36 protein-coding genes and 1 pseudogene (1 of these 37 running past the window's edge) are annotated in these 57,671 nt (G+C 64.0%); 12 read left to right on the top strand and 25 right to left on the bottom strand.

Annotated elements, in window-relative coordinates:
• Positions 1-1,226, bottom strand: partial view of an amino acid permease gene (locus tag VN461_12820; protein HXB55663.1) — the 5' portion only. It extends 178 nt beyond the left edge of the window; 1,226 of the gene's 1,404 nt are visible here — the first part of the coding sequence; the start codon lies at positions 1,224-1,226; its stop codon lies beyond the left edge, outside the window.
• A gap of 551 nt (positions 1,227-1,777) precedes the next feature.
• Here VN461_12820 and VN461_12815 point away from each other — a divergent pair.
• Entirely contained in the window at positions 1,778-2,947 is a 1,170-nt protein-coding gene (locus VN461_12815; protein HXB55662.1) for a helix-turn-helix domain-containing protein, read from the top strand.
• Positions 2,948-3,124: 177 nt separating this feature from the next.
• On the opposite strand, the gene VN461_12810 is transcribed toward VN461_12815, so the two are convergent.
• Positions 3,125-3,709: a hypothetical protein gene (locus VN461_12810; protein ID HXB55661.1), complete on the bottom strand. Its 585-nt coding sequence runs from the start codon at positions 3,707-3,709 to the stop codon at positions 3,125-3,127.
• Positions 3,710-4,340: 631 nt separating this feature from the next.
• On the opposite strand from VN461_12810, the gene VN461_12805 reads away from it, so the two are divergent.
• The 6 genes from VN461_12805 to VN461_12780 all read left to right on the top strand — a co-directional run bounded on the left by VN461_12805 (position 4,341) and on the right by VN461_12780 (position 14,790).
• Positions 4,341-7,349 (top strand): carboxypeptidase regulatory-like domain-containing protein, encoded by a 3,009-nt coding sequence (locus tag VN461_12805; protein HXB55660.1) that lies wholly within the window; start codon positions 4,341-4,343, stop codon positions 7,347-7,349.
• Between the two features lie 120 nt (positions 7,350-7,469).
• Positions 7,470-9,764 carry a tetratricopeptide repeat protein gene (locus VN461_12800; protein ID HXB55659.1) on the top strand — a complete coding sequence of 765 codons (2,295 nt, stop codon included), beginning with the start codon at positions 7,470-7,472 and terminating at the stop codon, positions 9,762-9,764.
• Positions 9,765-10,119: 355 nt separating this feature from the next.
• Positions 10,120-11,415 (top strand): cyclic 2,3-diphosphoglycerate synthase, encoded by a 1,296-nt coding sequence (locus VN461_12795; GenBank protein ID HXB55658.1) that lies wholly within the window; start codon positions 10,120-10,122, stop codon positions 11,413-11,415.
• Entirely contained in the window at positions 11,412-12,341 is a 930-nt protein-coding gene (gene argF / locus VN461_12790; GenBank protein ID HXB55657.1) for an ornithine carbamoyltransferase, read from the top strand. The genes VN461_12795 and argF overlap by 4 nt, the downstream gene beginning before the upstream one ends.
• Positions 12,342-12,393: 52 nt before the next feature.
• On the top strand, positions 12,394-13,389 hold the full coding sequence (locus tag VN461_12785) for a carbamate kinase (GenBank protein HXB55656.1): 996 nt from the start codon (positions 12,394-12,396) through the stop codon (positions 13,387-13,389).
• 219 nt (positions 13,390-13,608) lie between these two features.
• Positions 13,609-14,790 (top strand): hypothetical protein, encoded by a 1,182-nt coding sequence (locus tag VN461_12780; GenBank protein ID HXB55655.1) that lies wholly within the window; start codon positions 13,609-13,611, stop codon positions 14,788-14,790.
• A gap of 23 nt (positions 14,791-14,813) precedes the next feature.
• Here VN461_12780 and VN461_12775 read toward each other — a convergent pair whose 3' ends face one another.
• A complete protein-coding gene (locus VN461_12775) occupies positions 14,814-15,806 on the bottom strand; it encodes an ornithine cyclodeaminase family protein (GenBank protein HXB55654.1) in 993 nt (330 codons plus the stop codon).
• Positions 15,807-16,177: 371 nt separating this feature from the next.
• On the opposite strand from VN461_12775, the gene VN461_12770 reads away from it, so the two are divergent.
• From VN461_12770 to VN461_12760, 3 genes are all read left to right on the top strand, one after another.
• Entirely contained in the window at positions 16,178-18,910 is a 2,733-nt protein-coding gene (locus tag VN461_12770; GenBank protein ID HXB55653.1) for a TonB-dependent receptor, read from the top strand.
• Positions 18,911-19,222: 312 nt separating this feature from the next.
• A complete protein-coding gene (locus VN461_12765) occupies positions 19,223-20,950 on the top strand; it encodes a serine hydrolase domain-containing protein (protein HXB55652.1) in 1,728 nt (575 codons plus the stop codon).
• A 166-nt stretch (positions 20,951-21,116) separates the two neighbouring features.
• Positions 21,117-21,872, top strand: a complete 756-nt coding sequence (locus VN461_12760) for a trypsin-like serine protease (GenBank protein HXB55651.1) — start codon at positions 21,117-21,119, stop codon at positions 21,870-21,872.
• Positions 21,873-21,943: 71 nt separating this feature from the next.
• Here VN461_12760 and VN461_12755 read toward each other — a convergent pair whose 3' ends face one another.
• Entirely contained in the window at positions 21,944-23,752 is a 1,809-nt protein-coding gene (locus VN461_12755) for a S9 family peptidase (protein HXB55650.1), read from the bottom strand.
• 516 nt (positions 23,753-24,268) lie between these two features.
• Between VN461_12755 and VN461_12750 the strand changes: the two genes are divergently transcribed.
• Positions 24,269-25,822 carry a M20/M25/M40 family metallo-hydrolase gene (locus tag VN461_12750; GenBank protein ID HXB55649.1) on the top strand — a complete coding sequence of 518 codons (1,554 nt, stop codon included), beginning with the start codon at positions 24,269-24,271 and terminating at the stop codon, positions 25,820-25,822.
• A 28-nt stretch (positions 25,823-25,850) separates the two neighbouring features.
• On the opposite strand, the gene VN461_12745 is transcribed toward VN461_12750, so the two are convergent.
• On the bottom strand, positions 25,851-27,203 hold the full coding sequence (locus VN461_12745) for an amidohydrolase family protein (GenBank protein HXB55648.1): 1,353 nt from the start codon (positions 27,201-27,203) through the stop codon (positions 25,851-25,853).
• Between the two features lie 371 nt (positions 27,204-27,574).
• Here VN461_12745 and VN461_12740 point away from each other — a divergent pair.
• Positions 27,575-27,790: pseudogene (locus VN461_12740) on the top strand (ATP-binding protein).
• 831 nt (positions 27,791-28,621) lie between these two features.
• Here the strand turns inward: VN461_12740 and VN461_12735 are convergent.
• The 20 genes from VN461_12735 to VN461_12640 form a co-directional block, all read right to left on the bottom strand.
• Positions 28,622-31,405, bottom strand: coding sequence for a TonB-dependent receptor (locus VN461_12735; GenBank protein HXB55647.1), 2,784 nt, complete (start codon positions 31,403-31,405; stop codon positions 28,622-28,624).
• A gap of 184 nt (positions 31,406-31,589) precedes the next feature.
• Positions 31,590-33,746, bottom strand: coding sequence for a sulfatase-like hydrolase/transferase (locus tag VN461_12730; protein ID HXB55646.1), 2,157 nt, complete (start codon positions 33,744-33,746; stop codon positions 31,590-31,592).
• Positions 33,747-33,752: 6 nt separating this feature from the next.
• Positions 33,753-36,023: a sulfatase-like hydrolase/transferase gene (locus VN461_12725; protein HXB55645.1), complete on the bottom strand. Its 2,271-nt coding sequence runs from the start codon at positions 36,021-36,023 to the stop codon at positions 33,753-33,755.
• 280 nt (positions 36,024-36,303) lie between these two features.
• Positions 36,304-37,443 carry a serine hydrolase domain-containing protein gene (locus VN461_12720; protein ID HXB55644.1) on the bottom strand — a complete coding sequence of 380 codons (1,140 nt, stop codon included), beginning with the start codon at positions 37,441-37,443 and terminating at the stop codon, positions 36,304-36,306.
• A 131-nt stretch (positions 37,444-37,574) separates the two neighbouring features.
• Positions 37,575-38,951 (bottom strand): sialidase family protein, encoded by a 1,377-nt coding sequence (locus tag VN461_12715; protein ID HXB55643.1) that lies wholly within the window; start codon positions 38,949-38,951, stop codon positions 37,575-37,577.
• 331 nt (positions 38,952-39,282) lie between these two features.
• Positions 39,283-41,007 carry a D-aminoacylase gene (locus VN461_12710; protein ID HXB55642.1) on the bottom strand — a complete coding sequence of 575 codons (1,725 nt, stop codon included), beginning with the start codon at positions 41,005-41,007 and terminating at the stop codon, positions 39,283-39,285.
• Between the two features lie 270 nt (positions 41,008-41,277).
• Positions 41,278-41,553 (bottom strand): Lrp/AsnC ligand binding domain-containing protein, encoded by a 276-nt coding sequence (locus VN461_12705; GenBank protein HXB55641.1) that lies wholly within the window; start codon positions 41,551-41,553, stop codon positions 41,278-41,280.
• 51 nt (positions 41,554-41,604) lie between these two features.
• Positions 41,605-43,215: a benzoate-CoA ligase family protein gene (locus tag VN461_12700; protein HXB55640.1), complete on the bottom strand. Its 1,611-nt coding sequence runs from the start codon at positions 43,213-43,215 to the stop codon at positions 41,605-41,607.
• Positions 43,209-43,826 carry an XRE family transcriptional regulator gene (locus VN461_12695; protein HXB55639.1) on the bottom strand — a complete coding sequence of 206 codons (618 nt, stop codon included), beginning with the start codon at positions 43,824-43,826 and terminating at the stop codon, positions 43,209-43,211. Before VN461_12695 ends, VN461_12700 begins: the two co-directional genes overlap by 7 nt.
• A gap of 1 nt (position 43,827) precedes the next feature.
• Entirely contained in the window at positions 43,828-45,213 is a 1,386-nt protein-coding gene (locus VN461_12690) for an amino acid permease (GenBank protein ID HXB55638.1), read from the bottom strand.
• Between the two features lie 70 nt (positions 45,214-45,283).
• Positions 45,284-46,030, bottom strand: coding sequence for an SDR family oxidoreductase (locus VN461_12685; protein ID HXB55637.1), 747 nt, complete (start codon positions 46,028-46,030; stop codon positions 45,284-45,286).
• A gap of 11 nt (positions 46,031-46,041) precedes the next feature.
• Positions 46,042-47,256: an aminotransferase class V-fold PLP-dependent enzyme gene (locus tag VN461_12680; protein HXB55636.1), complete on the bottom strand. Its 1,215-nt coding sequence runs from the start codon at positions 47,254-47,256 to the stop codon at positions 46,042-46,044.
• 1 nt (position 47,257) lies between these two features.
• Positions 47,258-47,992: an SDR family oxidoreductase gene (locus tag VN461_12675; protein ID HXB55635.1), complete on the bottom strand. Its 735-nt coding sequence runs from the start codon at positions 47,990-47,992 to the stop codon at positions 47,258-47,260.
• On the bottom strand, positions 47,989-49,164 hold the full coding sequence (locus VN461_12670; GenBank protein HXB55634.1) for an MFS transporter: 1,176 nt from the start codon (positions 49,162-49,164) through the stop codon (positions 47,989-47,991). The genes VN461_12675 and VN461_12670 overlap by 4 nt, the downstream gene beginning before the upstream one ends.
• A 30-nt stretch (positions 49,165-49,194) precedes the next feature.
• Positions 49,195-50,457, bottom strand: coding sequence for an aldo/keto reductase (locus VN461_12665; GenBank protein HXB55633.1), 1,263 nt, complete (start codon positions 50,455-50,457; stop codon positions 49,195-49,197).
• Positions 50,442-51,776 (bottom strand): amidohydrolase family protein, encoded by a 1,335-nt coding sequence (locus tag VN461_12660; GenBank protein HXB55632.1) that lies wholly within the window; start codon positions 51,774-51,776, stop codon positions 50,442-50,444. The genes VN461_12665 and VN461_12660 overlap by 16 nt, the downstream gene beginning before the upstream one ends.
• Complete coding sequence (locus VN461_12655; GenBank protein HXB55631.1) at positions 51,755-53,023, bottom strand: amidohydrolase; 1,269 nt, start codon at positions 53,021-53,023, stop codon at positions 51,755-51,757. The genes VN461_12660 and VN461_12655 overlap by 22 nt, the downstream gene beginning before the upstream one ends.
• 40 nt (positions 53,024-53,063) lie before the next feature.
• The gene (locus VN461_12650) at positions 53,064-53,558 is read right to left on the bottom strand and encodes a nuclear transport factor 2 family protein (protein ID HXB55630.1); all 495 of its coding nucleotides are present in this window, start codon (positions 53,556-53,558) and stop codon (positions 53,064-53,066) included.
• Between the two features lie 8 nt (positions 53,559-53,566).
• Positions 53,567-54,091: a hypothetical protein gene (locus VN461_12645; protein HXB55629.1), complete on the bottom strand. Its 525-nt coding sequence runs from the start codon at positions 54,089-54,091 to the stop codon at positions 53,567-53,569.
• A 19-nt stretch (positions 54,092-54,110) separates the two neighbouring features.
• Positions 54,111-56,930, bottom strand: a complete 2,820-nt coding sequence (locus VN461_12640) for a carboxypeptidase regulatory-like domain-containing protein (GenBank protein ID HXB55628.1) — start codon at positions 56,928-56,930, stop codon at positions 54,111-54,113.
• Positions 56,931-57,671: the final 741 nt, after the last annotated feature.

Here is a 57,671-nt window from a genome sequence, read left to right as displayed (position 1 = left end):
CCCCAGGTCCGGTAGGGGCGGGGCATTTCGGGTCGCTTGCGACGGAGGGTGAACACAGCGGCCGTTGCGCCGGCGTACATGAGGATGGCGGCGAACATCGCAAAGGTGAAGAGCTGGTCGAAGGTCCCGGAGAGAACCAAGAGCGCAGACCAGCAGCCCTGCCACCAGAGCGATACGTGGGGCGTTTGGAAGCGTGGATGGACTCTGGCCGCCGAGGAGAAGAAGAGGTGGTCCTTGGCCATCGCGTAGTTGACGCGGGCGCCGGTCAGGATCGTGCCGTGAGTGGAGCCGAAGGTCGAGATGGCCACGGCGGCCGCGATCAGGGTCGCCCCAATAGGCCCGAAGAGCGCAGTGGCCGCCTTCTCCGCGATCCGCGTGACACCCTGCATCTCGCTGATCGGCAGGGCGCGGACATACGCGGCGTTGACGAGCAGATAGGCGACCGTGACTATTACGGTACTGAGGAAAAGCCCTCGGGGGAGGTTGCGTGCCGGGTCCTTGATTTCCCCCGCGGAGAACGTGAGGTTGATCCAGCCGTCATAGGCCCAGAGGGCCGCCACCAACGCAACTCCGAAGCCCGCCAGCGTGGCCGCGCCCGGCGTCGCGCTCGGCGGCCCGCTCGACGCCGACCGGCCAGTCCCCATTGTGAATCCGAGGACTACGAAGCCGGCGAGAGCGCCTAGTTTCAGGAAGGTGAAGACGTTCTGAACCGTGCTGCCCACCCGCACGCCGCGGACGTTCAACGCTGTGAGGCCCACGATCACCGCGGCTGCGACCAGCTGACCCATGCTGAGGGAAAACGATCGCCCGGAAACCGTAATCGCAGCGAGGACGTTCTCGGTACCCAGGGCAGGCACGAAGTAGCCAAGGTAAGCGGCGAAGCCCGCGGCCACCGCCGCGATTGCGCCAGGCTGATAGACGAGAAGGGTCAGCCACCCGAACAGAAAGGCGGGGAGCGGACCGTAGGCCTCCCGCAAATAGACATACTGTCCGCCTGCCTCCGGCATGGCCGCTCCCAGCTCGGAGATGGTAAGAGCGCCCGCGAGGGTGAGGAGCCCTCCCACCGCCCAAGTCAGCAGCAAAAGAGGAGCCGACGGGAGCTCGACGGCCATGACTCCCGTGGTCATGAAGATCCCAGAGCCGACGATGACGCCGGCGGCCAGGAGCGTCGAATCCAGGAGACCCAACTCGCGGCGGAGCGAAGTCGTCACCTTGGCATCGATCATCCAGTCACCCGCACGCTACTCCCCCACTCGGTCCGCGTCCGCTGGCCCGACCTACGCCCAACCCTCAAGCCCATCCGGCCAGGTGCGGCGCTTTATTCTTGTGTGGTTAGGAACATGTGAGCAATAGCACAAGCGCATCGCGCTGTCGAGCCGGGCCAAGAGGCAGTGTGGCTCGCTGGCCTCCGCCTGATTCGACCCGGGTCGGAGGAGGCAGCCTCTTCACGAGTTCGTGCGCTGCGATCCGGGCAGCGGGGCCTGGCGGAGAGGGGGTCGCACCATGCGGCGCGCCAGGTTTCTCGAGGGTCATTGACCCATACCACCCAACCCCTGCGCTTCTGCTGGCAAGCGGGGCGGGGAGGCCGATATCCTCTTCGTGGGACAGTCCCCCAGCATAGTAGGAGGCCGTTAGGGGGTCGTACGCAATGGTTGGTTTCCCCGTCGTTCGTCGTAGAGTCCGACTCCCCTGACAACACAATGGCAGGAAAGGTTGGCTGATTGTCGTAGGTGCCGGAGTGGATTGGCGGCATGTTCCCACCATGTCGTCGAGGCACTTGTCGCTCGACCGGAAAGCTTCCGCCGGTGTGCATCGTCCAGGGACGCTGCGGGTCGCCATGCTGGCGTATCCAGGCATTCAGATGTTGGATGTCATGGGGCCTCTCGAGGTGTTCGCGCGGACGTCACGGTGGCTGCGGGACGACGGGAAGCGCCAGGACGACGCCTACAGCCTCGAGCTCGTCGGGCTCAAGCGAGGCGTCTTCCGCGCGTCGTCGGGACTCCGTCTCTACGCCGACCGTCGCTTTGACGAGGTCGGCCGGGGGATCGACACCCTGATGATCGCCGGAGGAATGGGCCAGGAGATCTACCGCGGGCACGTACCGTTGTTGCGTTGGATCAGGCGGCAGGCCGGCTGGGTCAGGCGGCTCGCCTCGGTCTGCACGGGGGCGTTCTTGCTGGGAGAGGCGGGTCTCTTAAAAGGGCGGCGGGCCACGACGCATTGGCGCTGGTGCGCGCACCTGGCCAGCAGGTACCCCGATGTTCGCGTTGAGCCGGACACGATCTTTCTGCGGGAAGGATGCATCTACACTTCGGCTGGCGTCACCGCGGGTATGGATCTCGCGCTGGCGATGGTGGAGGAGGACCAAGGGCGTGCAGTCGCGCTGGCGGTCGCCCGCGAACTCGTCATGTTCCTGAAGCGTCCGGGCGGCCAGGCGCAGTTCAGTGCGCAGCTTGCCGTGCAGCTCGCGGAGACTGAGACACTGCGGAGCCTCCAGGCGTACATCCTCGATCACCCGCGCGAGGATCTAGCGGTCGACACGCTGGCTCGCCGCGTCGCGATGAGCCCGCGCAACTTCGCTCGAGTCTTCACCCGCGAGGTGGGGACGACCCCGGCCCGTTTCGTGACCTCCACCCGCGTCGAGACGGCGAGACGGTTGCTCGAGGAGTCGGCGGAGGGCGTCAAAACGATCTGCTCAATGAGCGGTTTCGCCACACCTGAGGCTATGAGACGGGCCTTCATGCGTACCCTCGCAATCCCGCCGCGCGTGTATCGCGAGCGCTTCAATCGGCATCAGCCTGTTGGACGGCGCTCTACTCAGCCAGCCCGAGATACGGCCCGCGCTGAACTGAAACGTCACTCGGCTTTAGAGATCCGCCACAGGAAGCTGGTCCCGACGGCGGACACAGCCACTTTTCAGAGATACGAATGGCCAAATGCAAGATGAGCGAAAGAAAGCATGGCGGTTCCAAAGGATCTCGCGCTTCTGCCAAAGCATCAAGTGGCCTGGCCTTGACGCTCTGCCACTACCCGTCAACGGCAAGCTCCTGATTCCTGGGCTCGCCGCGCGGGAAGCGCGGAAGTTGATCACCGAGCATCACCTCGGAAACCAGGAAGAATTCGTTCAGCCCGCCCAGGCGGCAAGCCCCCGTAACCATCCACGCACGCCAAATCCGGGCCTGGCTACAGGCAATTGCGGCAGAGTCTGGAGCCGAAAGGCCGGCCCCCGGCAGGTTATGCGCGACGGCGACACGTCTGCGCGACTACCCGGGAAGGCCGGGGCGTGAGCGCAGCGCTGGCAGGCTCGATGGCAACCGAACCGGGAGAGTTCCGCAGACTGGTCGATGAGTTCGAACGTTCCCTGATCCTCGCCGCCCTCGGAAATGCCGGCGGCAGTCAGAAGGTTGCCGCAGCGGCCCTCGGTCTGGTTCCAACGACGCTCAACGAAATGATGAAGAGGCTGTCGATCCCACGCCCGCACGCCGCTCGACTCTACTTCGAGGATTCGCCGGAGTTCGTGGCTCGAGCCGTTGTCGAGCAGGACTTCAGGTGGCAGGGCCGCTTGGGCGCCGGCCAGGCGATCGAACTGTGGGCCCTGGATGGGCGCATCACCGCGGAACCCGCCCGGGGGCCCATCGCGCGAGTCCACGCACAATGCCACCGCGATGGAGACGCTCCGTTCTCCATCAAGATAGAAGCGATCGAACATACCCTGGGTGTCCTCGTCCGGGTTCGCTACGCTATACCTCCTGGGGAACTTGGGGCGGACACTTTGGTCGAAGCTGGGCGCGCCCGAGTGGACTTTCGCGTGCACGTCCCCTCGGGCGTGTGTTTTGTGGCCCGAACTCTTCGCGGCCAGATCGAGATCCGTGGGCTCGATGCGAGCGTCGATGCTCGGGTGGCTCGGGGAGGTGTTCGCTTCCTGAGCCCTGCCACGTTGGAGCAGCTGTCGGGGGCAGCCCCCGGGGCAGCGAGTGCGGCTGGATCCTAACGGCTCTTGGCTTCAGGAGCTACCTGGAAAAAGCGCGCTCCGATCCCAAACCTGCGGCTCCTACGGGGCCCTTGCCGCGCCAACTCCTGCCACCAGCTTCGCCCTCTCAGTCTGCTCCAAAGCGCCGGATTTGGTTCCGTGTTGTGGACGGTCGTCAGTAGCCTTCCTTCGAGAGGGTGGAGCGGGCAGCAGCCGCGATCCAAGAAAGCGTGCCGCCCGCGGAGGTAAGTCGTTTAGACAAGGGTGCTTCGTGTCCGACGTCCAAGCGGACGCTTTGCGGAACGGCTATTGCCAGTCTGTGTGGAGGCGCCGAACTCGACGAAATTGCGGCGTCGCAAGGAGCAGATCAATGTTCGAACCAAGACGCCGCTTTCGGCACCGCACAATCGCTTCAGCCTTGGCCATCCTCCTGCTTGGCCCTTTGTCGGTGGCATGGGCGCAAGTCGCCACCGGAAACGTCTTCGGCACGGTGATGGACGAGCAGGGTGCCGTCCTGCCCGGGGTGAATGTCACCCTGTCCGGGGACTTTGGTACGAGAACCACCACGACCGGCAGCAACGGCGAGTTTCGCTTCCTCTCCTTGGACAACGGCTCGTATAAGCTCACCGTCGCCCTCACCGGTTTCACCAAACTGACGCGCGGGGTCAGGGTGACAACGGCTGAGAACATCAACCTTTCCTTCACGCTGAAGTTGGCCTCGGTCGAGGAGACCGTCCAGGTCATTGGGGAGACGCCGCTGGTCGACGTCAGGAAGCGCGGCACGTCCACAACGATGATCTCGGACGAGTTGGAGAGGACGCCAAATGCCCGTGACCCTTGGGGGGTCCTGAAGAGCGTCCCGGGCGTCATGGTCGACCGCGTCAACATCGCCGGCAACTCGAACGGCCAACAGGCGGAGGCCGGCGGTCACGGCTCCGTGGGTGAAGACAAGATGTGGAACCTCGACGGCGTCGTGATCACCGACATGAGCGCGCTCGGCGCCTCGCCCTCCTATTTCGACTTCGACGCCTTCCAGGAGATCGCCATCACTACCGGCGGTGCCGATCTCAACGTACAGACGGGGGGCCTCGGCATCAACCTCGTGACCAAGCGCGGCACCAACAGGTTTCACGGTGGCGGGCGTTTCCTCTATGCGGGCAACAGCTTGCAGTCCTCCAACCTTCCTAGCGCGCTCGCGCACGACCCGCGCCTGAAAAACCCCGACGGCACCTTCCGCGACAATGCAGACCACATCGACAGCATCAAGGACTTTGGCGCCGACCTGGGTGGCCCGCTCATCAAGGATAAGCTGTGGTTCTACGGCACCTGGGGACGCCAACAGGTGAACGTCATCGGCCTCAACGGCAACCCCGACCAGACCCGGCTCACTTCCTACAACGGGAAGCTGAATTGGCAGGCCACGGGCAACACGATGGTCTCCGCCTTCTGGTTCGACGGGGCGAAGGAGAAGTTCGGCCGCTCACCGGGAGTCGGCAGCGTGACGGGCCTCAACGAGACTCCCGATTACCTGTGGAACCAGGGCAACCTGTACGTGGACAACCCGTTCCACGGATTTTGGAAGCTGCAGGTTGACGAGACCCTCTCTCCCAACTTCTTCGTATCCGCCAAGGCCGCCTACTACAACACCGGTTTCGGCCTGATCGCCGCCGGGGGCCCGGACAAGAGCTTCACCTACGACTACTCGAGCGGCAATTTGATCGGTAGCAACGCCACCATCACCCAGACGCGCCCGCAGAAGACCGTCAACGCCGACGGCAGCTACTTCTTCCGGGGCCTGAGCGGCAACCACGAGTTGAAGTTTGGGTTCGGCTACCGCCAAGTCACGTCCACGACCCAGACCCACTACAACGGCAACGGGATCAGCGGCACGTACGACCCCGCGCACGGCAATGTCCTCGCCAACGTGCATCGCGACGGGCTGACCAACTACGAGGGCCGTTACCTCGACCTCTATGTGGGAGACGTCTTCACCAAGAACCGCTTCTCCATGAACGTGGGCTTGCGCTTCGACCATCAGGAGGCTAAGAACGACGGCAGCCAGATCCCCGGCAACCCGAGCCTCCCCAATGTCCTGCCGGCCCTCACGTACCCCGGTGACAGCACGTACACCATCAACTGGAAGGATTGGTCGCCGCGCGTGGGTCTGAGCTATGCTTTCGACTCCCAGCAGAAGACCGTGGCGCGGCTGTCTTACGCCCGCTATGCCGAGCAACTCTCGTTCGGCAACGTGAAGCTCTCGAACCCGGTGGCCGCCGGTGCCTTGGTCTATGGTTGGAACGACCTCAATGGCGACCACTTCGTGCAGCCCAACGAGGTCCTGCTCGACCAATTCCAGTTCAGCTATGGTGGGGTCAACCCGTCTAACCCGACGGCGGCCTCCACTCCGCAAAAGGTCGACCGAAACTACCAGGCCGACCACTCCCAGGAGATCATCGCCGGTTTGGACCACGAGCTGATGGCCAACTTCGCGGTGGGCGTGGCCTACGTCTGGCGCAAGAACACTGACTTCTCATACCAACCGCGCCTGTCCGGTCCCTGCAGCGATCCCACGAACCCGACCATAGCCACGTGCCCGATCATCCAACCGAACCAGTATGTCGCGGTGGCGCCGGTGACCGCGGGCGGCTACACCGTTCAAGCGTTCGCACCGCCGGGAGCCCTCGTCTTGGCTGGTAACGGCGGTCGCATCCTGACTAACCAGCCCGGCTACACACAGAATTTCAATGGTGTCGACCTGACCCTGACCAAGCGCCTGTCGAACAAATGGATGGGGCGAGTGGCGATGACCTACAACCTGTTCAAGCAGAACTACGACACCAGCACTACCCCGGTCAACGGCGCGTACGGCCCAGCCGGCACCGGAAACGCCTTCACGGCTCCCCAGGGCAACCCCACGCCAACCGACCACAACTCCCTGACCAACGACCTAGTGGCGACCCAGTCGGCGGGGTCGGGCCCGCAGACGTACTACACGAGCCCGACATGGCAGTTGTACGCGAATGCGCTCGTTCAGCTCCCGTGGGACTTTGAGCTAGGCGGCGCGGTTTTCGGCCGGCAAGGCCAGATAGAGCCGCTATACATCAACATGCGGGCAGGTGCGGACGGGCTCCTTCATGTCCTGGTCACGCCCACCGTCGACGCGGTCCGGTACGACAACGTGTGGGACCTCGACTTGCGGCTAGCCAAGAACGTCAAGTTCGGCTCGACGGCCGTGACCCTCAGTGCGGAGGCGTTCAACATCTTCAACAAGAACACCGTGCTGCAGGTAAACCGTCAGGTCAACATCTCGACGTTCGGCCGCATCAACGAGATCATGAGCCCGCGCATCGTCCGCTTCGGCGCTCGCCTCAGCTTCTAGGCGGCATTCCCGTCGTTCGCTCACGGCCCCGGGGTCGCCCCCGGGGCCGTTCGGTTTTGTACCCACTACCGAGTCCTGCGAGGGCTTGACCTACGACGATGGAGATCGCCAGAATCGGGCATGCGCCGACGCGGCCTCGGGATCGCCCTGATCGCCGTCTTGGTGGCGGTGTGGGGGCTTGCCGCGCGCCCGCGATGGGCCCCGTGGCTCTTCCCTTCCAAGGCCCCGCGAAATCTACTCCTCGTATCCATCGACACCCTGCGTGCAGATCACCTGGGCTGCTACGGATACGCCGGGGCTCAGACGCCGCGACTCGACGGGCTGGCCAGGAGCGGACTGCGATTCGAAAAGGCCACGACGGTCGTGCCTCTTACCCTGCCCGCCCACTCGTCACTCATGACCGGGACCTTCCCGGCCTGGCACGGCGTCCGCGACAATGGTGGGTTCTACCTCGGCGATGAGCAGGTCACACTGGCGAAGGTGCTGCGAGACAAGGGTTATCGCACAGGCGGTTTCGTGGGCGCGTTCGTCCTCGACCGCCGCTGGGGGATCGCACAAGGCTTCGAACGGTTCTTCGACGACTTCGATCTGGAGCGCTTCAAGGACTCCCCCAGCATGGATGCCATCCAGCGCCCGGGCGGAGAAGTCGTGGACAAGGCCCTGGAGTGGCTGGCCGGGCACCTGGACCAGCCTTTCTTCACATGGGTGCACCTCTACGATCCGCACACGCCCTATGAAGCGCCCGAACCCTACCGCTCGCGCTTCCCGAAGACCCTGCGCGGGGCCTACGACGCGGAGATCGCCTACGCGGACGCGCTTGTGGGTCGCCTCCTCGATGCGCTAGCTGCTGACGGCCGGCTCGCGGAGACCCTGGTCGTGGTCGTCGCTGATCACGGGGAGATGCTGGGCGAGCACGGCGAGCAGACGCATGGCTTCTTCATCTATGAGGGGGCGACGCACATACCGCTGATCATCTCGGGCCCCAGCGTGCCCACGCGGACCATCCCGGATCAGGTGCGGATCGTGGATGTGATGCCGACCATTCTGGAGCTCCTCCGCGTGCCCATTCCCTCGGTGGTTCAGGGCGTGAGCCTGATGCCGCTCGCTCGGGGGGAGAGGCTGGGCCTCATCGCCCACTCCGAGAGCTGGTATCCGCGCTACCACTACGGCTGGAGCGAGCTGCGATCTATCCAGGATGGCCGCATGAAGTACATCCGCGCGCCGCGGCCCGAGCAGTACGACCTGCAAGACGATCCCGGCGAGACGATAGATCGCTCGAAGGATGATCCCGCGCGGCTCGCGTCGTTCTCGCGGGCCCTGGATGACCTCGAGGCGCGAACCGCCCGCGCCGAGGCCGCCAAGGGACCGCGGCCGGTGGACCCGGAGACCGAGGAGCGCCTGGCCGCCCTGGGCTACGTCGGTGGGAGCGTGAGCCGGAAAAACCTCGCGGATCGGCTCCGCGGCGACCCAAAGGACAAGATCGGCCTCTACAACCTGTTGAAGGACGCGGGCGCCCAGTTCGCGGAGGACCGGCTAGACGAGGCCATCGCCACCGTGAAGCAGGCCCTAACCGAAGACCCGAGCATCGTCGAGGCCTACATGCTCCTCGGCAACTTCCACAAGAAGGCGAAGCGTCCTCGCGAGGCGATCGCAGCCTACAAGCGAGCCCTCGCGCTCGACGACGAGCACCAGGCCGCCCTCTTCTTGCTCGCGGTCGCCTATAAGGAAGAGGGGCGGCTGGATGAGGCCCGAGCTGGGTTCGAGCGCGCGCTCGCCCTGGACCCACGGAACGGGAAGGCCCTCTGGCAGCTCGCCGATCTCTACATGCGGAAGGGGGAGCCCAAGAAAGCCCAGGCCGTCATCCAGGACGCGCTCACGCGCAAGGTGGATGAGTACCGCTTCCTCCTCAAGCTCGGCGAGAGCCAGATCGAGGCTAAGCAGTTCTCGGAGGCCGAGAAGAGCCTCAGGGCCGCGCTCGAGAAGAAGCCCGACCTGGAGACCGCACACTTCAACCTCGGTCTCGCATACGAGGAAATGGGCCGCCCGGAGGAGGCGATGACGTCCTACCGCTCGGAGTTGGAGACCCATGCCAAGGGCTACCGGGCGGCGTTCAACCTCGCGAAGCTCCTCCAGAAGACAGGGCGCCGCGAGGAGGCGGTGAGCTTCTACCGGAAGACGGTCGAGATTCAGCCCGACTTCGGCACGGGACAGCTCTACCTGGCCAAGGCGCTTCTCGATACTGGGGATCTCCGCGGCGCCGAGGAGTGGGCGCACCGGGGGCTTGGCAACAAGCCCGATCCTCGCTTGGCGCCGCTCGGGCACTACGTGCTGGCCGACGTGTACAACCGGCTCGGGCGCTCCGCAGAGGCCGAGCGCGAGTCCGCGACGGCCCGCAGGCTTCAAGGGGGCGGCTGAGGGGACCTGCCTCCCCCGGTGTCGACCTACCCCGCCCGGTGAGCCGCCCCCAGTCGCGTACCTTGGGCGCCCGAGATTGACCTGGGCGTGCAGGACGCCGGTTCGGCCAACTGGATTTCATGGAGAAGTCGAGGCCGGGTTGTCGACAAGCGGGCGACCGATACTGGCTAACGACCCCGCACCTGGCGCCGTGCGTACGGCCGCCCAAGTCCAGAGCTCTCTGGGGCCTCCACGACCTTTGTCGCGGGGGCACGTCTTCACTTGAAAATCTGTGTCTAAGTGTTCTATACTTCACTTGTTCACTATTTGGGCAAGATGGGGGGCTAAATTGGCCAGCAAAAGGCGCGTGATCATCATGGGGGCCGCGGGACGGGACTTTCACAATTTCAACGTCGTTTACCGCGAGGCCCAGGAATCCGAAGTAGTGGCGTTCACGGCCGCCCAGATCCCGGACATCGATAGGCGCCGCTACCCACCGAGCCTTTCCGGGTCACACTATCCCCAAGGCATCCCGATTCACGCGGAGAGCGAGCTGACGACGCTCATTCGCGACCTGCAGGCGGACGACGTGGTCTTCGCCTACAGCGACGTTTCCCACGAGACGGTAATGCACAAGGCGTCCATGGTGCTGGCGGCGGGGGCCGATTTCCGTCTGATCGGGCCCAAGGCCACGATGCTGAAGGCCAAGGTGCCCGTCGTGTCCGTCTGTGCGGTACGTACGGGTTGCGGCAAGAGCCAGACCACGCGCCGCGTCACCGCCCTGCTGCGAGAGCAGCGCCGGCGGGTCGTGGCGGTGAGACATCCCATGCCCTACGGTGACCTCGCGCGCCAGCGTGTGCAGCGTTTCGCCCGCCTCGAGGACCTCGACCTGCACAGCTGCACCATCGAGGAGCGGGAGGAATACGAGCCGCACATCGCGGCGGGGAGTGTGGTCTATGCGGGCGTGGACTACGCGGCGATCCTCGCCGAGGCCGAGAAAGAAGCCGACGTCATCGTCTGGGACGGCGGGAACAACGACCTCCCGTTCTTCGCTCCCGACCTGGAGATCGTGGTGGCCGACCCGCTGCGGCCCGGCCACGAGGTCCGCTATCACCCCGGTGAGGCGAACCTCCGCCGCGCCCACGTCGTGGTGATTAACAAAGTTGACACCGCGGGCGCGGAGGCAATCGAGACCGTACGGGCCAACGTGCGGGCTCTGAACCCGCGGGCCATGGTGGTAGAAGCGGCCTCGCCCCTCTTCGTCGAGAACCCTCAGTCAATCCAGGGTAAACGTGTCTTGGCGGTCGAAGACGGTCCCACCCTCACGCATGGGGAGATGGGCTACGGCGCGGGCGTCCTCGCCGCTCGCCGTTTCGGAGCCGCCGAGGTCGTAGATCCTCGGCCCTGGGCCGTGGGCAGCCTGGCCCGGGTCTACGAGGCCTACCCGAACGTGGGCCCCCTGCTTCCGGCTATGGGCTATGGGCCCGAGCAGACCCGCGAGCTGGAGGCGACCATCGCACGCACCCCGGCCGACCTAGTCCTCATTGCCACGCCCATCGACTTGCGTCGCATCGTCCGCATCGACAAGCCGGCCCTTCGTGTCCGGTACGAGCTGCAGGAGATCGGCCGGCCCGACCTCCGGGATGCCCTGGCCGATATTGCGCGCGAATGAAGCAGCGACACTTCGTGTCCCTCAAGGACTACGCACGAGCCGAGATCCTCGAGCTCTTCGATATGGCCCGGGAGATCAAGAGTAATCCAGCAAGGTACGCTCAGGCACTCGCCGGCAGGACGCTGGCCATGATCTTTCAGAAGCCCTCCACTCGCACACGGGTCTCGTTCGAGGCGGGCATGTTTCAGCTCGGCGGCACGGCATTGTTCCTGGGAGCGGGTGACATCCAACTCCACCGGGGCGAGACCATCGCCGACACGGCACGCGTGCTCTCGCGATTCGTGAATGGCGTCATGGCCCGCGTGTTCAAGCACGAGGACATTCTCGATCTTGCCCGCCACGGGTCGGTGCCCGTCATTAACGGCCTTTCCGACCTCCTCCATCCATGCCAGGCCCTGGCCGATTACTTCACGATCCAAGAGCTCCGCGGTGAGCTCGCCGGACAGAAGATCGCGTACGTCGGAGACGGCAACAACGTGTGTCATGAGCTGCTGCTGGGAGCGGCGAAACTGGGAATGGCCATGAGCGTGGCCACGCCCGCGGGTTTCGAGCCGAACCCCCTCATCGTGAAGAGCGCCGTCCGCGAGGCCGACCGGGCGGGGGCACCAAGCCCGGTTTTCACCGCCGACCCCATAGAAGCGGTGCAGGGTGCAGACGTGGTCTATACGGATGTCTGGGCCTCCATGGGCCAGGAGGAGGAGGCGCAGGCGCGCCGCGGGGCATTCGAGGGGTTCACCGTCACGAGCCGAGTGATGGCCGCCGCCGCCCGCGACGCCCTCTTCATGCACTGCCTGCCCGCGCACCGCGGAGAAGAGGTGGCGGCCGAGGTCATCGATGGGCCGCAGTCGGTCGTGTTCGACGAGGCGGAAAACCGGCTCCACACGCAGAAGGCGCTCCTCGTGGCGCTGCTTTCGGCTCCTTCCTAACGACGCAGCTCTGCGCGGGCAATCGCGCCCCTGCGCGAGAAAGGTCGTGCCGATGTCCGGGACCGTCGTCGTGGCGCTCGGGGGTAATGCCGTCGCTCCCCCGGCCGAGCGCCCCACGATCGTCAACCAGTTCCGTCACACGCGCGAGAGCCTGGCTCCCATCGTGGAGCTCGCACGGCGCGGGTGGAACGTTGCGATCGTGCACGGCAACGGCCCCCAAGTGGGCGAAGAGCTCCTTCGCAACGAGACGGCTCGCGACCGTGTCGAGCCCCTCCCCCTGGGTGTGCTGGTTGCGGCCACGGCGGGATGGATGGGTTACATGATCCAGCAGTCGCTCCAGAATGCCTTGCGCCGCGCCGGCATCCGGCGTCGCGTGGTGACACTGGTGACCCAGACACTCTGTGACACCCGTGATCCTCGATCTAAGGAACCCGTGAAACCAATCGGGCATCCCCTCGCGGTTGCGCAGCGGGAGAGTCTGCGGCGCAGGAGCGTCCCCGTGGGGCGGGACGGTGCCGGGCGCTGGCGCCGCATGGCGCCGAGCCCTCGTCCAACCGCCATAGTTGAGAGTGACATCGTCCGGACCCTCGTGCACGCCGGCGACCTCGTGGTGACGTGTGGCGGAGGCGGCCCGCCCGTGTACGACGATCCGAAACTCTTCCTGGAGGGTGTCGACGCCGTGGTCGACAAGGACCGCGTGGCCGCAATTCTGGGCCGCGAGTTAAGGGCGGACGTTCTCCTCATCCTCACGGACGTCGATGCCGTTTACCGCGGTTGGGGGAAGCCCGGCGCTCATCCCATCCACCGGCTCACCCTGGTCGAAGCAGACAGCCTTCTCACCGAGGGCGAAACTCAGGAAGGCAGCATGCGGCCCAAGCTCGAAGCGGCGATCGACTTCGTCCGGGCTGGCGGCGCGCGCGCGGTCATCGCGGATCTGGGCCACGGCCTAGAAGCGCTCGAGGGCCTGGCTGGGACTACCGTGGTCAGCGGAGTGGCGTCTGAGCCTGCCGATGGGAGCCCCGCGACCGCGGCGCGCTACTCCGAGTGAGACAGGTCCTCCCGGAGAATGGCAGGAGGGCCCAGGAGACCCCGGAGATGCCTGGGTTCTCAGCTTGCCCTAGCCGAATTCCGGGGATGGGCGGCACAGTACCGTGTTTGACTTGTTCAACAAGTCAACAGCGGGGTACAATACCTTAAGACTCGATCGTAGGCCTTATGGCTCGATCAGCGGACCAGCCGTCGCAAGGCCCGCAGGAGGCGTGCGCCGATGAAGATTGGGGCCCAGCAGCAGGTCGACAAGAAGGAAACGACCACCGTGTTCGAACGGTGGGGCACCCGGCCTCTGATCAACGGAAAAGGTGTGTACACCGACCTGGGCGGGGCCTATATCTCCCCCGCCGTCTGGGCCCTGATGACAGATGCCAACCTCAACTCCGTCGACTTGATCTCGCTCCTGGAGGGGACTGGCCGGCGGATCGCGGAGTTGATCGGCTGCGAGTCAGCTCGAATAGTCCCGGGAACATCGGCAGGCATCGCTCTAGCCACTGCGGCCTGCCTCACGCACGGCGACGGGGAGGCGATCGAGCGCCTCCCGGACACGGTCGGTCTCAAGCGCAGCGTGGTCATCCAGCATGGTCACCGCTACAAGTACCTCCGCATGGCTTGGATGGCGGGTGCCCGCATTGTCTACGCGGGGGACGAGCAGGGAACGACGCCCGCCCAGCTCGAGGCGGCCCTCGATCCCGAGACCGTCTCCATGTTCCTTTTCGTGGGCCACCTCGATGGACGGGGCGGCACAGTGGCTTTTGACGAGGCCGCGCGCATCAGCCGGCGAAAGGGAATTCCTAGCTTCGTCGACGCGGCGTTCCTGAATTACCCGCCCGCTACCATGCGACGCTTCACGGATGCCGGAGCCGACTTGGTGTGCTATTCCGCCAAGTACTGGTACGGCCCGAACTCAGGCGGATTCGTTGCCGGTCGGCGCCACTTGGTGGAGTCGGTTGCCGCCGTGGACTTCACGCGCTTCGAGTCTGGCCCCGTATTGCGGTTTGGACGCCCCTTCAAGCTTGACCGCTTCACGGTCGTAGGGACCATGGCCGCCCTCGAAGAGTGGTTCGACACGGACCACGAAGCCCGTTGGAGGTCGTACGCGCGGAGGGTCGAGGTGATCGGTGCCGCCCTCGCCGGGGTCGCCGGCGTCACCGGCCGGCCGCGATTCTTCACCATGGAAGAGACCCTCGAGGGCACACCGGTCAACTGCCTCGAGGTGCGTGTCGACCCGGCCCTGGCCGGGTTCTCAGCCTCGGACCTTCAGGGGAGGCTCTCGGACGGTGACCCGCGCATCCTAGTCCACCTCTTCGACCCGAACTCGCTCATCATCGTGGTGGACTCGATGACGCCGGGGGCCGAGCACCTGGTAGCGCCACGGCTCCGCGCGGCCTGCCTTTGAAGTGGACGGGCTGAGCGGCTTAGCTACCCGCGCGCGCGGGCGCCTTCGCGCCCCGCTTCCTTGAGCGCGTAGAGTGAGATTGCCGTATCCTGCACTCCCACACCGGTGAGGTCGCAGACCGCGATTTGTTTCTCGTTCTCGCGCCCGCGCATGCGGCCGCTGGTCAACTCACCCAGCTCCAGGATCGAGGACTGCTGGTCCATAGTGAGGCCGGCAAGGGCGTGTTGCAGCTCCCCCAGCCTGAAACACTGGGACTTGAGGTCGCACGCGATTTTCTGCGCGCGGGAGAAGATTCGCGCGTCCAGCTCCTGCTTGCCTATGCCGTCGGACCCCATCGCGATGATGAGGAGGCCGTCGTGCAGGTCCTCCGCTCTCACGAGCGGGGCCCGCGACGCCGTGGCGGTGATTAGAATGTCGCTCGCGCGCACGACCACCCCGACCTCGGCCGCCGCTTTGGCTCTTATGCCGAGCTCCTTTTCTATATCGGCCGCACACGCGGCGGCCGCCTCGGGCCGGCGTCCCCAAACTAACACCTGTTCAAACTCACGGACGAGACGCAGCGCGCGAACCTGATAGCGGGCCTGGCTTCCGGAGCCGACCACCCCCACCGTGCGAATCGTGGCGGAGGCGAGGTATTTTGCCGCAATCGCGCCCGCTAGGGCGGTGCGGATCTCGGTCAAATAGCCGTTGTCGAGGAGGATCGCAAGCGGCACCCCCGTCTCCGAGCTGAAGACGATCATGAGGCCGTTCGTGCTGGGAAGGCCGCGGGCGGCGTTTCGATAGAACCCCGATGCGATCTTGACCGCGTAGCCCGGCAACCCTCGTACGAACGCCGACTTCACGTGGATCTCCGCTTCCTGCTCCGGAATGTCGATTCCGATCGGCGCAGGAACCAGAACCTTGCCCTGGGCCAAGAGGGTGAAGCCCTCCTCGACCGCGCTCAGCGCTTCCAACGTGAGGTCCACGCAAGAGCGGATCTGCGCCTCGTCCAACAGGAGCGGTCCTGGCTCGGACATGGACGGCTGGCCCCCTTTTAGAAACCAGAGTGTATCACGTGTCCCCGTGTTGAACAATATCTAGTCACCCCGACAGCGCCCGATGTCGGCGCTTCCTTGGCGCACCCCAGGAATGACCGCGCGGTGTAGTGCCCATTGGCCTTGGTTGGGGCTAGGATCTGCGAGCGTGTCGCCGGGACGCCTCGGCCGCAAGGCGAAGCTCTGACGAAAATGCGGCCGTCTTGCTTCATCACCCAAAAGAATCTTGACAAGGGATTGGCCTTGTCATATTGTTCAACACCTGGACATATCTCATGTCAAATGCCCCCGGTAGGGAGTCCGTGAGCCCTCGCGGAAGCGTCCGCAAGACTCTGGCCTCCAAGGAGATCCTTATGAGGAGACTCGCGATCACTGCCCTGGCCCTGGGGATCGGTAGCGGCCTAGCTTCTGGCGTCTTTGCCCAGACGACGACCGGAACCATCGTCGGGACGGTGCAGGATGTTTCGCATGGGGCCTTGCGTGGCGTGACCGTCTCCGTGGTTGGGGAGCGGATCATGGGGACGCAGAGCTCCTCTACGGACGACCGGGGTCAGTATCGGTTCGTCGGCCTCCCCCCGGGGGAGTACGAGGTGACCTTCACGCTCAAAGGCTTTGCACCTCTTCGGCGGACGCTGGTTCGCGTAACGGTTGGCGGCACGGTGGAAGAGAACGGCACCCTCGAGGTGGCGGGCGCGAGCGAGACCGTCAGCGTGCAGGCCAGTAGTGCCGTCGTCGACAGTCAGACCACCCAGGTGGGGACAACCTACGACCGGGCCTTCATCGACAACGCCCCCATTCAGCGGCAAAGCTTTTTCGACGTCCTGGCCAGCGCTCCGGGCGTGGACCCCAACGATCCTCGCGGGTTCCAGCCTTCCTCTTACGGGAGCATGTTCGACCAAAACCTCTACCAGCTCGATGGGATCGACCTCACGAACAACTTCGGGGGCGGGATACCGACCCTCGTGCAGCCGAGCACTGACATCATGGAAGAGGTCCAAATCATGTCCCTAGGGGCCCCGGCAGAGTACGGCAACGTTCAGGGCGCGGTCTTCAACGTGGTTACCCGCCAAGGCACCAACAAGTTCCACGGGGACGCGGCCTACTACTACCAGAGCGACGGCCTCAGCGGACGAAACACGACCCCGGCTGAAGACTTTGGGTTTCCCTTCACACGGGTGGCCTATCAAGACATTTCTGCGCAGTTGGGAGGCCCCGTAGCCAAGGACAAGCTATGGTTCTTTCTGGCCTATCAACATCGCAAGGATGCCTCGACGGTGCAAATCGCGCCTCAGTTCGCCACCAGCACAAAGGTCGACCACTACTTTGGCAAGCTGAATTTTCAGCCGACCGCCAAGCACACAATCGTAGGTGCTTTGAACTACGACGATACCGAAATCGTCTTCCCCCTTCACCCGGGCGAGGCCCCGGAGTCGCAGGAGGGTCGCAGGCGCCGGATATATTCACCGACCGTAACCTATACGGCCTTGTTCGGTGACCGGACCGTCCTCGAAACCCGGTATGCGGGCTTCTATACGAACGACAAGGATGGCACGCTCGGGGGCGCCCGTCAGATAGCAACGCGCTTCGAGAACCGGGACACCGGTCAGATTTCGGGCGCGGTCTTCGGTTGGTTCGAGTACAACCTCTCTCGAACAACGTTAGTCAGCAAGCTCTCTCACCACGCAACCGACTTCCTTCGCACCGCCCATGACTTCAAGTTCGGGGTCCAGTACAACAGTGCCCCGATCGACGGAGTGTACGGAATAAACGACCGCGTCTACCTGACAAGGGCCAATGGGCAGCTCCAGGGCTATGGCTACCAGTACACGCCGTTCGCGTACGGGGGTACTTCCAAGAACGTGGGCGTGTTTGTCGACGACTCCGTCCAAGTCGGCCGCCGCCTCAATTTGATAATCGGCCTGAGGTACGACTATACGCACACGAGCGCGTTCGCTGAACCCCAGCTGGACGCCGCTGGCAACCCCACTGGAAAGACGTTCCCTGGGATCGACTATTACACTTGGAATACCTTCTCGCCACGTATCGGCTTCAACCTGAAGTTGACCGAGGACGGCAAGACCGTCCTCAAGGGGCACTACGGACGCTACTATCGCGGGGGTATGACCGGGGAGTTCGCGAACGTGGTCCCCTCTGTATCGCCCACCTTCGCCGGGACCTGGAATTTTCAGACCCAGGCCTTTCAAGACCTCAGTCTCGCCTTTGACAACACAAACCAAGCGATCGACACGAACCTTAAGGCGCCCAAGACGGACCAGTTCACGCTCAGTTTCGAGCGCGAGCTGTTCAAAGACCTCAACCTGACGGCTAGTTACGTCCACAAGAGGTCCCGTGATTATCCCGGTTGGTTGGATGTGCGCGGCGTCTATACGCCCATTACGTACACGGACTCCCGCGGGGCCGGGGCGACCGGAGCGTCCTTCACCGTGCAAAAGCTGGTGAGTAGCCTCGACCAGCGATTCTTTCTCTTGACTACACCGGACGGCACGGCGTCAGACGTGAACGCCTTCAGCCTCACGGTTAGCAAGAGGATGTCTTCGCACTGGCAACTCACTTCATCGGTGGACTTGGTGCGCTCGCGCGGCGACCGGATCAACGGATTGACCGGGCAGCTGAACTTCAGTACGTTCGGGCAAGACCCGAATGACTACGTGAACTCCAACGGGCTCCTGGCCCGGGATCGCTTTGTAGTGGTCAAAGCCCAGGTTCTGTACACCGGCCTTCCCGGTGGTTTCACGGTGGGTGCCAACTACTACTACGCCGACGGCTATCCCATTCCGCGCATGGTTCCCATACCCGCCACCAACCTTCCGCGTCCGGTCAAGGCCCAGCCTCTCACGGACGGCCTTCGCTTCCCGAGCCTGAGCGTGCTGGACCTGCGCCTCCAGAAGGACATTCGCTTTGGGGGCGACGCCCGGCTGAGCGTTTTTGCCAACGTGTTCAATGTCTTCAACTCCTACGCCTTCCAGAGCAACCAAAGCATGAACGTTACTTCGGCCAATTTCCAACAGCCGAACCAAATCATCATGCCGGTGCGGGCAATGCTGGGAGCCAAAGTCAGCTTCTAGAGCCGGGTTAGGGGAGAGGAACCGCTGGCAGCCGGCCACGCATGCGGCGCATTCTGCCCGCGGAAGCCAGCCGAGCGTCACGCCGATCGGTGAGGTGTCCACCACCGATGGCCTCCCCGGCTGAGCTCGCGGGACCGACCGCTCGAGGCGCACGTTGAGTCCTTTCCGGAAATGCGCATATCGCCAGTTGGTCCCGTGCTGGTGGCCGAGCCAGCAGACCCTTGCCTAGAAAAGAGCGCCCGCGGCCGACCCACGCTGGGGGGAGGAAGATTCATGATACGAGCCACATCCGCACTACGATCAATCTCATGCTTGGGGATCTTGGTCCTCGTCGGGACCCGCCACGTCGCCGGGGCCCCCCCCGACACCTTCGTGGCGGATACTCGCGCGTATCTCACTCGGCTCGAGAAACTTGGCTTCGCGGGGGTGGTGCTGGTCGCGAGCAAAGGCGCGCCGCTTGTGGCGGACGGGTACGGACTCGCCGACCGCGAACGCAAGATCCGCTGGACGCCAGGAACGGTCTCTTCGATCGGCTCGATTACGAAGCAGTTTACGGCGGCGGCGATCCTCGCGCTGGAGGAGGACGGGCGCCTCCGGACCGAAGATCCGATAACGAAGCACATCGAAGGAGTGCCGGAGGACAAGCGGAGCATCACGCTGCACCAGCTGCTCACGCACTCCTCGGGGATCGTGGACCTGCGTGGCGCCGACGACTTCGACCCAATTGGGCGCGAGGAGTTCGTGCGCCGGGCCATGGCCCAGCCGCTCGCCTTCCCGCCCGGCCGTGGCTTCGAGTATTCGAACGCGGGCTTCAGCCTGCTGGGCGTGATCGTCGAAAAGCTCACCGCCGGATCCTGGGAGCGCTATGCGAGAGAGCGTCTCTTCCTGCCCCAGTCGATGTACGAGACCGGCTACGTCCTCGCGAGCTGGGGGGAGGGCCGGTTTGCGCAGGGCTACCGGGGTGCCGAGCGCTGGGGCACCATCCTTGAGCGGCCCATGAGGGCGGACGGCCCCTACTGGATCCTTCACGCCAACGGCGGCGTGCACGCTACGGCCTACGACATGCTCCGCTGGGCCGAGGCCCTGAGAAGCGGCCGGGTGCTGAAGCCGGCCTCGCTCGAGAAGCTGTGGTCTCCGCACGTCGCCGAACCGTCAGGGTCGCACTACGGCTACGGCTGGGATATCCGGGCGCTGGCGGACGGCAGTAAGCTGGTGACCCATAACGGCGGGAACGGGATCCATTACGCGGACTTCGCGATCGTCCCGTCAGCCGGCGCTGTCGTTTTCCTGCAGACGAACGTCATGGCGGACGTGCCCGTTGGCCAGTCGCTCCTGGGTCCGCTGGTCGAGCGGCTGCTCGCCGGCCGGCCATACCTCGACGTGCCGGATCGCATCGCCGTCGCGCCTGAAAGGCTGCGCGGGCTCGAGGGCGCCTACCGGCTCGCGGGAGACCAGGGCGCCTGGCGCTTCACTGCGGAGGCCGGCGGCCTCGTCGCCGAGGCCGAGGGGCCGCTGGCCTTCTCGCGACTCCACTCCTCCCGGCCGGTGGACGAGGGGCGGGCGGGGCGCCTCTGCAAGCTCATAGAAGAGGTAAGCGCGGCCGCGCTCCGGGGCGACTTCGAGCCCATGAGCCGGTCCCGCGGCGGCGACGTGCCCTCGGCCGCCCTTGCGCAGCGCTATGGGGAGTGGCGCCGGGAGCAGGAGGCGGGAAAGGGCCCACTGCTGGAGTGCCGCGCCCTGGGGGCGGTTTTTCAGCCCGAGCGCGACGTGACGCTCGTGCGCTGCCGATTCGAGAAAGGGACTGCTGACCGGGCGTTTGTCTGGGACGCCACCGGGGAGCGGCTGCAAGGCGTCTCGCTGCGGGGCCTGGAGACCCGATTGACTCTGGTCCCGGTCGGCGTCGACGCGTTCATGACTTGGGATCGCGGGTTTTCGCCCTCGAAGCCGGTCGTATTTGGACGGACACCGGACGGGCGCCAACGTGCCACCCTCGGCAGCGGGGAGTCGGGCGTGGAGGCGGTCCGAGCGGCCCCCCGGTGAGGCGCCGCCCGAGCCGTTCTAAGGTGGCTAGTTGCACCCTTCCCTTAGCAGAGCCCGCGCACTCATGGGCTGAGCAGGCCGAGCCCATCGGGTGTTCACCACGGGAGACAAAACAGTCAGGTGGTAGCTGAAGCTGCAGTCCGTCGGCCGCCGTCGGGAGGCTAGCATGAGGATATCCTTCCTTTGGGCTTTGCTCCTTCTGACCTCCGCGCCGAGTAGCATGGCGATCGTCGAGAGGCACGATCGGGATGACGGCCAGTATCTAAAACTGGGTGCGAGATTCGACGCCGTAGGCGAGGTCGAGCCCGACGGAAGCGGCACCCTTGTGGCGTCCCGATGGGTCTTGACGGCCGCGCATGTCGCCGCTGGGCGCGGGGGCGCCACTGCGGTCAAGTTTGGCGAGCGGCGGTATCGGGTCAAGCGAGCAGTGCTTCACCCTCTTGGGACGGCCGCTCGAGACCGCCCGCCCGAAGTCGACCTGGCACTGCTCGAACTCGAAACTCCCGTGGATGGGATCGCACCCTTGGAGATTTATCGCAGTCACGACGAAGCAGGCCGGACTGCATTTATCGTTGGATGGGGCGACTACGGCAAGGGAGGGACGGCACTCACTCACACGGATCACAGGCGGCGGGCGGCGACAAACCAGGTCTCGGATGCGGGACCACGCCGACTGTTCTTCTCCTTTGACGCCCCTCCCGCGGGGACAGACCTCGAGGGCGTGTGTGGGCCTGGCGACAGCGGCGGCCCCGCCCTGCTCGAGTCCGGCGGTCGTGTGCTTGTGGCAGGCGTCAGCTCAGCAGCGGACGGTCCGCCCGGCAACTACGGGCTCACCGACATCTTCGTGCGCGTGAGTGCGTACGCTGACTGGATCGACAAGACAATCCATGCCTCAGGGGCCGAACCAAAGGCGCAACCATGACCCTCCGCTGAACCCCTGCGTAGAGCGCCCAACGCTGCAAGGCAGCCAAGTCGACGCTGGTTGTCGGCGAATCAGTTGATATATTTCCTGATCCACTCGAGCTCCCGGCGCATCTTGTCGATTTGATAGCTCGGCACCTGGAGCCCATGTGGCTGGTCCGGGTAGATCACGAGCTCCGTCGGCACCCCGAAGTGCTGCAGGGCCTTGTGGAACTCCTGACTCTGGCCCTTCGGCACGATCTCGTCCTTCTCTCCTTGAAGGATAAGGCAGGGTGTCCTTACTTTCGATGCGTAGGTGAGAGGCGACCGCTTGTGCCACAGCGCCGGGTCATCGTAGGGATGCTCGTTGAGGAGGTCGAACCCCGGGTTGATCGCCGCCGTTCCGTAGTAGCTGACCAGGTTGGTGTCCCCCGCGCCCTCGACCGCCACCTTGAAGCGGTCGGTGTGGCCGATCGCCCACGAGGTGAAGTATCCACCGTAGCTCCATCCTTTGATTGCGAGATGGGCGGCATCGGCGATCCCGCCCTCGATGAGGTGGTCGAGACCGGTCATGCTGTCTGCGAAGCTTCCTTCCTCAGGCGCGATCGAGCTGGCGCCTGCGCCGCCCAGCGAGAAGCGGCCTCCATAGTTCGAGGATCCGCGAAAGTTGGGCATGAACACGACGAAGCCGGCGCCTGCATATACTTGCGGCAAGCTGTCCCAGTTCGCTATGAAGCCCCGCAGGTTGGCGCTCTCCGGCCCTCCGTGAACGTAGAGAATCGTTGGGTAGCGGCGTCCCGCCACGTAATCCACGGGGTACACGACGAGCCCTTCGATTTCGAGGCCGTCGCTTGATTTCCAGCGGGTGGTCTCGACTTTGCCGAGGGACCACTCGGCTACCTGAGGGTTGAGGGCGGTCAAGACCCGGAAGGGCTGGTCCACATCGGTCGCGACCCACACTTCAGGCGGGTGGGAGGGGCTCTCATGAGTCGCCGCCACCGCGCGGCCGTCGCGATCGGTCGTGAAGGCGCTATAGACACCGTCACCCGTGGTTAGCGCCTGCGGGGCCGCGCCGCCGAGCGCGACGCGATACAGGTGCTGGCCCACCCCCACTCCCGCCGTGAACAAGAGGCCACGACCCCCCTTCCAGGCGAGCCCTTGGGCGTAGCCCTCGAAAGCCGCGGCCAAAATCCTGGGCGTTCCGCCCGCCGCCGATACGACGTGAACTTTCGGCGGTCCGACGCTGAGGGGGTTGCCCTCCGCTGCGGCAAGATAGGCCACCTCCGTGCCATCAGGGCTCCAAGTGGGATCCTTTTTTTCGCCGCCGTCCGTGGTTACCCGCCTTGGTTCGCCGCCCGCCCGGGACACGATGTACAGCTCTCGTTGGACCTGGTCCGGCCACCGAGGGGAGGCCTGGCCAAGGCTGGCCAGGAGGTCACCTTTGGGAGAGAAGGCAAACTGGACCACGTGCTTTGCTCCCGCTCGAAGCTGCCGGATGGAGCCCGTTGCGATATCCACGATCCAAAGGCGCTGGTACTCGATGTCCTCACTGGCCACAACCGGGAGCTTGCGGCTCCCCGGTTGGGCTGGCGGTTGGGGTTCCACGGCCAGGAACGCGATCTCCTTGCCGTCAGGGCTCCACTCGAAGCTCTCGACGGAGCGAGAGAGGGCTACCACCACATGTGGGGGGCCACCTAGGGTGTCCAAGACGTGGATTTGCGCATGACCATCGCGGTCAGTGAGGAAGGCGAGAGACCGACCGTCGGGGCTCCACCGAGGGTGCCTTTTGTCGGCCGGCGCCTGGGTGAGGCGCGAAACATGACCAGTGCTCACCTCGGCCAGGTAAAGGTCGGTAGTGAAATGGTCGTCCCGTCGGTCCCACTCGCTCACGACGAAGGCCACTCGTGCTCCATCTGGCGACATCTGCGGGTCGGATGGTCTCCGGAGGGCGACGATGTCCTCGTAGGTTACGGGGCGCCCGGCGTGGGCGACCCCGGCGGCGGAGAGTCCCGCGAGGCCTAGCGAGAGATACCTCTTCGACTTGGTCAGGAGATGCTGCAGCGCGGCAGCGGCTTGACCGGGCGCCCCTCCGGACCCGCGTTCGGGGCCCGGCGAGACGTCGACTTTGATTCCGATGCCGATTCCGCGTTTCACGGCGGTTCTAAGTACTTTCAACATCGTGCCCCCCGTCAGCTGAAAGCAGGAAGCTCATCTTCCTAGGCTAGTTGGTATTGTTCGGCACATGAACAATAAGCGAAGGCGGCTTGTTCAATAAGACCCCTGGACTCCCGCGGATCTCCTTCCACCGCCATAGGTTCTCTAGGATCTCATTTGATTGTTCAACATGTCAACATTATAATATTCTTGTCGTCGGAGCCTGGCGGACAGCTAGGCGGTCGACACGGCGCGGTGAAGGACATGAGAGTACGGTGCTCGACAGTCATTCTTGCGGCGTCTCTTTGCTGCTCAGGAGCGCAGAGGATTTGGGCGGACGATGGCTCGGTCGTTCGGGAACAGATCCGCCGCTATCGCGCGGCGCACGAGCAGGAGATCGTCGGCGAACTCGTGGACCTCCTGAGCATCCCCAACCACGCCTCCGACACCGAGAATATTGAGCGCAACGCGCGAACCATCGTGAGCATGATGGAGCGCCGCAACGTCACTGCTCAACTCTTGCGCGTCTCGGGAGCGCCGCCGCTCGTCTACGGTGAACTGCGCGCTCCTGGAGATCGGCCGACCATAGGAATTTACGCCCACTATGACGGCCAGCCCGCAGTCCCAGCGCAGTGGCGACATCCGCCCTTTCGGCCCGTGCTCATCGACCCCGGATCGCACGAGGTCGATTGGAGATCAAGGCGTCAATATGAGCCCGAATCCCGCCTCTATGCTCGGTCTGCCAGCGACGACAAAGCACCGATCCAAGCGATTCTCACGGCGCTGGACGCCCTGAAGTCGACCGGCCGGGCGCTCTCCGTGAATCTCAAGCTCTTGTTCGAGGGCGAGGAGGAGATCAACTCCCCCCACTTGGGGGAGCTGCTGAGCAGGCACCCTGAAGCGCTGGAAGCCGATGTGTGGCTGCTGTCGGATGGGCCGATACACCCATCCCGGCGCATGCAGGTATTTTTCGGAGTGCGTGGTGAAATCGACCTGGAGATGACGGTCTACGCGGCCACCCGCGCCCTTCACAGCGGCCATTACGGAAACTGGGCACCCAATCCCATCATGCTTCTCACGCATCTGCTCGACAGCATGCGGAGTGAGGATGGGCAGATCCTGATCCCCCACTTTTCTGACGACGTCCGACCCTTGACGGATGCGGAGAAGCAGGCAGTCCTAAAGACTCCCGCGGTCGACGAAGACCTCAAGCACGAGCTCGCGATCGCGACACCGGAGGGCGACGGCGTGCCCCTGGCGGAGCAGATCCTCAAACCCGCGCTCAATGTTCATGGTATCCAAGGGGGGAATGTTGGTGCGCAGGCAGCGAACATCATCAGCACGGAAGCGATGGCGTCAATTGATTTCCGTCTGGTGCCGAACCAGACCCCGGAAGGCGTACGAGCCGCGGTCGAGGACCATATTGCCCGCCAGGGCTTTCTCATCGTTCACGGCACACCCGACTTGGCTACGCGCCGAGCGCACCCGCGAGTCGTGACGCTCTTGTGGGGACCCGGCTATCCGGCATACCGCGCCCCCATGGACAGCCCGGTCGCGAGAGCGGTGGTTCGAGGCATTGAACAAGCCTGCGGCAGCCCGATTGTCGAGCTCGTATCGGTGGGAGCTGCCATCCCCATGTACGTCTTCGAAGGAAAGCACCACAGGCCGGTTATCGGCGTGCCGATTGCCAATCATGACAACAACCAACACGCTGCGGACGAGAATCTCAGGCTTCAAAACCTGTGGGACGCCATCGACATGTATTCGGTGCTTCTCCTGGGCCTGGGAAACGACAAGTCGTTGGAGACCCCACACTGAAGATCGACCCCGCTAATGATCCCAGCATTCACTCCATCGCGAAGTGTGCGACCAGATCCTGCTTGATGCTCTCCAATTGAGCATGGTCGAGCCATCGCCCCCTCAGGAGAACTCCGGCTATTCTCCTTGTGTTCGAGATGTTCTCTAGCGGATTGCTGTCGAGCAGAACGAGATCGGCCACTGTGCCGGGGGTTACTGTCCCCGCCTCTTGAAGCCGCCCCAAGAACATCGCCGGGTTTCGGGTTGCCGTAACTAGGGCTTCGAAGGGCGTCAAGCCCGCCTGAACAAGTTGCTCCAGTTCGTCGTGCAATGTGACTCCGGGCACTTGGATTGGATTCGTGGCGTCAGTGCCCGCCATCATCTGTACCCCTGCCGCACGCAGGCCAGCGGTGATTTCGAAGAGGAAGGGCACCATGATCTCGTTCTGCAATACCCAGTCACTGCCGCGCTTGGCATAAGGATCATCGGTTCTGCACTCAGCCAGGTAGGACTTGGGAATGAATCGCGTCTCTAGCGATTCAATGAGTTGGCTGAGGTGCGTGGCCTGCTTGAGGATATTGCTATTCGCGGAGAGCGTTGTAATGACCCATATGCGGTGATCTGCTAACTGTTTCGCAAGTGCCTTGATTCTTGCTGGATCGGGCCGCGTATCGGGTGGAGGCTTCTCGTGTCGATCGACGAAGTAGCGGTATAGCTCTTCCACATGCGCGATCGCATCCTGATTGGCGTTAATCACTCCTTCAACGCCCACACTCCAAGGCACGTGACCGACAACGCGGATGTGGTTGCGTCTTGCCGCGTCCACGATCCCGTCGTAGGCGTCAGACGACAGTGCGCTGTATGGCTTCACGAAGTCGTAGCCCTGACGCGATTGTTCCTCGACCTGCCTTGCCGCTTCCTCTCTATTCCTCACGACCATGTGTGACGGAGTGGTCGGCGGATCACCATCAAGAATCGGACCGGAGCTGAAGAAGGTCGGGTCGAGGATGGCACCCGAAGCGATCCTGTCTTTCCACCCGAGCAACTGCGGGGAGCCGCTCAGATTCAGAACTGCGGTTACGCCGTTCACGATGTACAGCTTGAGTTGCTGCTCATCCCCAAATTGAGTGTGGATGTGCATGTCGGAGAGACCGGGTATCAGGTATTTCCCCGCGCCATGCACCACGATGGTGTCCGCCGGCCATGGCCTATTCGGCCGATGCTGATCTATGCTGCGGATGATACTGCGTTGGACGAGTACGTCCCGGTGGGAGAGAACCTGCTCCTCGTCCATGGGCAGGACTGCGACGTCACTGAACACCACCCCTTCGGGCGTCTGGGAAGGGCTCGCGGGGCCGGTGAGAGGTGCCGCAGCAAGAAGCGTGATCAACAGGTAGCGCACAACCCCTTGCGATAGGCGATCGCTGCCTTGGTGCTCAGCCATCGGAGTGCGTAATCGGCTGGCGATGGACGCACGTTGAGGGTAATGTCCCCCCCCGCCAGCGTCGGCCGCAGAGCTTTTCTGGCCGTCGAGCGTGGAGATCCGTTCGTTGCGACTCTTGTGGCTCGTCCTGATCCTTCTCGGTTGACCCGAGAGGCTCATTCGGGAAAACAAGCTCATCAGTAGGGTCCGGAACTCGAACGTGAGCGGCACTAAGCCCAAGAATATACCGTCGCCGTCCCGTAGAGTGACGGGCCCCTCAGGTCTTGTGCCCATGACGTAGGTCCCGTTCCGCTACCCAAGTCTGCGAAGACGGCCCGGCCGCCGAAGACCTCCTCGAGGTGGTCATGCGACGCTACGAGCGCGCCTCAACCCTGCTGACCTCACACCGCCCGGTCGACGACTGGGGCAATCTGCTTGGAGACACTGCCGCCGTAACCGCTCTCCTCGACCGGCTACTCCACAACGCCCACGTCCTACAAAGCGGCCGACGAAGCTGGCGCACCAGAGTCCACACCGACTTGCGTCAGGAGGAGGCAACGAAATAGGTCGTACTATTGCCTTGTGGGAGCCCCCTTGGATAGCTGGCTAGCGCGAAGCAGACAAGCGTGGAAAATCCGATGGAGTCAGATCTCAGCCTTGCTGGGACCACTGCTCATCTTCGTGACGGCGCCCAATCTGCGGCGGTGGGGGCCAGTGCCTATGCTCCTTGGACTCGCGTTGGGCGTGCTTAGCATCGTGCTCCCGCATCTGGTACGGTGTCGAGTATGCGGTCTTCAACTCCATACGAGCTCAGAAGCGCGACGACAACCGCGTTTTCAAGTTGACAACTGGATTACATCTCTCCAGCTGTGTCCCATTTGCCTCGACGACGGCTGGGCAACAGCTGAGAGCCGGGAGCGGTGGCTCCAGTCCGGTCGTACCCCCGAAGAGCCTTACTGGGGCATGGACAGGGTGGCACTGGCCATTCTCGCCGTTCTGCTCATGCTGGTTTCCGCCTTCATGGTCGGAGAGATCTATAGGGTGAAGCCCTGAAACAGCGCACAAGGACCCACCCTACTTGCCTCAGGCGGAATCACCAGAGAGTAAACACTTACCTGTCTCGGTCGCTACCTGGTGGCCGGTATTGAAGTGTCCACCAAGGGCTAATCCAAGGGGGAGTTAGGGGTTGTCAACCCGGCGCGAGCTTCTCAGTATCAGTGTGGCACTCGTGGGTATCCCGGGAGCAATCGCGGGCGCAGTAGTTGCTTGGTGGTATCGCGCCAATGTCCTAGCGAGCTCTGGTAAGGCCTCAGTCGGAGGGCGGCCTGAATAGGCCTTAGGTTCCACGGCGCGGTCGCGTGCCGACGCCTTCAGGATAACAGCCTTACCAGGCTGGGTCAGAAGTCGATCTTCGCCCCGAGCATGGCCCGCCGCGGTGGCAGGGTCTTATTCAGATTGGGCTTGCCGTAGTTACTCGACGTCGCTACGTCGCTCTGAAACGCTTGGACCGCGTTGTCGTTGAACAAGTTAAACACGTTGGCGAACAAACGAAGCTTGAGTTCCTTCGCGAGGGTGATGTTCTTCTGGAGTCGAAGGTCCAACACGTTCAGGTTGGGGAAGCGCAGGTCGTTCGAGAGAGGTTGCATGAGAATTGGATCAAACAAGTTGGTCTGCGATACCCGCAATTCTCGCGACTTTGGGTAACCATTGGCGTAGAAATAGTCGAGGCCCAAAGTGATTCCCCCGGGCAGGCCCTCGTAAAGAAATTGCATTTTGTAGACGTATCGACGATCCCCGGGGAGGAGGCCATCGTGGTTCACATAGTCGTTGGGGTTCCTGCCGAAGACCCGAAAGTTCTGAGAGGCGCTGATTCCCTTGATTCGGTCACCCGATGACTTGCCCAAGGTTAGGGACGATGTGAGCTGCCAATGGTGCGACATGTGCTTGGTCGCGGCCAGGCTTACGTAGTCGGCATTCGAGGTTGAGCCCGGTGGAGTCGTCAACACGAAGCGGCGGTCGCCCAGGCTGTTCTGAAGCTGGTACAGCGTGAGGGAGCGGCCGGTCGCGTCGGGGCCGACGTTATCCACGTAGGTGATCGGAGCGTAGACGCCACCTACGTCCACCCAGTTCACAAAATCGCGAGAGCGCTTGCCTATGTACTCCACCGTCACCGCAGCGTCTTTGAACACTGCCTGCTCGAACGCAAGGACGAACTGATCCGTGCTCGGAGCCTTCAGGTTCTTGTCGATTGAGAGATTTGTGTTGTCTGCCACGAGAACTGGATTTATGAAACTGTTTGTTGCAGGGTCGTATTTCCCGCGGTATTCGGGGGAGACCGAGGGCACGCTGGTGGCGAATTCGCCGGTCGTGCCACCCCGATAGTACCGGCCATAGTGCCCCTTCAGGACCGTCTTTCCTTCCGACTGAAGCTTGAGGTTGAAGCCCAGCCTTGGCGAAAAGGTGTTCCAGGTGTAGTAGTCAACCCCGGGAAACACCTTGCCCGTGGGGTTGCCCAGGACATCTAGTTGGGGCTCCGACGAGGCCTTGGTGTGAGTGTAGTCGTAGCGGATACCGAGGCTAAGGGTCAGCCGGCTTCCCACCCGGACCGTGTCGTCGACGAAGGCGCCGACGTTGAGGGCCGTGCCCCCATAGTCGTAAGGCGTGTAGGAAAGCCCGTAGCCGTTGAGGGTCGGGTCCGAGGATATGTAGATCCTGTCGTTGATCGCGTACAGCCCTTCGGCCGGAGCGGCGTTGTACTGGACTCCGAGCTTGAAGTCGTGAGCGGCCTTCAGGAAGTCGCTGGAATGGTGCGTCAGCTTGGCGTTCGCCGTCGTGCGTGAGACGTGGTACTCGTACCATGAGGTCACGTGGCCGCTCGCAGCACCCGTGTCCAGGTTATAGAAGTAGGTTCCAAAATCGGGGCCGGAGGTGGGCGCCTTTCCATTCTTGTGATCGGCATAGAAACCCGCGTAGCGCGCCTCGACCGTGGTGCTGTTTCCCAAGATCCCCGTGTAGGAGACGGTTGGCGCCGGGATGGTCCTCCGGGTCGAAAACTGAGTGCTCGGGGCTTGATTGGGAAGAAGCGGATACTGCGTGTCGGTCAGGTCGTAGTTTAGGCCGGCCACGATGTTGTGGCTGGGCGAGATCTGGTAAGTGACCTTGCCAAATGCGTGATCCAACGAGACTGAGTGGGCGAACTCTGGCTTTACTCCCGCCGCCGAGGCATCCTTCGAGTGCTCATAAGCGGCGAAAAACCACAGCTTGTCCTTGACGATTGGACCGCCCAGTTGGGCGCTAAAGTCCCCGTAACTGACCCGCTTGTAGGGCAGCCCGCCGTCCATGGCGTCGGTTGTGTTCCTCCCTGTGAGGCTGTCGCCCTGGTAGTAGTAGGCTGCGCTGCCGTGGAACGCGTTCGTACCCTGGCGAGTCACAATGTTGAAGACGGCCCCTTGAACGTTGCCGTACTCGGCCGGCGCGCCCAGGGAGAGGACCTCAATGTCCTGGATAATGTCGACGCTTGGGCGCACGAGGGTGGAGGGATTGCCGTTGAAGCTGTCTGTGAGATCGATGCCGTCGAACTGATATTGATTCTGGTCGAGGAGGCTCCCAAAGGAGATCGGTTGCGCGCCCGCCTGCTGGCCGTTGTTCGCCGCCGAGGCCGGGTCGATTCCGGGCGCGCTCTTGAGGATGTCAAAGAAGCCGTCAGGCGTTCGCGCTAGCGGTGCATTGTCGATCCAGTCCTTGTCGAAGTGGGAACCGATCTTGGCGGATTGGGTGTCGACAGCTTCCGTCGCCGCTTCAACCGTAACCGACTCGGTCACCTTGGCCATGCCGAGGGTGATGTTCTCCTCTTTCGTCTCTCCTACCAGCACCCGTACGCCGGTGCGTTTGATTATCGCGAAGCCGCTCAGCTTCAGCTCCAGGTCGTAGACGCCCGGTGGCAGCGATGTGAACTGATACTGCCCCCGACGATCCCCCGTTGTGGTGCGCGAACCTGCTACGTTCGCCCCGGTCAGGGTTATCGTGGCGCCGGGGAGAATGGCGCCCGAGGTGTCATGTACCGCACCGAAAATGCTGCCGGTCGTCTCCTGGGCGAACGCGGATGAACACAGAAGGCCAGAGACGGCAAGGGATAGCCACGCGGCTGCCCCAACCCGTGCCCATTGAGTAGTTACCAGCACGATGCCTCCTCCCGGCCTGGGATAGTCAGGCTTACCCGCCCCGAAGTTTGGTAGGATCGTAGAGCATGTGAACAATACTTTAGGGGAGCAATCGTGTCAAGTCTTTTTCACATGGGTGTCGCACGAGCTATTCGCTTCCTTGCGCCGCGAGGCTTCGATGGGAAGTTCCCTTCCCACCTCAAGCTCACTTCCGGGCTGGCCGCCCCATTTCGGAGAGTCTCTGCCGAGCTGGAGTGAAGCCGGGGGCCAGTTGGAGCGCCTTCTCGAAGAACGGGCGGGCGTCCTCGGCCCGTCCCTGTCGTAGCAGCGCAAGTCCGAGGTTGTAGGCGTTGCGGTGGTCCGCACCGTCAAGTCGCCATGCCTCGCGGAACGCTTTCTCCGCCTCGTCCATGCGGCCGCTGCCACCAAGAGTCATGCCCAGGGTGGCCCAGTAGTACGCGTCGCTAGGCTCCAGGTCGACGGCCTCCCGCTGCCGCCGGATCGCTTCGTCGACAGCTCCAAGGTCCCTGAGCAATTCGCCGAGTTCGGCATGGCCTTGGGCATTCCCTGGAGCCAAGGAGAGACCGGACTCATAGGCCCGACGCGCCTCCTCTCCGCGGCCCAGCTTTCTCAGCAGGCGAGCTTCGGTTAGCCTCAGGTCCGCATCCCGGGGAACCGCGGCTTCGCCTCGATGCAGAGCTTCGAGTGCGCCGTTCGCGTCGCCCATTGCCGTCCGGCTCTCGCCCAAGCCCTTCCAGGCTGCGGCGGAGGCCGGGGCCCAGCGCGCCGCCTCCTCGAACTGCGGAGCCGCTGCCCGAATGCGGCCAGCCGCGAATAGGGCCCGGCCTAGGAAGAAGTGCACCTCGAAGCTCGAGATGCCTCGCTCGAGCAGTGTTTGGAAGCGCTTCGCACTGCCAGGGTAGTCCTTTGCCTCAAACTGGAGCAGGCCCGCACGCATCTGCTCGCTGGCGAAGCGGAACTGTTCAATTCGGTCCTTGGGGTCGGCCCCCGGGGTGGTCGTCTTCGCCGGGGCCATCCCACCTATATAGCCGAGGGCGCCCAGCTTCTCGAGCAACTCCAGGGGAACCGCGGCTGCTCCTTCGTGGGTGACACCTCCCCGTCGCTCCTCGTCGAGAATGCGACCCAGCGCTGCGCGCATTGCCTCCCCGCGTGCTGGGTTGAGGGCGACGAGGTTGTTCGTCTCTTCGGGGTCCGTCTCCAGGTCGTAGAGCTCGGCTCTTGGCGCCTGGATATATTTCCAACGACCCTCGCGCAACACGCGCAGGTCGCTCCAGCCGAAGTGAAGAAGCGGCACCAAGGACTCGGCATACGTGAGGGGCTCGGTCCCCTTCGAGTCTCCGCGCAGGGCTTGGGCTAGGCTCGCACCGGCGAGGTGGACTCCTCGCGGTGAAGGCACGCCCAGCATGTCCAAGACGGTGGGGAACAGATCCACCATGCGCACGGTAGCGGCGAGGCGCGTGCCTGGGTGGATTGCTGGACCACGCGCGAGAAAGGGGACTTGCAGAGTCGTTTGGTACGTGAAGAAGCCGTGGAGCGTCTCCCCGTGCTCTCCAAGGCCCTCGCCGTGGTCGGAAGTGACCACGAGCAGCGTTTGGTCGCGCAGCTCAAGTCGGGCAAGGGCGTCATCGAGTCGGCCGACGAGCTCGTCCACCCAGGCCACGGCTCCGTCGTACGGCCTCCCCACATAGCGCGTGGCGTATGGTTCGGGCGGCTCGTAGGGGTCGTGGACGTCGTACAAGTGCAGCCACAGGAAAAACCGGGGGGCGGGACCGCTCGATTGTCGCATCAGTTGGAGCCAGGTGATCGCCTCACGTGTCGTCACATCGCCCTTCCTGCGCACCGAGCCCAAGAATTGAAGACCGCCTCCGCTGTCAAGGCGGGCTTCGTACGTGTCGAAGCCCCGGCTCAAACCCGAGGAAGCGTCGAGCACCATCGCCGACACGAAGGCCGCGGTCGCAAAGCCCGCCTTCTTGAGCACTTCCGCCAGGAGCGCCGTCCCGGGATCGAGGGCCGGTGAGAGGTTGTCGCGGACGCCGGTTTCGTACGGAAGCAGGCCCGTAAAGAGGCTGACGTGGGAGGGACGCGTGAGCGGCACGTGGGCCGTTGCCTGGGGCGCCATTGCTCCTTCGCCACCGATCCGGTCGAGTCGTGGTGTTTCTGCATGGCGATTGCCATAAATGCCCACGCGATCGGCGCGCAGGGTGTCGATGGTTACTATGACGAGATTGCGTGCCGGGCGTGCATTCGCCGGCGGAAGCCGGCAGGCGCCGATTTCAGGCGTGAGGGCGAGTAAGAGCAGAACGGCAAGGTCACCGAAACGGATTTCCTGCCTGCAGGGCATCAGCCCTCAGGTTCCGCCCTGAAGGCGGCGGGCGGCAGCCATTTCGCGATCGGCATCTCCGGCGCGCCCCTGCCGATTGTAGATGTCGGAGAGCACGTAGTGGCCGAGCGGAGCGACGCTGCGCTCGGGTTTGTGGGAAAGGCCGGAGCGAGCCCACGTCTCGGCTGCCTTCAGGTCGCCCGTGTCGAGCAGGGCTTTGGCGAGGTAGAGCTGACCGGCCCCGAAGTCGGGCTGCATCTCCACAGACTTGCGGAAATAGCCCAGCGCCTCCTCGGCCCGGCCCCGCTCCTGGAGAAGCCTTCCCAGGTTGAAGGCGGCCCGGTATGCCTGGGTATGGCTTTCCACTTCGGCCTTGTACGAGCTCATGGCGTCGTCGATCCGTCCCTGGGCCTCGTAGACGAGCCCAAGAGCAAAGCGCACTGTGGCCAGTCCAGGTTTTTTCGCCAAAGCAGCGGTCAGAGTCTTTTCCGCCTCGTCGAACCGCTTTGCCTCGATTTCGCACTCGCCAAGCTTGAGTAAGAAGCGGTCCTCGTCGATCCCATTCGCCAACGCCTCCCGGATCACCGCCTCGGCCTTCTTCAACTCGCCCTTGCGCATCCAGACGTCCGCTAGGTTCCAGAGGACGCTGCTGCTGCGAGGATCTCGCGCTCGCGCACGCTCGAGGCTTTTCCGCGCCTCATCGAGCCGGCCCAGATCCATGTAGACCACGGCCACTGCGACCAGCGCACGCTCGTGCTCGTCGTCGCGCGCCAGGGCCTGTTTGTAGGCGGCGACCGCCTCCTCGAGGCGCTTCGCCTTCTTGAGGAAGTTGCCAAGAAGGACATAGGCATCCACGATTTCGGGGTCGCTGGCAAGAGCCTTCTCGACCGTCGCAATGGCTGCATCGTTCTTGCCCTCCGAGTAGAAGCCGCCCGCCTGCTTCAGCAGATGGTACAGACCAATCTTGTCCTTGGGGTCACTGCGTGGCCGATCCTCGAGGTTCCTGCGGCTTGCGCTCCCCACGTAACCTAGCGCGGCCAAGCGCTCCTCCGTCTCGACGTCGACCGGACTCGGTCCTCGGGAGGCCCCGGGGGCCGTAGTGCGTGCGTCGAAATCCGCAAGTGCCTGAGCAAGAGACTCCGAACGAGCTACCTCGCCCGCGACCAGATTCTCCGTCTCCCGGGGGTTGTTTTGAAGGTCGTAGAGCTCGCTCCGGGGGGCACGGATATACTTGAAACGGCCGTCCTGCACCGCGCGGAGCTCGCTCCAGCCGTAGTGGTAACGCGGAAAAAAGGTCTCCGAATAGGCTATGAGGCTCATGCCGGTGCCACGCGCGAGGGGCGTCAGGCTGACCCCTTGCACCGCCTTCGGTACTGGAACCCTCATCAGGTCCAGGACGGTGGGCATCACGTCCACAATCCGCGCCTGGTTGGGAACGACACGGGCAGGCACTCCCGGGCCGGTCACCAGCAAGGGCACGTGGATGGCTGCGTCATATAAGAAGAATCCATGGGTCTGTTCCCCGTGCTCTCCCAGCATCTCACCGTGATCTCCAACGACGACCACGAGTGTGTCGTCCAGCCGGCGATCGAGGTCAAGGGCATCCAAGAGCCTACCGACCTGGGCGTCCGTATATGCAATTGCAGCATCGTAAGCACCCACTACGGTTTTCGGGAAACGCGAGGTGTAGGCCTCTGGAGCCTCGTAAGGAGCATGGGGGTCGTAGAGGTGAACCCAGGCGAAAAAGGGCTGTTTCCTGTCCCCACGCAGCCATTTCAGGGCCTCGTCCACGACTTGCGCCCCGGGCCGGCGAATCGCGTCCATGCTGAGAGTGTCCTTGAAGTCCTCCAGCTTGAAGTCATCGAAGAACCGATCGAATCCTTGCGCTATGCCCCAGCGCCGGTCGAGAACGAAGGCACCGACAAATCCTCCCGTGCGGAAACCGCGGTCTCGAAGCACCCTTGCCAGGGTCACCTCGTCGCCGCCCAAATAGAACCCTCCGTTGTCTCGGACGCCATGATGGGTGGGGAACACGCCGGTCATGAGCGACGAGTGGGCGGGCAGGGTCAATGGGGTCACCGTGATGGCTCTCTCGAACCGCAGGCCCTGGTGTGCCAAGGCGTCTAGCCTCGGCGTCTGCGCTGGCGTGTATCCGTAACTTCCCAGGTGATCTGCACGGAGCGTGTCGATAGAGACGAGGAGCAGGTTCTTCGGGACTCTCGAGCGGAAAAGACGCGCCACCCAGTGCGGCCGGGGGATGCTCAGCCACGCCACGGCGAGGGCAACACCCAAGGCCACGGCCAATGCCGGGCGCCTCAGACCTCGGTCCCTTGTTCGGTCAGCCACCCCTACCGCCGACGAGCTAGCTGTCTGAGTCTCTCGGCAACGAGGTGCTCAACAGTGGGAGCCATGGCTTGCACTGGATGATAAGAGCGTCTCCCCGCAAATGCACATGGCTCAAGCCGCGATAGCGGGCCCTGGCGCGGCAAGCATCGACACCCTCACTCCTCGCGCTCAAGCTCCCTGGTATGGGGACCCCCGTCTCGTGGTGGATCGCAATGCGGGACAGGCACTGGTTCTAAGGGGCCAATGCGAGAGACGAGACACGATCTGTAAACGCCGGCGCGCCCAGCTTTCCCGGAAAGGAGGCCTGGTTGGAGAGAACGACCACGAGAATACCTTCGTCTGGGAACCGAAAGTACGCTGCCGACACGCCGTAGTCGGACCCGCCTCCATGCCCACTGTAAGGGGTCCCCCGGCTTGTCTTTCCAACGCGCCAGCCATAGGCGTAAGAGCCCTGCCCCTCCTCATCCGTGGGCACGTACGGCGTTAGGAGCTTGCGGCGCGCCTCGGGAGAGAGCGCACGGTCGCCCATGAGGCTCTGCTCCCACCGATAGAGATCACCCGTGGTTGTCAGGATTCCGCCATTCCCGAAGAGGTGCCAGTAAGGGCCCTCGGGGCCCCAATTGCGGTTGAACGTCCATTCGTATGACTTGTCTCCGTTGTAGTTCTTGGACACCTCCCGGAGGTTCCAATGCGGGATCAGGTATCCCGTCTTGACCATGCCGGCCGGCCGAAAGAACTCATCATTGAGGAATGTCTCGTAGGGTCGTCCCGAGACTCGCTCAATGACGGCGGCGAGCAGGCTGAAGCCAGCGTTCGAGTACCGATACTCGGTTCCGGGCGGTGTGACAAGCGGCATACGGAGGAACAACCGCACCGCGAGGTCGCGGGGCGCGTAAGCGTCGTCCTCACCATAACCGTGGTCGAGGCCCGAGGTGTGGGTCAGGAGGTGATGAAGGGTGATCGCAGACTTATCGTCGGGCACCCCGTCGAGATATTGAGAAAGCTTGTCCGCGACCTTGAGCTTTCCGGCCATCTCCAGCTTCAGGATTCCTGCGGCCGTGAACTGCTTCGTGATCGAGCCGATATCGAACACAGTGTTCGTCGCGCAAGGAACGTGCCGCTCCCGGTCCGCCAAACCGTAGCCCTTGTTCAGGAGCAACTCGCCCTTTCGCGCCACGAGGACCGTCCCTGAGAAGCCTTCGACAGCAAGGGCTTCGAAGTAAGCGTCGAGACGGCCGCCCGCGGCGCCGCTTATCGTTTCTCCCGGGTCCGTAGCCCGTGGCCCCGAGGCGGGTGAAGCCGTCCACGCGCAGGGAGGAATCGCGAACAGCAGGGCGAGCATTCTCAAGGCGTGGCTGCCGAAACGGGACATGTCCCCTCCTCTTTAGACCGAAGACCACTCAGACTGCTCAACGATGTAGGAGCCTCTGCCGTGCGGCCGTCGGAGAGTCGTCGGCACGGTGCATCGGCGATCTCCCGCCTCTCGATGGCTCATCCTGGGGGCTAGCGGCTGAAGAAAACACGGGTTCGCACCGAGCCGGCCGCCGACACCGACTTGACATAAATAGCCCCGAAGGCGTCGCCCTGCGCGACCACGGAGAAGTAGTCGCCAAGGAAGTAGCCGGGCTCGAGGGGCGTCGCCTGACCCAAGACGAAGCGGTCCAAGAGCTTCTCCTGTACATTCAGGAGATCGCCGTTGGCGTTCGAGGTGAACGTCTTCTGCCAGACGTTGACTCTGCCCTTCTGTCGATCGTTGTCGGGCCTGGCATCGAGGTAGGTCACCGCCACGCGACCCTCGGAGTTGACAGCTATGGAAGGGAGCCACGCGGGTCCTTGCCAGGTGTTGACCCTCCTGGCATCGGTCCAGGTCCGTCCGCCATCGCTCGAGGTCACGAGAGCGATTTGCGCATATTCGCCGAAATGGCTATCCACGAACACGGCGAATAACCGGCTGTTCGTGGTGTCAATGGCGGCATGCATGATGTCCTCGCCGACACTCAAGGGCGTACCGGTCGAGGGATGGGGAGTGCGCTTGGCGAGGGGCACATAAGGGCTCGCGAACGTAGCCGAAGACCAAGTGGATCCTCCATCCTCCGACGTCATAAGGAAGATCCCTCCCACGACGGGTCTTGGGTTGCTATAAAACATGTAAAGGCGGCCGCTGCGCGGGTCGATCACGATCTGGGGCAAGTCAGCGTAGGCATGGGGCTCGTCCGGTGTGATCAGCCGCGGTGAGCTCCACGTATGACCCCCATCGGTAGTCTTGGAGAGTTCGGCTCTCCCAATACGCCGCTCTTCCTCCCTCGTGGCATCGGTCGGGCCGACTGGATCGGGGAGGGTAAAGTGGGTCGTGAGAACGTAAGCCGTGCCTGGCCGCGCCGGATCTGGCGTGACGGAGGTGTTGTCCAGCTTGACCCCCGGCCCCTGCTCAACGATGGGCGAGCGAGCCTCGTCCCAGGAGCGACCCCCGTCGGCCGAGGTGATGACCGAGATGTGCTGGATGCCCGCGTGGCCCCCAGCCTCGCCTTGATAGGCCTGGGCGCTCACGTACAAGCGCCCTTCCGGCCCGAAGGCAACCCAGGGATCGGTGGAAACGCGCAGTGACTCCTTGCTCCCGCCGGCGCAGGCTATGAAAGGCAGCGTCCGTGGAGGTGACCAGGTCGAGCCGCCGTCGGAGGAGTACGCTGCCCGGACGACATAGTCGCGCCGCGTAGGCCCAACCGTCATCCACGCAGCCGCCACATTCTTGGGGTTGTGTGGGTCCGCTGCCGCGTGGACCTCATAGTCGTCGCGCAAGGCGGGCCGCGCGGGGGTCCCTCCGAAGCATCGTTCGAGGGCGCTGTCGGCTACGGAGGCGCTCGAGACATCGATAACCGCCACCCGCCCTGCGCCGCGGCGCGGCTCAGGCGGCGCACCGTAGCTCGGCCCCAGAAAAGCCATGAGAGCGAGCGAAGCACCCAGGGCCCTGCCCTCCGCCCTGAGCCACAGTGACGTCCACCGTCCTGATGAAGTGCTCAACAAGAGAACAAGAGAACTATCACTTTGGGGGGATCGGTGTCAACCCCCGGCGCCTTGGCTGCATCCCTACTTAGTAAGGACACGCGGGGATCCCTCGCTGCCCCACCCCAGATTGCCTGCCCGACCGGCCTGCCTCGGGAAGTGAGTTCCAAGGGATCCCCCTTGTGAAGCAGCGGATGTTGCCTCTTTAGATTTACTTGCCCGGAGCTGCGGCGGGCCGATACCCCGGACCTCGAATGACCTTGCCGGGTCGCGCGTTGGTCATTCGGCCATCGTCCAAGACAAGTTCGCCGTCTACCATGACAAAGTCGATCCCCGCCGAGTATTGGTGCGGCTGCTCGAAGGTTGCCCGATCCGCGATCTTGTCTGGATCGAAGACGACTAGGTCGGCCCAGAAGCCCTCACGGACGAGGCCACGATCTCGGACCCCGAGGATCTGCGCGGCCAGGGACGTCGCTTTCCTGATCGCCTCCTCGAGCGCCATCAGCTTCTCCTCGCGGACGTACCGGCCAAGGATTCGCGGAAAGGATCCGTACGCCCGCGGGTGGGGCTTGCCTTGAGAGAGCGGGCCATCCGTCGCTTGGATTGGCGAGTCGTTGCAAAAGGCCGCCCACCGTTGCTTGAGTGCGAGACGGACATCGGGCTCGTCCATGATGAAGGAAACGAAACCGGTGCCTCCCTTGTCCTCCACGACGAGATCCATCAGCGCATCAACGGGATCTTGGCCTCGCTCACGTGCGACTTCCGCCAGTCGTTTGCCGACAAACGGCTTCAGCGAGGGGTTGATGACATCCGAGATCAAGAACCCTTCGGCACCGCCGGCACCATAGTATTCGTTCTCCCATTCGAGCGTACTTACGGTCAGGTCCTTCTTGATCCGCTCCCGCGCACTCGGGTCGCGCAGCCGGGTCAGGACTGCATCGAGGCTGCCTTCGCGCGCCCACAGCGGCAGCAGATCGAAGAGCCCGGCGCCTGCCGCGACGTAAGGGTAAACGGATGCCGTGACATCCAGGCCCTCGCCGCGGGCGGCCTCGATCCGCCGAAGGACGTTCGGCATCCTGCCCCAGTTCTGCCGATACATTGTCTTGAGGTGATAGATGTGGGTGGGGATCTTGGCCTCGCGAGCGATGCGGAACACCTCGTCGAGCGAGGCATTGATGCCATCTCCTTCGCTGCGTTGGTGGGTCGCGTAGATCCCGCCATACCGCGCCGCTACCTTGGCCAGGGCCACGATCTCCTCGGTACTGGCGAAGCGGTGGGGAACGTACATGAGCGAGGTAGACACGCCGAGAGCGCCGTCTCGCATGGCCTCGTCGGCAAGCAATTGCATCTCAGCTAGTTCAGCTGGCGTCGCTGGCCGATTCTCCCGGCCGATCACGAGGTCGCGCAGCCCACCCGCTCCGACGAAGGTGGCAAAGTGGATCGCGGGCGGGTTTGCCTCCAGTCTTCGAAAGAAGTCGGCCAGGCTGCGCCAATCCGGTTTGACCCCGAACCGCTTCATGGATGCCCTGTCCTCCACCGTCCGCTCGTTGGCCGGAGCCACTGACGTCCCCTCGCCAGCTACGCTTAGCGTGATCCCCTGGGTCACCTTGCTCGCCGCCCGCGGGTCCACGAGCAACTGCCAGTCGCTGCTTCCCATCAGGTCGATGAAGCCCGGGGCCACGACCCTCTCTAGGGCATCGATACGCCGGAGCGCAGTAGCCCCCTTGAGGCGGCCAATGGCGACGATTCGGCCACCGCGTACCCCCACGTCCGCCCTGTACCAGGGGTTGCCGCTGCCATCCACGATGCGGCCGCTCTCGATGATGAGATCAAAGGATGGTTTCTCTGGCAGTCGTAACGGGTCCACGATCGCGGCCAAGGTTATCGCCGCCAAGCCTGCTATCGACACTCTTCCGGCAACCGACACACCCAGCATGCCAACTATCTCCCTTCAGGCTGAACTGCGACCTTGGACTTGGACCTTCTGTTCCTTTGTCAAACAAGTCTACAATCTGAGAGGTTGGGTTGTCCAGGGCGTCGGCATATTTGCTATCTGGACTAGTGTTTACTGGAATGACCCCCTGCTTCTCCCCAGGAAGTTCAACGCCAGTCCAGTCAGAGCTTTGGGCACGCACGACCACACCTGACCCTCTCGTCTGGGAGGGCAGGTGGAGTGTGCCCGAAGCGCAGCCGGGGGCAGATGAAACTACGTCCCGATCGCGAAAAGCCGCTCAAGGTCATAGCGCGAGTAGACCTTGAATGCGATCAGCGTCTCCGAACGAACGATACCCTTCACCTTGAGCATCCGACCCGTTATCAGGTCAGCTAAGGCGTCATTGTTCGGGACCCGAACCACGGCCACTAGATCATAGTGTCCGGCCACGGAATACACCTCCGTAACGCCTTCCATCGCGACCAACTCATCGGCGACGCCGCCGATCCTGTCGCGTTCCAGGATGAGCAGAACCATCCCGCTGACCATCGACGCCCCCCTCTTTCCAGAGCATCCAGCCGGCCGGACAATGTCATCCGATCAGACGCCGTCACCGGCGGGCGCGACCGAGACTCGCGCCTCGGAGCGTTCTCTTAGCTTGAACCGCTGAATCTTGCCGGTGGCGGTCTTCGGCAGCTCCGCCACCAGCTCGACCCATCGGGGCCGCTTGTAATCGGCAATCCGTTGCCGGCAGAACGTGATCAGCGCCGCGGAGAGGTCAGCCGACGCCGCGTGTCCCTCCTTCAGCACCACGTATGCCTTCGGCTTGATGAGCCCGGCCGGGTCCTCTTGGCCGATCACAGCACACTCCAGCACCGCCGGATGGCAGAGAAGGGTGCTCTCCACCTCGACCGGCGAGACCCAGATCCCACCCACCTTGAGCATGTCGTCGGAGCGGCCGGCATGCCAGAAATAGCCTCCCTCGTCCACGAAGTACTTGTCTCCTGTTCGCAGCCACTCCCCCTGAAACGTTCGCTGGCTGGCCGCATATTGGTGCAAGTATGCGAGGGCCGCTGTCTCCCCCCGGACGAACAGGTTTCCGATCTGGCCATGCGGCACGTCCCGCCCCTCGTCGTCCTGAAGCCGCACCTCGTAGCCCTCGATCGGCTTGCCCGTGGCGCCGGGACGGATTTCGCCGGGCCGCCCCATGATGAACATGTGAAAGTTCTCGGTAGAGCCGAGACCGTCCACGATCTCCACTCCCGTCCGCTCCTTCCAGGCAAGAAAGATCGGAGCGGGCAGCGCTTCCCCTGCCGACACGCAGAGGCGCAGAGAGCGGAGGTCGTACTTGCTGGTGAAGTCGGCCACGGCGAGCATCGCCGCGTACCCAGTAGGCGCGTTGTAGTGGATCGTGGGCTTGAAGCGGTCGATGACCTCGAGGACGTTCGTGGCCACGCGTGGCGGGCCTGGGTAGAGCACCACGCTCGCTCCGACGAACCAGGGAAAGATGAGGTTTCCCCCGGTGCCAAACGTGAAGAAGAGCTTCGGAGCGCCGAAAGTACGATCGGCTTCGCTGAGGCCCAGCCCGTTGACACCCACGAGCTGCGCGGTGATTGGGTAGTCTTTATGGGCGTGCAGGATCCCCTTGGGCTCGCCGGTGGTCCCGCTCGAGTAGTTGAGCGAGCAGAAGTCCTCGCGGTGCGTGGAAGCCGGGTGGAGTTGGTCGGTCTCGGGGGCGATCCACTCGGAGAAACTCGGATCGCCTGGCCGGCCCATACCCCCCACCACGATCACGTGCTCGAGAAAGCGAAGCTCGTCTCGAATGGGCTCGATGGTGGGTAGCAAGTCACGGTGGACGATGAGCACGCGCACCCGGGCGTCGGTCAGGGTGTACGCCTGCTCACGAGGCTTGAGCAGCGTGTTAAGCCCTACCGCTACCCCACCGATCTTCATGATCCCGAAGAAGCTCGTCACCCACTCCGCGGAGTCGAGGCACAGCAGGCCCACAGTCTCTCCGAAGCGCACCCCCAGCCGCACAAGCGCATTGCCCACACGATTGACCTCCGCGGATACTTCCGCAAAGGTGAGGGCCCGCGAGGGGGTGAGGAGCGCAATCTTGCCCCCGCGCAGGGCGAGGTTGTGCTCAAGGATGTGGACCGCGTTGTAGTAGAGGGGTAGGTCGGCGGCGCGGAGGGGTCCGGGCGTCACCATACAGGTGGAGTGTTGACGTGCAGGGTCAGGGCCGGCCCGGAGCCGACATTCTTCCAGCCGTGCGGCTCGCTGCTCTTGTGCCAGATCGAGTCGCCCTTCCCGAGCAGGTACTCGACATCCGCTACTCGGTACCGGATTCTGCCGCCAATCACAAACACGAACTCTTCACCAGGGTGCGAGAAGCCGGGGGAGCGACCCTGCCCCGGTGGCGTGCGGTACAGGGTCGCCTGGAGCGCGCTGCGGGCCACGCTGATGAGCGACTCGCCGGTGGCACTGGTGTTCCCGACGCGGAGGGGCGTCCCCTGTCCGGTTGCCGTCACGATCGCGTTCAAGGATTCGTTCTGCTCGAAGAAGTGGACCATCTCAACGCCCAGGAAGTGGGCCACGTTGCGGAGGTTGTCCACCGAGATGCTTGTCTGGCCGCGTTCCAGCTTGCTCAGGAACGAAGTGGTGAGACCCGTGCCGCCCGCCAGGGCCTCCAGGGTGAGGCGCCTTTCGAGCCGCAGGGCCGCGATTCGCTCCCCCACCTGCTTGCCAATGGCTTTGACCGAATCCCGCCGCTGCGCGCCGAGCGCGCGGGTTCCTCGAGGCGTCGCCGTGATCCTGCGCATGCTATTTCGTAGCGGCTCCGGCGGGCCCCGGAATGCGCGGGGCCACCGGCGCTGCTCCTTCATTCTTGGGCCGTAAAAAACCGTAGCCGACGGCGAGCACGGCAATCCATGGCCCGGCCGCCAACAGGGTGGAGCGGAGCCCCGGGACCCACCAGGTCGTGATGAGGATTGCCCCGACGAGCAACGCGCCGACGACCGAGCCGGCTCTTCCGACGGGACTGCGGAAAGGCAAGGGCGCGCGATCCACGCGCTCCCAGGCTCGTCGGAACGCGAGGTGAACCACGAAGATCATGATCCAGACCAGCAGCGCCCCAAAAAGGGCCACACCCAGGAACCAGACGTAAGCCGAGTCCCGCCAGAGCCAACGCACGAGCACGGCCAGGGCGAGGCCCAGGCTCGAGGTGACGAGCGCGTTCACCGGCGTCCCCCTGTCGTTGACACGGCCCACCGACTCAGGCACGAATCCCGCGCGGGCCAGGGAGAAAAGTGTCCGCGCCACAAGGTAAAGATTCGCGTTGGCCGCGGAGAGCGCTGCAGTCAGAACTACAAAGTTCATGAGCCCGGCCGCCCCCAGTATCCCCGTCCGGCCCAGGACGGTCACGAAGGGGCTCTCGTCCGCTCCTGCATCCCTCCAGGGCATGATCCCAACCAGCACCACCACCGTCGTGATGTAGATCGCGGACAGGCCGAGAATCATCCGGATCATGGCGCGGGGAATCGTGCGCTCGGGATTCACCGCCTCTCCCGAGGTGACTGCTACTACCTCGACGCCGATAAACGAGTAAATGACGAAGGAACAGGCCAGCCAGACCCCGGTCAGACCCAATGGGAAGAAGCCCCCATCCGCGGTGAAATGCCTGAAGCCGATCGCAGGCTTGCCGGTCCAGCCGAGGAGGAGGCCGAGGCCGAGCATGATGAAGACGACGACCGCCACCACCTTGATCATCACGAACCAGTACTCGAGCTCACCGTAGACCCCCACCGCGCGCGCGTTCAGCCACACGAGCACGAGAGAGAACCCGACAACCCAGACCGCTCCCGGAACCCGCGGAAACCAGTACTGCATGTAGATGGAGACCGCCACCATGTGCCCGCCGGTGGACACCACCTGCATCATCCAGTAGCTGAGGCGAACGGCATAGCCGGCGAAGGGTGATAAGTACATCTCGGCGTAGACCCCGAAAGAGCCGGCCGTGGGGTGGGCGACACACATCTCGGTCAGCGCGAACCCCAGCAGCAGCGCGATCACGGCCGCAAACAGGTAGGAAATGATCACGCCCGGGCCGGCCCGGGCAACGGAGAGGCCGCTGCCCAGGAAGAGCCCGGTGCCGATGGCCCCCCCGACCGCAAGCATCGCCTGCTGCCGCACACCAAGCTGACGGGCCAATCCCTGCTCTCTTTGAACGCTCGGGTGGTTCCGGAGATCGGAGGATGCGGCTCTGCTCGGCGCGGAGGGATCAACGGACATCGCGGCCTTGGTTCAGAATGATGACGTTACCGCTTGCGCAGTCGCCGGCCGGAGAGGCAAGAAACGCCACCCAAGCCGCGACTTCATCGGGCTCGAGGGGCCGGCCCCGCGGCATGGCGGCCAGCGCCTTCTCCAGCACTTCCGGACCTACCACCTTGAAAAGGTCGGTCCGGGTCATGGCCGGGGCAATCGAGTTCACGGCGATCCCCTCGCGCGCATAGCGCCGCGTCAAGTGCTTTGTGAGCGTGTCGAGGGCGGCCTTACTCGCTCGGTAGTGGGCGGGGTCGAACACATCGAAGTTGTAGGCTCCGTTCGAGGAGATGTTGACGATCTTCTTGATCCCTGGCCGCTTCAGCATGAGCGGGATCGCGTGCTGACAGCAGTAAAAGGCGCTGTCGAAGTTGATGGCCATCTGCCGGCGCAGCTCGTCTGGCGAGATGTCGACGAACTCTGTGCAAATGCAGGTGCCCGCGTTGTTGACGAGCACGTCCAGACCCTGGTGCTGTTGCTCGACCCATGCGAAGAGCTCCGCAACCTTCGCCGCGTCCGTGAGATCGGCGCAGTAGGTCGTGAAACCCAGGAGCCCCGAGTCCACGAGGCGCGCGCGGGACTGGGAGAGCCGGTCTTCGTCCAAGTCGACGCCGATCACAGCCCCACCCCGGGCGAGGAGGGCTCGACAGGTCGCTAGGCCGATACCTCCCGCGGCCCCTGTTACCAGCGCGACTCGCTCCGTCATAGTGGACGACCTCAGGTCACCAAAGACGTGAACGGCGCGGTCATGTCGTAGTCCTTCGTCTTCACGATGCGAACCACCTCCGCGATCAGGCGGTCCAGCTCTTCAAACGTGTTGTAGAAGTGCGGCGAGATGCGTATCCCGGAGCCCACCCGGTAGTCCACCAAGAAGTCGAGAGCCTTGAGGGTACGAGCCACGTATTTCGCGTCGGGCACCGTTAGGGCCACCGTGCCCGCCAACCGCTCCGGATAGCGGGACGCCGTGGAGCTGAAGCCGTTTCTGTCGATCAGGTCGAAGAGATGAGTCGTCATCTTCTTTGACTTCGCGCGGATACGCTCGACCCCGATCTCCCGCACGATGTCGAGGCCGGCAATGGCCGCGTAATAGGCCGGGATCGAGGGGGTGCCGTTCATCATCCGGAGCGCGTCGACCCTCGGCGTCATGGGTCCGGTGTCGAAGGCGAAGGGATCACGATGACCCACCCAGCCCGTGAACCGCGGGACGAGAGCCCCCATGAGATCCGGCCTTGTGTAGAGGAACGCGTTGCCCGGACCGCCGCACAGCCACTTGAGGCAACCTCCGACCGCGAAGTCCACGTTCAGCGCGGTCACGTCCACCGGGATGATGCCGGCCGACTGGTAAGTATCGAGAACGACTCTCGCTCCCACCGCGTGCGCTCGCCTGACGATCGGCAGCACGTCCATGATGTAGGAGCTCCGGAAGAGCACATGGGAGAGCGCGACCAAGAGCGTAGACTCGTCGATTGCCTGCAGCAGGCGCTCCACGGAGGTCGTGAGATCGGGCTCGCAGGGCACGAGTGCGACCTCGAAGCCCAAGGGCTCGTGGGCACGGTAGAGGTAAATGAGGGAAGGGAAGTCCATCTCCAAGCACACGATCTTCCGGCGATGGCCTTCCGGCCGTAAGCAGGAGAGCACCACCGTCTCGGCCGTGGTCACGTTCTCGTGCATGCTGACGGACGCTTGCGGAGCTCCGATGATTCCGGCCACCTTGTTGCCGACCTGCCCGGCCAGCTCCCACCACGTCTCTTCCCAGGCCCGGATGCCGCGCGTGGCCCAGGTCTCGGCGTACTTGGCAAGGCCGTCGGCCGCGCCCCGGGGCATGGCACCTAGAGAGTTGCTGATCATGTAAACCGATCGCTCCAGGATCGGGAACTCCGCTCGCCATCGCCCCAGGTCTTCCACCGCCGGCTCCCTTCCCTCGTCCGCCACCTTAGCGCTCCTGGATGGTCGGCCTGAGGATGACCGTGTTGACCGATACTCGATCGGGCAGCCCGAGAACCGAGAGGGTGGCCGCGGCCACGTCCTCGGAGGTGAGCATGGCTTCGAGCGGCATAGGGGGCGGCAGGGCTTTTGGATTGCTCGGGTCGAAGTAGGTCGTTAGGGTTACGCCTGGATAGATCGCCGTGACTTTGACGTTGTAGGACTGGACCTCGTTGCGCAAGGCCTCCGCAAGTGCGCGCAGAGCGAACTTGGTGGCGGAGTAGATCGATGCCCCGGGGGTGTACTTGATACCCGCCACCGAGTCCATCATCACCACGTGCCCCCGGCGGCGCGCGATCATCCCCGGAAGCGCAAAGCGCGTGCAGTAGTAGGCGCCGAGAAAGTTCACCCTTACCATCAGCTCCACATCCTCGAGCCGCGTCTCCGCGATCTTCCCGCCGATTGCCAAGCCAGCGTTGTTGACGAGGACGTCGATGGCTCCGAAGGCGCGCTCGGCCTCCGCGATCAGGCGCTCACAGTACGCGCTATCCCCGACATTGCCGGGGACGGCCAGGACCTCACGCCCGCCGGGGTCCAGCTCGTGGGCCAGCGTTTGCAGGGCCTCTGAACCACGAGCCGAGAGGACGAGCCGCATCCCCGCCCCGCGGAAGGCCCGGGCGAGCGCCTCGCCTATCCCACGGCTCGCGCCGGTGATGAGCGCGACCTGGCCCTGAATGTCACTCACTTGACTGTCTCCGGGCTGGGACTAACCATCGGGGCTGGTCTATGCCCCAGCAGCACGGGCAGCGAAGCCACGACCACCGCGGCCGCGAGAAGGAACGCCCCCCCGTAGCCGATGGGCTGGACAAGAGCGCCGGTGGCGAAGTTGCCGCAGCTGATGCCGAGGTCGATGGCGGTTCCGAAGATGCCGTATGCGAGGCCCCGGTCCTGCGGACGCGTCAGATCGGCCAAAAGGGCCATCAGCACCGTGTAGATGGCGCCGTGACCGATTCCGTAGGACGCGCCCGCCGTCACCAGGAACGACAGGCTCGCCGAGTAGCTGAGGAGCGCGAACGTCGCCGCGATCACGAGCATCAAGAGGGCCGCCGTCGGCTTGCGGCCCCAGGTGTCCGACAGCTTCCCCATGGCGGGACGACTCCCGAAGGACATTACCGAGAAGATCGTGAAGAAGACTCCCGGATTGGCGACCCCCGACGCCCGGGCGTAGAGGGGCAGGAATGTCTGGACGGCGCCGTACCCGAAGCTCACGGCGAGGGTCACGAGCAGGGGACGGCCCAGCCTTCGGGCAAGCGTTGCCGAGTCTCCCCACGTGAGCCCTGAGCCCCCTCGCGACGGCGGGGCGTCTATGACCAAGCCGCAGACGAGAACCGCGGACGCCAGCGCCGCCGCCGCACCGAGGAACGCCTTGCCCCCGCCAATGTTCAGAAGATAGGCTCCCAGGGCGGGGCCGAACGTGAAGCCCAAGCCGTTCAGGATCCCGAAGATGCCCATCCCGGCCCCTATACGGCCAGGTGGGACGATCTCGGACGCCATGGCCGCAGTGGCCGTGGTGGCCATCGCCCAGCCCACGCCCTGGACGATCCGTAGGGCCAGCACCACTCCCGTAGTCGGAAACAGGTAGAAGGGACACGGCAGCAGCATGAGGATCGCGCCCACCACGAGGATGGCCTTGCGACCGCGGCGGTCGGCCTCGCGTCCGACGAACGGCCGCACCATCATGCTCGTGAGGAAGTACGCACCGAGGGTTGCGCCCAGGCGCTGCGGCTCCCAGCCCTGACCCTTGAGGTAGAGGGGCAGGCCGGTGACGAGCATGAGGGACAGCCCGAGGGCGAGCATCCCGTACGCGCTCAGAACGACGAAGTTCTTCGTGAAGATGCGGCCGGCGGGCTCGTTCATGCCGTCCTGGTCTCTACCCTGTCCGACGCGCTAAGCCAGCGTGAGCAGGGCGTGCGTCCCCCGCGTCAGATCCTTCACGGGTCGGCCTTCCGGGCACGCCTGGACGCAGGCCTGGCTCGGGCAGTCGAGGCAGACGCGGGCCTGCTGGGCCGGGGGCAGCGCGCCGTACTCAAGCATGGCCTGCTTCTGCAGGCCGAAGTGCTCGTAGTACATCCGGTGCCGCAGCACGTCCGGGATCGCGACCTCGGCCGGACAGGCGTCAAGGCAGGGGGCCGGGCATGGCACCGGACAGCCTTGGCCGCGGGTCGCGTGATGGTAGGCCGTAGCGACCACTTTGTCCGTCGCCGTGAAGCGGGTCGTGGCTGCCGTCACCGCCGCGGCCACCGTCTCCGGTCCCGTCATCGTGAACTGCACGACGTGCACGTTCGGGTTACTGAGCACCCAACGCGTGGCGGCGATTCGGGCGTCGAGGTACTTGCTGCGGGCCTTGATGTCGTTCGGGTCGATGCCGTCCGGTCCCACGCCCTTGGCGGCGCCCGCCGCCACCGCTCCGATCATGACCTTCATGGTGGAGACCGCGATTTGCTTGCGGCCTGCCTCCTCGAGGAGTCGCGGGATCGCCGGCCATCCGCGCGAGCCGTACAGGTCCCCGTCGGTCGTCGGGTTGTAGGCGAGCAGCATCAAGTCATAGCGGTTCGACTGCACGATGCGAGCAACAATGTCCGAGAGCTTGGGGTCGTGGGTCGAGGCGCCGAGACAACGCACTTTGCCGTCGGTCTTCAGGCGCTCGTAGGCGGCGAGCCATTTCGGGTTGTCCAGGGCATCGGGGTTCTGCACGTTGTGGATCAGCATGCAGTCGATGTAGTCCGTCCCGAGGCGTTCCAGGCACTGGTTGACGCGGATTACGATCTCGTCGGTGCTGGCGGTCAGCTCCTTCTGAAGGCCGTCCTGGAATTTCGCGGAGACAAAGATGGTCTTCCGCTCGCGCCCCTTGAGAGCTTGACCCACCATTCGGTTGTGCTCGAGGTTCAAGTACTTCTCGGCGGTGTCGAAGTAGTTGATCCCAGCGTCAGCGGCGGCGACCAGGTCGCTCGCCTTCAGGCTCAGCCCCGCGGCCACGGGCGAGACGCTCATGCCCGTGCGGCCAAGGGTCACGTAGTGCTCTCTGCCGATGCGAGGCGGGGTCTCCGCCTCGCCGCTCGCCACGCGTGAGGGCCGGGCCACGAGCCCCGCGGTCAGTGCGGACAGGGCCCCGGTCAAGAATCGGCGGCGATCGTTCACTTGGGCAGACATGAGATCGTTCCCTTCTTCGGCGCGATGTACTGCTCGCAGAGCGACGTCTGGTAGCTTCGTGGTTCGTAGCGTGCCCCTCGCACGAACACCGACACTACCCGAGACGTGACCTGAAGGGGGTCGCCCCGGCTAAGGAATAGTGTGGCTTCCTTGCCCACTTCGAGGCTGCCCAGCCGGTCATCCACCCCGAAGATCTGGGCGGCGGAGAGTGTCAGGGCTTTCAACGCCTCATCGTAAGGCAGACCATAGGCCACGGCAAGACCGACATTTGCGACGAGCTGCCGCGAGAGAGTGGTCTCGTTCGATCCGAAGGCCACTCGAACCCCCGCGCGCTGCAGCACGGCCGCGGCGTCGTAGCTGGCTCCCGCCGTCTCCGGAGTATCAGGCTGCTGGTCGATCCAGAGAATGACCGGGACGGCGCGCTTGGCCAGCTCACCGGCCAGGCGGGGGGCATCGCTGCCGCCTACAAGAACGAGCTTGAGACCAAACTCGTCGGCGAAGCGGAGGGCGGTGAGGATATCATCCCGGCGATGAGCCCGCACCAGCACGCGCGCCCGGCCGGCCAGAGCGGCGGCCACGGGTTCGAGGCGAGAGTCGACCGGCACCTTGGCGTCCGCCGCCCGCTTGGCCGCGTATTCCCGGCCCTGCATGAGCGTTTGCCGGAGGAGCGCCGCAATACCCATCCGCGTCTGAGGCGCCTTGCCCCGCTCTCCGAAAGCACGCTTGGGCGGTTCCCCGAGGTTGACGAGCAGGCCCGCCACGTCTTGCAAGCCCGCCTCTTCGACGGTGCCCCCCGCGGTGCGCATGAGCGCGGCCTGCCCCGCGATGACCGCCCCTGGCCCCGGGGCCGAGAGGACCGTGAGGATCCCAGCCGCCCTCACGACTGGAAGCAGCTCCGAGTCGAGGAAGTAGCTGTCGCTGGCCCGCAGCTGCGGGGTGATCGGGTCTGCCGTTTCCTGGCTGTCGTTTGACGCGGGCACGTTCGCGATCTCGGTCAAGCCGAGACCGCTAAAGGCGTCGAAGAAGCCTGGGCACGCCGTCAGGCCACTGCCGTCTACTACCTCCGCTCCGCTGGGCACGGCGACCGAGGTGCCTAGCGCCGCGATGCGCTCCCCCCTCAAGATGATGGTTCCATGGGAGATCCGAGCGCCGGAGACGGTCAGGATCTCGACGTTGCGGATGGCGAGGTCGTGGCCGGCAACTCGAGGGCCCCCGACCTTCGCTCCGACGCCTTGGCCGTAGAGCGCGACCCCGGAGAGGAGCAAGCCTCCGGCAAGGCTCCCCAGGAAGAGATCCTTCACTCGTATCGGGCAAGCCATGCTTGGTCCCTTTGGCGGTCGAAAACCAGCTCTCCGTCGATGTACGTCCTCTGGCAGAGTGTGAACGAGTCGAAGGGGTGCCGGTTGAAGACGGAGATGTCCGCATGCTTCCCCACTTCGAGGCTGCCGACCCACTTCTCGATACCGATGAGGCGGGCGGGGTTCAGGGTGATGCTCTTGAGCGCGTCCTCTTCAGAGATGCCGCCATACTTGATGAGCTTAGCGGCCTCGGTGCTCAAGCGCTGAGCGAAGAAGGGAAAGTCTGAGTGGAGGGTCATCAGGACGCCCATCGCGTTCATGAAGGCGGCGTTCTGGGGAATCTGGTCCCAGTGTTCGATCTTGCGTCCGAAAGCGTCGGGGTACACAGACACGGCCACGCCCCGCCGGGCGAGTTCGTCGGCTATCTTGTAGGACTCCATCGCATGTTGGAAGGAGGTAATCTTGAAGCCGAATTCGTCTGCGATTCGCAGCAGAGTGAGGAACTCGTCCTTCCTGTAGCAGTGGATGTGGACGCGCATCCGTCCACGAAGGATCTCGGCCAGCGGTTCGAGCTTTAGATCGCGAGCGGGGGCCGGGCCCCGCTTGTCCTCCGGCAGCGACTCCCAGCGATCCCACCGCTCACGGTATTCGCGCGCCTTCCCGAACGCATCACGGAGAAGGGCGAAAATGCCCATGCGGGTTGCGGGAAGCTGGCCCCTAGGGCCATAGGTTGCCTTCGGATTCTCGCCCATGGCCATCTTCATCAGGCGGGGCGCGCCCGGGAACAGCATCTCGGCGAGCCCCCCACCAACCTTGAGCTTGAAGACCGCCCCTTCCCCACCAATCACGTTGGTGCTACCCGGGAAGACCTGGATGGTGGTGACGCCTGCTGCAACCACGCGCCGAATGGCCGGGTCGTCCACGTTGAAGCCATCGATGACGCGCACCTGAGGCGTAACTGGGTCAGTGGCCTCGTTCGTGTCATTGTTGGCGGCCACCGATGGCCAGCTCGACACCCCGAGATGGGAATGGGGATCGATGAGGCCTGGCAGTACGTAGAGACCGGTGCCGTCTACCACGTCCGCGCCCGGCGGAACCGCGACCCCCCGGCCGAGGGCGATGATGCGGCCCTTGTCGAAGACTATCGATCCTCCCGGGATCGGCGGGCCCACAACCGGGAAGATCGTGGCGTTCCGGATGGCGGTAGGACGGCCCTGTCCAGTGGCAGGGAGCGCCGCCACCAGGGTCGCAGACGCGAAGAACGCCATGAGGCGGCTGGTGGGCGTCACTGGTTCGAAGGGAAACGAGTCACTTGGTTTGCTGGAAGAGCACCATCTGGGGCCAGGCGGAAATGTGCTGGGCCACGATGAGCCACTTGCCGTCCATCTTCTTCAAGACATAGGTACCACGCTCGTTTTGCTGCCGAACCATGTTGCCCATCTGGACCTGCCGCGTAACCAGGAAGGTCACGTATGCATTGTTGCCCCTGACATGAAGCTTCCGCTCGTGGGCACGCCAAAGGAGGGTCTTCTGCACGGAGGCTCGGTCAGAAAGCCACGTTTTGTAGTAAGTCCAGCCGTTGAGCCGAATGCCCTCGTCGGGGTCGATGACCGTCATTCTTGGATCGTTCCAGTAGAACTTCATGGCGCCGTCGATGTCGCCCGTGGCGAGGGCAAGGCGCACGTCCCGCAGCGTTTGGTTGATCTGGCCCTCATCGGTGCTGGTGTCAATCTGGGCCGTGGCCGGGCCCGCGGCGAAGCCGGCGAGGGCAATGGCAAGAAACGTCATGGACGGGATCTTCATGGCTCCTCCTACTTGCCGTACGAGTAGTCCTCGGGGATCTCCGAGGTGTGATCGTGCCAGAGGAACCAGCGCCCATCCGGCTGTTTGAGGTAGACCCACGTGATGCGGCCATGCAGGCGGGAAGTCATGCTTCCCTCCACGCGACGGATTTCCCGGTATACGGTCACAATCTTCATGTCGCCCAGCTCAACTTCGGTCTTATGGAACTGGTTCAGGTCCAGGAACTGGCGAATCTTGACCATCTGCTCGACTCGCTTGCGCCAGGCGGCCTTGCCCTCGTAGATCCAAGGCGACGCGGGATCGTAGACGGCGACGTCTTCCTCCATCTCCGAGAAATACTTCTCGAGATCGAAGCCGGAGGGCAGCACTTTCGCCGCGGTGGCCCCGGCCTTTGGTGCCACCTTCCCCTCCTCCGCCTTGGCCCGCTCGGCCGGCTTGTTAGCTTGTGTGCTGGCCTGGGGCGTCCCCCTAGCGGGAGCGCCGGCCATCGCGAAAAAGGCCAGCCCGAAAGCCAGAACCGTCAATCGACGCATGGAATGGGCTCCTTTCGCCTCAGAACGAGAAACGCGCACCCAGTTGTGCCTGGAAGGGATTCATTGCCTGGACCGGCTTTTGGAACAACGGGCTGGTTACCGTCCCTATGTAGTTGTTGTAGTTCGTGGTGTTGAAGAGGTTGAAGGCCTCGGCGATGACCTGGATCGTGTAGCGGCGTCCGAACTTCACGTTCTTGCTCACGCGCAGGTCGGCGTCGAAGTACCGGTCGCCGCGGAGGGAGTCGTACGTCACCCCGGGTGGCCGGTCATTGGTTGGGTCTCCATCCCCGGTGACATCCGTTCCGGCAAGTTCGTTGTACGGGAAAGCGGAAGAGGCGGTCACGATCCCCGAAACCTCGAGCTCCCAAGGGAGCCTCACGTGGATGCTCGCCGACAGGTGGTGACGGATGTCGTTGGGGGTCGGGCCGTAGTCCGACGCCAGCAAATATGGAGACGATGAGGGCCCGTCCTGGTTGGCTTTCAAGAACGTGTAGCCGATCAGGAGCCCAACCCTCCGGCTGAACTGTCGGCGAATCTGCACCATCACGGCATCGGTGTTGACCACGCCGTCGGACAGGTCGACGGTGACCGGACCGTAGTTTGCCCCGTAGGGGTACTGGCCGTTCAAGACGGACGCGCCGGAGCCGGGTGTCGCCGGGTGATTGACGTTGACGCTGTGGGGATTGTGGCGGCTGCGAATCCCCGCGTAGTCGACTGCGATGGAGATGTCTCCCGGCAATTGCCGCTCCGCCCCGATCGTAAACTGGTGGGCGTAGGCCGACTGGATGAAGACGCCGGGGAATTGGGAAATCAGGGAGATGCGGAAGAACTTGTTCAGGAGGTCCGGCGGCGGCATGTTCGGGTAGAAGCTGAGCAGCGGGAATACTCTTCCCGGAGCCACGAACGTTTGAGCCCTGCCTTGGGCCAGGGTGCCCTCGACCGAGATCGGGTCCTGGCCGCCCTCATAGAAGATCCCGTAGCCCCCGCGGACTGAGGTCCGACCGTCCTTGGTGGCCGCCCAGTTGAACCCGACGCGGGGCTGGATTTCGCCATGGTCCGTGTTCCGGGATCGGTAGATCGTGTTCGCGTTGGCGGCGCCCGGCAGAGTCGTGAGCAGGAATTGGACGCCCTGGTCCTGGCTCGTGAACGGTGGGTAGTCGGCGCCTGAATACGAGCCGGTGAAGGTCTCGAGGTCGTAGCGCAGGCCTAGGTTCAGAGTGAGGCGAGGCGTCACCCTCCAGTCGTCCTGCGCGAACCCGTCGAAGTAGTTGCCATCCAGGTGAGCGAACTCGCTGTTGTACTGGCCCAGGATGTACAAGATGGGGGGATTGTTCGGCCCTGGTGGCTCGTCCTTGGCGAAGGTGAAACGGCCAAACTGGAAAAGGTTCAACTTTGTAGGATACCGGACGATGTTCATCCCGGCCCCGACCCTCAGCGCGTGCTCACCGGCCCCGGAAAACTGCCCCGTGTACACGTCCTTCAGAATGTAGTTGTTCTGCATCCGCCCCTGGGGCAGGTTGCTCGGAGTCCCGACGTTCAGACTGGGGAACACCAGCCCGGGCGTGTTGACCGCCACGGGGCGGTTGGTGTCGGTGTGCGAATAGGACGCGCGTATTTCGTTCGTCGCACGGCTGCCAAGAGTGGAGGTCAACCGCGCGATGAGCAGATGGTCGCTGCGTAGTTCGCTGAAGCGCGCGTTCGCGGCCGCGTTGGGACCGGCGGACTGCCCGTCCTTGATTTTGTGGTTGTAGTTGTAGCTGAAATTCAGGACGTTGCTCGGGCTCAGGTTGTGGGTCAGCTTCGCGAACAAGTTGTCGTGATCTTCATCCTGCGGAATCTCGGTGCGTGGATCGGGAAGGATTGGAAGAAGGGCGGCCGGGATCGTGATCGTGGAGACTCTCGTCTGAGTGGAACGCTCGTAGCTTAGGAAGAAGTGCGTCTTGTCCTTCACGATCGGGCCACCCAGGTTGGCACCGAACTGCTTGAGGCTGAACGGGATCTTCCCGGTCGAAAACACGTTCTTGCTGCCAAAGGCGTCGCTCTGGTCGAGGAAGAAAGCCGCCCCGTGGAAGTCGTTGGTCCCGCTGCGGGTGATGATGTTTACGACCCCCGCTTGCGCCCGGCCCACCTCGGCGGAGAACTGGTTCTGCAATACCTCCATGTCCTCGATGGCCTCCATCGAGTATTCGTTCCGCGGCGCATTCGTGATCACCGTTCCGCCGCGGGTCAGCTCGTCATTCAGGTCCACCCCGTCGACGTAGAGCGCCTTGTTGCGCTCGTCGAACCCGAAGAAGGCAATGGGATCGCTCGTCCCTCCCTGGCTCGAGGCGAGGTCCAGGTTCACGCCCGCGACGAGGAGGGCGAGATCCTGGAAACGGCGGCTGCTGATGGGAAGGTCGTGCATCATCTGGCTGTCCACCTGCGTCTTGAGTTGGTCCTGGGTGACATTTACCAGAGGTGCCTCTCCAAGCACGTCGACCTGCTCTGCTCCGCTCGCGATCCCCAACGAAAGCGGGACCGTCACCACCTTGGTTCCCGCCAGGACTACCCCCCGGTACTCGCCGGGCTTGAAGCCGTGAAGCTCAGCTCGCACGGTGTAGGTGCCCGGGGGCAGAGAGTCGATGCGGAAGAAGCCTTGGGGGGAGGTCGTGGTCGTCCGCGTGCGTCCCGTGGCCTCATCGGTGACGGTGATGGCCGCCCCAGGGAGAACCGCCGAGCTCTGGTCTACCACCGTGCCATCAATGGCGCCCGTCGTCATCTGTGCCCAATCGACTCGCGCGGTACCCAACACGATTAGGAGCAGAACGACGAACTGACTACCACGTCGGTGCAGTTTCATAGTCAAGTCCTCCGCGGGCCTAGGTTTCCGACGGTCTTGCCCGCCCCCAGCCGTCATCGCCCCCCTCGGTTGTGATGATGGATCGGACAACGGCTCTCAACAGGCTCCACAAGATTCGCCCAAAATAATCGCTCTCGTCATATATGTCAAGATAAATGTTCATAGCCTTTAGTTCACAACGCTCCCCGTGCGCTTGCTTGACCTGGATTCGTTCCCCGCCGCCTTGGGCACCGCAGCCTTCGGCTTCCCGAGGGCTCGTGAACAAGCGGCCAGCCTGCGATATCGTCGTGTTGCTCCGGATCGGTGAGACCTGTCCAAAATCAGGGGAGTCTGCTCATGGGTCGGTGCCTCCGACAAATGACCCAAGAGGCGATCACAGTCCGACGGACGCAGCAGCGGAGGGCCCACGATGCCGGCAATTCACGCCCGCCTTCCAGATGGACTCGGCCGCGCTGGGCCGCATTCGAGAGCACGGTTGGATCCCCAAGGGATGAGACTCACCTGGCGGCGAGGGCGAAAGGATGGGACACCGCTGAGTCTGTCGCTAGGGCTCCCCGCCGGCAGCTCATGATTTCATTGATTCAGCGCCGGGGTCGTGTTGGAAGGATTGCCCGGTTTGCAGCCCTCTGCTGCGCTGTCTCAGCGCTCGTAGCTGCTTTCAGCACGCCCGCTCGTGCCCAAGCGCCGAGGAGAGCAAAGGATCCGTTTGCCCAACCGGCAACTCCATTCCAGTATGCGGAG

Source organism: Vicinamibacteria bacterium (assembly GCA_035570235.1).
Taxonomy (GTDB): domain Bacteria; phylum Acidobacteriota; class Vicinamibacteria; order Fen-336; family Fen-336; genus DATMML01.
The sequence above is the reverse complement of the archived record's forward strand: the minus strand, read 5'-3'. Positions and strand labels throughout refer to the sequence as shown.

What these genes read in the sequence shown, in the direction of transcription:
- VN461_12810 (HXB55661.1), bottom strand. Translation starts at nt 3,709, where the DNA reads ATGTTCGATCGCTTCTATCTTGATGGAGAACGGAGCGTCTCCATCGCG.
- VN461_12805 (HXB55660.1), top strand. Translation starts at nt 4,341, where the DNA reads ATGTTCGAACCAAGACGCCGCTTTCGGCACCGCACAATCGCTTCAGCC.
- VN461_12800 (HXB55659.1), top strand. Translation starts at nt 7,470, where the DNA reads ATGCGCCGACGCGGCCTCGGGATCGCCCTGATCGCCGTCTTGGTGGCG.
- VN461_12795 (HXB55658.1), top strand. Translation starts at nt 10,120, where the DNA reads ATGGGGGCCGCGGGACGGGACTTTCACAATTTCAACGTCGTTTACCGC.
- argF (HXB55657.1), top strand. Translation starts at nt 11,412, where the DNA reads ATGAAGCAGCGACACTTCGTGTCCCTCAAGGACTACGCACGAGCCGAG.
- VN461_12785 (HXB55656.1), top strand. Translation starts at nt 12,394, where the DNA reads ATGTCCGGGACCGTCGTCGTGGCGCTCGGGGGTAATGCCGTCGCTCCC.
- VN461_12780 (HXB55655.1), top strand. Translation starts at nt 13,609, where the DNA reads ATGAAGATTGGGGCCCAGCAGCAGGTCGACAAGAAGGAAACGACCACC.
- VN461_12775 (HXB55654.1), bottom strand. Translation starts at nt 15,806, where the DNA reads ATGTCCGAGCCAGGACCGCTCCTGTTGGACGAGGCGCAGATCCGCTCT.
- VN461_12770 (HXB55653.1), top strand. Translation starts at nt 16,178, where the DNA reads ATGAGGAGACTCGCGATCACTGCCCTGGCCCTGGGGATCGGTAGCGGC.
- VN461_12760 (HXB55651.1), top strand. Translation starts at nt 21,117, where the DNA reads ATGAGGATATCCTTCCTTTGGGCTTTGCTCCTTCTGACCTCCGCGCCG.
- VN461_12750 (HXB55649.1), top strand. Translation starts at nt 24,269, where the DNA reads ATGAGAGTACGGTGCTCGACAGTCATTCTTGCGGCGTCTCTTTGCTGC.
- VN461_12730 (HXB55646.1), bottom strand. Translation starts at nt 33,746, where the DNA reads ATGCCCTGCAGGCAGGAAATCCGTTTCGGTGACCTTGCCGTTCTGCTC.
- VN461_12720 (HXB55644.1), bottom strand. Translation starts at nt 37,443, where the DNA reads ATGTCCCGTTTCGGCAGCCACGCCTTGAGAATGCTCGCCCTGCTGTTC.
- VN461_12710 (HXB55642.1), bottom strand. Translation starts at nt 41,007, where the DNA reads ATGCTGGGTGTGTCGGTTGCCGGAAGAGTGTCGATAGCAGGCTTGGCG.
- VN461_12705 (HXB55641.1), bottom strand. Translation starts at nt 41,553, where the DNA reads ATGGTCAGCGGGATGGTTCTGCTCATCCTGGAACGCGACAGGATCGGC.
- VN461_12700 (HXB55640.1), bottom strand. Translation starts at nt 43,215, where the DNA reads ATGGTGACGCCCGGACCCCTCCGCGCCGCCGACCTACCCCTCTACTAC.
- VN461_12695 (HXB55639.1), bottom strand. Translation starts at nt 43,826, where the DNA reads ATGCGCAGGATCACGGCGACGCCTCGAGGAACCCGCGCGCTCGGCGCG.
- VN461_12685 (HXB55637.1), bottom strand. Translation starts at nt 46,030, where the DNA reads ATGACGGAGCGAGTCGCGCTGGTAACAGGGGCCGCGGGAGGTATCGGC.
- VN461_12670 (HXB55634.1), bottom strand. Translation starts at nt 49,164, where the DNA reads ATGAACGAGCCCGCCGGCCGCATCTTCACGAAGAACTTCGTCGTTCTG.
- VN461_12665 (HXB55633.1), bottom strand. Translation starts at nt 50,457, where the DNA reads ATGTCTGCCCAAGTGAACGATCGCCGCCGATTCTTGACCGGGGCCCTG.
- VN461_12660 (HXB55632.1), bottom strand. Translation starts at nt 51,776, where the DNA reads ATGGCTTGCCCGATACGAGTGAAGGATCTCTTCCTGGGGAGCCTTGCC.
- VN461_12655 (HXB55631.1), bottom strand. Translation starts at nt 53,023, where the DNA reads ATGGCGTTCTTCGCGTCTGCGACCCTGGTGGCGGCGCTCCCTGCCACT.
- VN461_12650 (HXB55630.1), bottom strand. Translation starts at nt 53,558, where the DNA reads ATGAAGATCCCGTCCATGACGTTTCTTGCCATTGCCCTCGCCGGCTTC.
- VN461_12645 (HXB55629.1), bottom strand. Translation starts at nt 54,091, where the DNA reads ATGCGTCGATTGACGGTTCTGGCTTTCGGGCTGGCCTTTTTCGCGATG.
- VN461_12640 (HXB55628.1), bottom strand. Translation starts at nt 56,930, where the DNA reads ATGAAACTGCACCGACGTGGTAGTCAGTTCGTCGTTCTGCTCCTAATC.